This window comes from Ructibacterium gallinarum, assembly GCF_014982785.1.
GTDB lineage: Bacteria > Bacillota > Clostridia > Monoglobales > Monoglobaceae > Ructibacterium > Ructibacterium gallinarum.
Genome location: NZ_JADCKB010000012.1, coordinates 57672 through 100336, shown reverse-complemented (window position 1 = coordinate 100336; position 42665 = coordinate 57672). Strand labels below are relative to the sequence as shown.

Sequence of the window (42665 nt, the reverse complement as noted above, 5' to 3'; positions counted from 1 at the left end):
CCTTTTTTTCACTTTTTTCGGATTTTTTTCGTGGCCTTTTTCTGACCCTTCCCTTAAATCCTCTGCCGCTCCCGCAGCAACTTTTATATCCTACCACATCTTTCCCCTTTTGTCAATACCTTTTTCCTCGTTTTCCTGTTTATTTTTCCTTTATTTTTAAAATTTATACAGAAACAACAAAAACCGGAGAATAACCCTCTCCGGTTTTGTCAATACACCATTGCTTCCGACAATGCCTGGCATGCTTTTTCGGCTACCGCTTCTTGATATCAGTCCTCAGAAACAGCAGCTAACTGGTCATACAGCTCTTTGGTCATTTTTAAATCCGCAATGGCAGCATATCCGGATGCTTGATGCAAGCAGTTCACCACTTCATCCAGTATAGAATTTTTATCATAAGAAGTAAACGGCAGCACCGTAGTCAGTACGGCTCCATACTGCGTGTTTTCTGTCTGGTACTTGCTAACCGCCTCCGCATCAATGCCTTCGATATTCATATTGCGCAAATTCAATATCAAGCTTGCATAGGCGTTTTGAAACAATTGTTCTGCTTCCTTCTGTGTTTTCCGCTTTTCCAGCGCCACTCCAGCACATATCCCACCAAGCGCCACCGCAAAGACAACCATCAAAAAAATAATTTTCTTCATGTTCTCCTCCGAATATTTCGTGTTATATCTTGTACAACACTTCCGAAAGGCTGCGCTTTGGCACCTGCAAAACACCATCCTCATTCAAATAATATTTTACATTTCCATCTTTCATTTCCACAGCCTGGCTGTCTTGGGCAGGATAACCCAGCGCAACAATATCCAAAACCTCCAGATGCTCCGGCAAAGACAAAATTCCCCGCAGTTTCTCCCGGTTTAACGCCCCAAGCCAGCAGGAAGCTATGCCGCGTTCCTTGGCTGCGAGCAAAACCGTCATACACGCCGCACCGTTTTCCACCTGCAAATCCCCGCCTTTTTTGATGTTCCGATCACCCAAAACCACAAAATACGCCACTGGCCTCTGCTCCGGCTCCGGCGTTCCGTTCTCAAGATAACCCGCCCATTTGGTACAGGAAAAAACTTCTGAAAGCATCTCTTTCTCCGTAACCACCGCAAATTTCAGCGGCTGGACATTGGCCGGATACGCCGCCATACGGGCACAGTCTACCAAATCCAGAAGATCTTCCTTTAAAATTGGGGTCTGGCTGAATTTTCGGATACTTCTCCTGCCCATTACTGCGTCATAAACATTCATCATAGTTTCCTCCTTTTATTATGATAAAAAACGGGCGGCCTAAAGGCCGCCCGCAAAATTTCTTATTTGTTTTCCTTTGCTTTTGCCTGTGCAGCCGCCAGTCTTGCAATCGGAACACGGTATGGAGAACAGGAAACATAATTGAGTCCGGTTCTGTGACAGAACTCAACCGTGGAAGGATCGCCGCCGTGCTCACCGCAGATACCAAGCTTGATATCCGGACGGGTCTGACGTCCCAGTTTGGCCGCCATTTCTACCAGCTTGCCTACGCCAACCTGATCCAATTTTGCAAACGGATCGGATTCAAAAATCTTCTTCTCGTAATATGCATCCAGGAACTTACCGGCATCGTCACGAGAGAAGCCAAAGGTCATCTGGGTCAAATCGTTGGTACCAAAGGAGAAGAACTCTGCCTCGGTTGCAATCTCATCCGCAGTCAGTGCCGCTCTTGGAATCTCGATCATGGTTCCAATCTTATAATCAAACTTCATGTTGTTTTCAGCCAACACAGCTTCTGCAGTATCCACAACGAACTGCTTCACATACTTGAGCTCTTTGACTTCGCCTACCAGCGGGATCATGATCTCCGGAACGATATTCATGCCGTCCTTATTGCAGGCAACAGCAGCCTCCATAATGGCACGAGCCTGCATCTCAGCAATTTCCGGATAGGTAACTGCAAGGCGGCAGCCTCTGTGACCCATCATCGGGTTAAACTCTGCCAACCCTTCAACAGTAGCCTTCAATTCATCAAAGCTCAGACCCATTTCATCTGCCAGCGCCTTGATATCCTCATCACTGTGAGGAACAAACTCGTGCAGCGGAGGATCCAGCAAACGAACCGTAACAGGCATACCGTCCATAGCCCGGAAGATCGCTTCAAAGTCACTTCTCTGCATAGGCAGGATCTTTGCCAGAGCAGCTTTTCTCTGCTCTACCGTCTTGGAAACGATCATCTCACGGATGGCAGGAATACGGTCTTCCGCAAAGAACATATGCTCGGTACGGCAAAGTCCAACGCCCTGTGCGCCGAATTCTTTTGCCTGTTTTGCATCTCTGGGCGTGTCCGCATTGGTCCGAACCTGCATGGTACGGATCTCATCAGCCCAGCTCATGAACTCTGCAAAGTCACCGGCCAGCTTCGCTTCCTCTGTCTCAATCTGACCAAGATATACATTACCTGTGCTTCCGTCAATAGAAATATAATCGCCCTGCTTTACAGTGGTACCGTTTACATGGAAGCAGGCATTGTCATAATCCACTTTAATATCACCACAGCCTGCAACACAGCAGGTACCCATACCACGGGCTACCACCGCTGCGTGAGAGGTCATACCGCCTCTTGCGGTCAGAACACCTTCTGCAACCTCCATACCTTCGATATCTTCAGGAGAGGTTTCCAGACGAACCAAAACTACTTTCTCTCCTCTTTCTTTCACAGCATCTACGCAGTCTTCTGCCGTAAAGTAAACTTTACCGCAGGCAGCGCCCGGGGATGCAGCCAAACCTTTGGTAAATACTTCTGCTTTTTTCAGTGCGGAAGCAACAAAGGTTGGATGCAGAAGGGCATCTAACTGCTTGGGATCTACCTGCAAAATGGCTTCTTCCTTAGAAATCATTCCTTCTTTTACCAGATCCACCGCAATCTTGATCGCAGCAGCAGCGGTTCTCTTTCCGTTACGGGTCTGCAGCATGTACAGCTTGCCGTTTTCAATGGTATATTCCATATCCTGCATATCGCGGTAATGCTTCTCCAGCTTGCCGGCAATATCCACAAACTGCGCGTATACGTCAGGCATGTCCTCTTCCAGCTTGCTAATGGGCTTCGGGGTACGGACACCAGCAACCACGTCTTCACCCTGCGCATTGATCAAATATTCGCCAAACAGCACCTTTTCACCGGTTGCAGGGTCTCTGGTAAACGCCACGCCGGTACCGGAGGTTTCACCCATGTTACCGAATACCATAGCCTGTACGTTAACCGCTGTACCCCAGTCATAAGGGATATCGTTCATTCTTCTGTATACATTGGCTCTGGGGTTATCCCAGGAACGGAATACCGCCTTGACAGCTTCCATCATCTGCGTTTTGGGATCCTGCGGGAAATCTTCTCCCTTTTCGTTCTTATAGAACTCTTTAAATTTCACCACCATTTCCTTTAAGTCCTCAGTGGTAAATTCCGTATCCAGCTTAATGCCGCGTTCTTCCTTCATTTCGTCAATGATTTCTTCAAAACGCTTTTTGGAAAGCTCCATAACCACGTCAGAGAACATCTGGATAAAACGGCGATAGCTGTCATAAGCAAACCGGGGGTTCTGGGTCAGCTTTGCCAATCCCTCTACCACCTGGTCATTCAACCCCAGATTCAAAATGGTGTCCATCATTCCCGGCATAGAAGCTCTTGCACCACTTCTTACCGATACCAAAAACGGATTTTCTACATCACCAAACTTTTTGCCGGCGATTTCTTCCGTCTTAGCCAGAGCAGCATAAATCTGCTCCTCAATCTCGGGAGCAATGGTACGCCCATCTTCATAGTAGCGGGTACAAGCCTCAGTGGAAACCGTAAAGCCCTGAGGCACCGGGAATCCCATTCTGGTCATTTCAGCCAGATTGGCGCCTTTACCGCCCAACAGATTTCTCATTGTTGCGTCACCTTCACTGAAAAGGTATACGTATTTTTTTGACATTGGTTCTACCTCCATGTATATAGATATTTGTTTTTTCGTTGGTTTTACTGCTTATTTTTCCTTGTTTTCTTCCCTTCGCAGCTGGTCAAAAAAGCGGCGAAGAAGTGCGCGGCATTCTTCTTCCATAATCCCGCAATAGTATTCTGTCCGGTGCATCAGCCCCGGATGCTCCAACAAACAGGCATTGGATACAGCAAAGCCACCCTTTGGGTCATAAGCGCCAAAATACACCCGCCTCATTTTGGCTTGGGCAATGGCGCCGCAACACATGGCACATGGCTCTAAAGTCACATACAGGTCACAATCAGAAAGCCGCCAGGTTCCAAGCCGCTCACACGCCTTGAAAATAACCTCTGTTTCTGCATGGCTCAGCGCATTCTGCCGCTGCTCACGTAAGTTATGCCCCCGGGCAATCATCTCTCCGTTTCGGACAACAACCGCCCCCACCGGGATCTCTCCTATAGCAAAAGCTTTTTCCGCTTCCTCCAACGCGGCACGCATAAAAAAATTTTCCATAGCCGCCTCCCTGATGCCGGAAACAAGCAAAGCCCTGCCGCAATACTGCGGCAGGGAACTTTACCCGCCTTCTGTCTATTTCTGGATATAGGGCGCCAATTCCTCTAACAGCTTATCGCAGTCATCACTGTGCGCCTCCACTTTAATCGGCTTGGTGAGATCCAAGCTGAAAATTCCCATGATGGATTTTGCATCTACCACATATCTCCCTGAAGTAAGGTCAATTTCAAAATCATATTTTGTTACAATATTAACAAAGTTTTTGACATCATTAATGGAGCTGAGAATTACAGTAAATTCTTTCATTTCATTCAACCTCCTAAAATTTTATTACATTTCTTCCGTTAAAATTATACATTTTTTCCTTGCATAAGTCAATGAGAAATTATATAATTATTCCATAATTTTATTTTCTTTAATTTATGCAACTTTAATAATAGAAAAATAAGGAAACCGCATAATGTCGTCATATGCGTCAAAACCGGTAAGGATGTGTCGAAAATTACTGTTAAATTTATAACACTCGGATGCAAAACCAATTTATATGAAAGCGAAGGCATGGCGTCTCTGTTCCGGGCTGCCGGCTATCAAGTGGTCAGCGGCAAAGAAAAAGCGGACGTCTGCGTGGTGAATACCTGTACGGTAACTGGTACCGGCGCTCAAAAAAGTCGGCAGCAGATCCGGCGCGCCAGACGAGAAAATCCTGGCGCCGTTTTAGCGGTAACCGGCTGTCTGGCTCAGACCGAAGCAGACCGGCTGCGAGAGGATATGGATATTGACATTCTCATCGGCAACAAATACCGCAATCAAATTGTGGAGCTTGTGGAGCTAGCCCTGCGGGGGATCAAAACCGACAAGATTACACCCATTTTAAAAGAAACCGACTATGAAGAACTGGGCGTCACCCACAGTCAAAGCCGGGTGCGGGCCAACCTGAAAATTGAAGACGGATGCAATAACTTCTGCACCTACTGCATCATCCCCTACGCCCGCGGTCCGGTACGCTCCCGCTCCATGGTTAAAATTCTGGAAGAAGCCCAGGCACTGGGGGAAGCCGGGTACGGTGAAATTGTTCTAACCGGTATCCACCTCGGTTCTTACGGCAGGGATTTGGGCAGCGGTACGGGGCTGATTGACGTCATAGAAGCCGTACACCGCATCGAGGGAATCCGCCGGCTTCGGCTGGGATCCTTAGAACCGGTCATGATCACAGAAGATTTTGTGCGACGCGCCGCACAGCTTCCTAAGCTATGCCCTCAATTCCATTTGTCACTGCAAAGCGGCTGTGACGCCACCTTAAAACGCATGAACCGGCATTATACCACAGTACAGTTTCGCAATGCAGTGGAACTTCTGAGAAAATCCATTCCCGATACCGCCATCACCACCGATTTGATGGTGGGATTTGCAGGAGAAACAGATGCGGAATTTCAGGAATCCTATGCCTTCTGCGAGAGCATTGCCTTTGCACAGATGCATATTTTCCCTTATTCCATTCGTCAAGGCACAGCGGCAGCAGCCTTTCCTGATCAGGTTGAGGAAAGTGTCAAAACAGACCGCACCCATCAAATGCTATTCCTTGCCGAGCATATGAAAAAAGCGTTTTATCAAAAATACATTGGTTCCACCGCTTCTGTTTTGCTGGAACAGGAAAAAAACGGCCGCTATCACGGAACCACTGCCAACTATATGGATGTACTGGTCAACGGCCCGACAGGCATGACCGGAAGAATTGCCGACGTTACACTCTCGGGTATAGAAGACCAATGCTTGACCGGCCGTATTGTTTAATTGAAAAAAATAAAAACTATATAAAAATTATTTATCTTCAGGAGGAATTTTTTATGAACAAACAGGTACTGGAGAACCCTGTAAAAAACCAGAACAATGACTTTAAACCGCTGACCGTTGTGGCTTGTATGCTGACTACATTTTATTTGATTGCCAATATTATGGCGGTTAAAGTCATTTCTATAGGCGGCATTGCATTGTTTGATGCTGGAACAGTCACTTTTCCCTTTGCCTATATGCTGGGGGACGCCTTAACCGAAATCTGGGGGTTTAAAACGGCACGGAAGGTAATTTTTCTTACCTTTTTATCCAACATCATTCTTGTGGTAGCTACCTCTATCGGTCTGATTCTTCCCGCACCGGAATACATGGCTGAAACCACTGCCGCTTATGCCTGCATCTTTACCTATGTTCCCCGCATTGTGGCAGCATCTCTGCTGGCATTTTTAGGCGGAGAGCTTTCCAACGCCTGGGTTATGGTAAAAATCAAAGAAAAAACCGGCCGACGGCATCTTTGGCTAAGAACCATAGGCAGTTCTGCTGTAGGCTATATTTTTGACACGGTACTTTTTGTCATCATTGCCTTTGCGGGAACCGCACCGGCAAGCGATTTGCTGACCATGATTGTTGCGCAGTATTTTATGAAACTGGCCCTGGAAGCCATTGGCGGCACGCCTCTTGCTTACGGCTTAATCTATTGGCTGAGAAAACACGTAGAAACAGAGGAGGCAAACAATGGCTGAGCTTGTACGCTATGCAAAAATTAATACCGTTTTGCCCAGAGAGTTTCTGCTCTTACAAGGGAAAGGATGCATTTTTAAAAAATGTGCCTTTTGCGACTATCACACCGACATCAGCGATGATCCCTTTTCCGTAAACCTGCCTGTTCTCGAGCAGGTGACCGGCGAATTTGGAGTACTGGATATTATCAACTCCGGCTCTGCCATGGAACTGGACGAGCAAACGCTGGCACTGATTCGGCAGACGGCAGACCAAAAGCAGATTCATACACTTTGGTTTGAAGCCCATTGGCTGTACCACGACCAACTGAAAGAATTTGCCGCCCTGTTTCCCAATCAGACGGTCAAGTTCCGCTGTGGGGCGGAAACCTTTGATCCCCAGCTGCGCATTGCTTGGAACAAAGGGATTCCCAAAGAGGTCACCGCGGAAAAAATAGCCGAGTATTTTCAGGGTGTCTGCCTGTTGATCGCCGCAGAGGGACAGACCAAAGAAGGAATCCTCCGGGATATTGAAACCGCTCAAAAACATTTTGAATACTGCAGCCTCAATGTTTTTGTCCCTAATTCTACGCCCTTTCGCCGTGACGATGTGCTTGCCGTTTGGTTTGCTACTGAAGTGGCACCGGCACTTTCCCATGCTCCCGGCGTTGAAATTCTGCTTAATAACACAGATTTAGGGGTAGGATAAAATTAAATCGCACGAAAGGAGTTTTTGCTATGCATGATGGATTTATGAAAGTGGCCGCTGCAACACCAAAAATACGGGTGGCGGACACAGCATTTAATGCCAGAGAAATGATTAAAATGATTCGAGAGGCAGACAGGCAGGGCGCCAAACTGATTGTGCTTCCGGAACTGAGCATCACTGGCTATACCTGCGGGGATCTATTCTTTCAGGAATCCCTGATCCGGCAAGCCTTAGATGGAATCAAACAAATCACTGTCGAAACCGCGGTTACTGATATTTTAATTGTGGCAGGGCTGCCTCTGGCTATTGGAAGCAAGCTTTATAATGCTGCCGCCTTTATTAAGAGCGGAAATATTCTGGGGTTTGCTACTAAGAGTTTCCTTCCCGATTACAACGAGTTTTATGAAACCCGGTATTTTTCCGTTTTAGAAGAAAATACTTTTATTAACATAGATGGGAAACAAATTCCGGCAGGGCCGAAACTCTTGTTTTGCGCAGAAAACATGGATGCCTTAAAAATCAGCGCGGAAATCTGCGAAGATTTATGGGCTCCCATACCACCCAGCACCAATCATGCACTCAATGGAGCATCCGTGATTGTCAATTTGTCTGCCAGCGATGAAGCAGCTGGGAAAAATAATCACCGCCGCTTGCTGCTAAGATCCCAATCGGGCCGCAGTATCTGCGCTTATCTATACGCTAACGCGGGCCCGGGCGAATCCAGTACAGATCTGGTTTTCGGCGGACGCAGTTCCATCTGCGAAAATGGGGTTATGCTGGCCGAAGCCAAGAGTTTTGAAGAATCCATTCTCTACGCAGATATTGATCTTCAGCGCATTATCCAGCAACGGCGGAAAACCACCACCTTCCGGCCCCAAACTGGAGAAGGCTATCACAAAATCATGTTTAACATTCAGCTTTGTAAAACCCCTCTTGACCGCATCTTTAACCCAACGCCATTTATCCCGCAAACCGATGCACATCTTGAAGAACGCTGTGAGGAGGTATTATCCATCCAGTATCAAGGACTGAAAAAAAGGCTGGCACATATTGGCTTAAAAACTGTTACGCTGGGAATTTCCGGCGGACTGGACAGCACCCTTGCCCTGCTGGTCACTGCCAAAGCCTTTGACAGTCTGAATCTTTCCCGCAGCGGCATTGTAGCCGTCACCATGCCCTGCTTCGGCACCTCCGACCGCACGTACAGCAATGCACAAAAGCTTATTGCCAGTTTAGGCGCGCAGTTCCGGGAAGTGAATATCAAAGCGGCAGTTACCCAGCATCTTACGGATATTGGTTGCAACATTGAAAACCATGACGTTACCTTTGAAAACGCCCAGGCGCGGGAACGCACCCAGGTTCTGATGGATATTGCCAACCAGACCGGAGGAATCGTGATCGGAACCGGTGACCTATCAGAGCTTGCGCTTGGTTTTGCCACCTATAACGGAGACCATATGTCCATGTACGGGGTCAACGCCTCTGTTCCCAAAACATTGGTGCGGTTTCTAGTCAAATATGTCGCAGATACTGCAGGGGGCGAATTAAAAGATATTTTATATGATATCTTGGACACTCCGGTCAGCCCTGAACTTCTGCCGCCCAACCAAGACGGAAGTGTGGCACAGCAGACCGAAAAAATTGTAGGCCCTTATGAACTGCATGATTTCTTCCTGTATTACATGCTGCGCTGGGGATTTTCCCCGAAAAAAATTCTCCGGATGGCGCAACACTCCTTTGCGGGAACTTATGATGAAGAAACCATCGCCAAATGGCTGAATATTTTTCTGCGCCGCTTTTATGCCAACCAGTTTAAACGTTCCTGTATGCCGGACGGCCCCAAAGCAGGCAGTATCAGCCTCTCGCCCCGAGGTGATTTCAGAATGCCCAGTGATGCGGTTATTCCAAAGCCCTTCCTGTGATACTTGTATCATAAAATTAATAAAAAACATTGCTTTTTTTCTGAATGCATATTATAATAGAAAAAAGCAATGTTTACAATTAGATAGGAGAAACATTCATGGAACGGCAGCAAAAATATCGTATCAAGCAGGTATTTCTTCTCTCTCTGCTGATTCTGGGGCTGGGGCTGCTTTTGCTGCTTAGCATCCGGTTTCTTCACCGGGGAATTCCATGTCCCTTTTTTGCACTGACCAAGCTCCGCTGTCCTTTCTGCGGCATGACCCGCGCCGTTTTGGCGTTGCTTTCCGGAAACTTGCATGAAGCTTTGCGCTGTAATTTGATGGCTTTTCCATATCTGACAATCCTTCTTGCGCTTGGCCTTATCCAGGCGCGGCGCTTCATTATTACCGGATCCTGTTTTTTCCTTTCCTGGGAAAAAAAGCTTTATGCAAGTTGTATTATTTTTTCTCTTGTCTGGATGGCGGTAAGAAATATTTTTCATTTATAGTATAAAAAAGGAATATACAATATATACTCCCCTTGCGCAACAGCGAAAACGGGGAAAGGAAAGGAAGATTCTTATGCGTTATTGTAATAACTGCGGCGCACAGCTGGGCGACCAGGATGCATTCTGTTCTGTATGCGGCGCCACTGCTAACAACGCCGGAAACACTACAGAACGCCGCTGTCCTGCCTGTGGAGCAGTGGTAGGCCCATCTGATTTGTTCTGTGCCAACTGCGGGGCGGCCGTTTCGAATCAGCCTCCCACCTATCAGGGGCAGGTTGCGCAAACGCCAGGGCAGCGCTCCAAACTGGTTGCCGGCCTGTTGGGAATTTTTGTAGGCGGATTGGGAATTCACAACTTTTATTTGGGAAAAATCGGCATTGGCATTATTCAAATTGTAGTCACCCTAATTACCTGCGGTGTAGGCGCGCTATGGGGATTTATTGAAGGTATTCTGATCCTCTGTGACCGTATCACGGTAGATGGCGACGGAAAACCGCTGGCTCCGTAATGACTTTAAAAAACCCAAAACGGACTTACAGCCAAACAGGCTGTAAGTCCGTTTTTTATACTGCCGTGGCCAGTTCACCACACTGAAACTTTTTACTCAATTTCCGAATATCCCGGATATATATAATCAGGAACAAAACCGCTGCGCCTGCCCAGGCAAACGGTCCAGCCAAACAAACGCCCAAATATCCCAGAGGTATAGCCAGAATCAACGCCCCTACCAACCGGCATATCAACTCTACCGCGCTGCCCACCAGCACAATGCCCGTATTTCCAATTCCCTGAAGTGCACTGCGGAAAATAAAAATTGCGCTTAATGCCGGATAAAAACACACCGATACATTCAGATACCGACGGGAATACCGCACCACCTCTTCCACATTTTGCTCTCCCGCATCAATAAAGATATAAGTCAGACTTCGTCCGAACAAAATCATCAAAACAGCGCCTGCCGCAGAAATTAATAACAATATAATGGTAATTTTCTTTACTCCGTCCCGAATCCGATCAAGCTTCATTGCACCATAATTCTGACCTGTATAGGTGGCCAAGGTAAGTCCAAACGACATCATTACCTGTGAAACCATCTGCTCAATTTTACTGGCTGCCGTGTATCCTGCCACCGCAATGGCACCAAACCCATTTAAAATCGTTTGTACCGCCATGGCTCCTAGTGCAATGACCGAATTTTGTACCGCCATGGGTATGCCAAACCGTAAATGATACCAGGCAAAATTTCGGTCAAACCGCCAATCACTCTTTTTCAGCCGCAAAATAGGAAAATGTTTTCCCACATAAATCAAACATAAAAAACCCGATACCGCCTGGGAAAAGATGGTTGCCACCGCCGCGCCTGCAACTCCCATATGGAAATTTAAAATACATACAAAATCCAGAACAATATTTAATACCGAAGCCACCAGCAAAAAATACAGCGGTGTCTTGCTGTCGCCTAGAGCCCGGATTACACTGGATATGTAATTATAAAACATGGTAGCTGGCACACCCCAGAAGATGATTACCAAATACCGCCAGGCATCATCAATAATATCCTGAGGCGTATGCATGACTTCAAGGAGCCACCGGGCAGACAACGCACTCAAAAGGGTAAGTGCCACAGCAAAAGCCGCACTAAGCATGGCTCCCGTGGCCACACTTCGCCGTACATTTTCATTATCTCCCGCGCCAAACCGCTGAGATACCACAATGGCAAAACCACCTGCCAAACCCATAGCAAAACCCAAAATAAAAAAAGACAGTGCGCCGCTGGAGCCTACTGCTGCCAGTGCCTGCACCCCTATAGTACGACCCACAATAATGGTGTCTACCATAGAGTAAAACTGCTGAAAAATGTTCCCAATAATCAGCGGGATGCTAAACCATATCATCTGCTTTAACGGATTTCCCCTGGTCATATCCGTGGTTTTATCTTTCACTGCCTTTGTCACCGCCATACTGCTCTCTCCCTTCTTGTTTCTTCCAAACATATTTTAGATAGTTGCTACACTATACTACCATCTTTTAAGAATGTCAATAGGTTTTTTAAAATAAAATTGAATTCGTCAAAAATACAAGAAAGCTTATAAAACAACCCAAAAAATCCGTCATTTTACCAATACCAATTTCACAAGACAGCATGTGACTATTTTGCTTGACTTTAAGATAAAAATGCGGTAAAATAAAAGTTAACGTTTGTATCCAATTCGCTTGATAAGCCGATGGAGCAAACAGGCATTCAACAAGAGAGGGGTTTTTCTATGGATCGATATGAATCAAGTCAAACACGGCAAACGGTAGAAGCCAATATCCAGGCTTATATTAATCTCATCCACCAGCAGAATTCGGTATGGAATTCCATTCCTTCCCACTATTACAGTGACTACAACGTAAAGCGGGGCCTGAGAAATGCTGACGGCAGCGGTGTGCTGGCTGGCTTGACCACCATAGGCGAGGTGCACGGCTATGTCATGGACGAAGGCAATAAGGCCGCAGTAGAGGGAAAACTGCGCTATCGTGGTATTGACGTGGAAGATATTGTAAAAAATTGCCAAAAAGAACATCGGTTTGGCTTTGAAGAAACCGCCTTCTTGCTGATGTTTGGTTTTCTGCCCGACCGGGAAACGCTGGATCAATTTACTCAAGTGCTGGCAAGCCGCCGGGATCTGCCGTATGAATTTACCGAAGACATGATTTTTAAAGCGCCCAGCAAAAATATCATGAACAAACTGGGGCGCTGTGTGCTGGCTCTGTACTCCTATGATGACAATCCCGATGATATTTCGGTTGCCAATTTACTTCGGCAGAGCTTTGATTTGATTGCTCGGTTTCCCGTACTGGTAGCCAATGCCTATAGCTGTAAACGTCACTATTTTGACGGCGAAAGCCTGGTTCTTCACAATCAAAACCCGACCCTTTCTGCGGCGGAAAACTTTTTATATATGATCCGCCCAGATAACCGTTATACCCCGCTGGAAGCGGAGATACTGGATTTGGCGCTCATCCTGCAAGCCGAGCACGGCGGCGGAAACAACTCCGCCTTTACAGTACACGTCCTCTCCTCCACCGGCACTGACACCTATTCCGCCATTTCTGCGGCAGTAGGATCTCTAAAAGGGCCAAAACATGGTGGGGCGAATGACAAAATGCTGTCTATGATGAGTGAAATTAAAGCCAACGTGAAAAACTGGGAAGACGAAGATGAGGTTCTTGCCTATCTGAAAAAAATTCTGCGTAAAGAAGCCGGAGATGGCAAAGGCCTGATTTATGGTATGGGACACGCCGTATATACCATTTCAGATCCCCGTACCGGGATCTTGAAGGCCAAAGCGAAGGAACTGTCCGAAGTGACAGGCCATCAGAAGGAATTTGCCCTTCACGACCTGGTACAGCGGCTGGCGCCCCGCGCCTTCCTGGAAGAAAAAGGGCTGGAAAAGGACATCTGTGCAAATGTGGATTTTTATTCCGGATTTGTGTATCAGATGATGGGATTGCCCCAGGAATTATACACCCCCCTGTTTGCCATGTCCCGTATTGTGGGCTGGTGTGCCCACCGGATCGAAGAGGTCATGACAAGCAACAAGATTATCCGTCCCGCTTATAAGACCATTGCAAAACGACTTCCTTATACTCCCATTGACCAAAGAGAAAAACTGATGACCGACAATGCTGAATCATAAATAACTACCGCATAAAAAGCGACCCCAAGGGCAAGACAAATTTGCCCTTGGGGTCGTTTTATTATACTTTATTTATTTGCCAAGATAGGTAAAGTGCATATGATCCACCGTGCCGCTTACCCAGGCATTACCGCCCCAAAGCCAGCCATATTTGGCAAAGGTCTGGACTACAATGCCGTCCTCAGGGAAAGAATATACCGAAGAAGCCGGATCATAGAAGGTGCCTACCACTGCGCCGCTGGGATAAATACAGTAGTTTTCATTATAATTAAGATCTATCGCTGTCCCATAGTTATGATCGGAATAAGTTCCGCTGGACATAGCGTTTCTCCAGCCATACGCTGTCACATCCTTAAGCGGTGCTTTGACAGGAGAATTATAAATTTCATCAAAAATGGCAATAACGTCATCTTTCAGCACCGAATTGATCCTAAAGGTCAAAGTGGACGCATAGGGATTACCGGAATCATCCAGCTTCCACACCTTCACTGTCACCTCAGTCATATGTGCATCGGCTTCTTCCGCAGAGGTATACTTACCTCCATCTCCAAATACCCGCGCCTCCTTCTCGGCCGCTTCGCCAGATGCCAGCGTTTCTGAATAGGTCTTCAGCCGATACAGTCCATTCTCATCAGGAACCTGAAGCGGTGTCCCGCTGGGGGCATAACCTGCTGAGCCGCTGCCTCCCTGATTTGAAGCCAAGGTTTGGTTGATGTCCGGCGCATTGGGGTCATCAGCATTGGCCAACGCCACCGTAGCACCGCTGCTCAGCGTAATGGTTTTAATCAAGGTTTGAATCGTATTCCCTTTGGAATCCCGGGTCTGACGAAGCGCTGTCTGAATCTGTCCGTCAAAATCCCGACCGTAAGCAATAAAGCACCGGTATGCAATGATCGCCGCTTCTTCCCGGGTCACATTGTCATTAGGACGAAACGCTCCCGTTTCATAATCCCCAGCCATCAAATTGTTATCCAGCATAAATGCTACATGGTTCTGTGCCCAAGGCGCAATATCTCCCGCATCCGGCATTCCTTCAAATACATTCTCTGATGGGAAGTAAGGGCCTAATACACCCGCCGCATCAAGCAGGCTGGTAATAATCTTACACATTTCCTGCCGGGTCAGTGTCCCGGTCGGAAAGAAATGTCCTTCCCCGTCACCGCTGACCAATCCTGCATAATACGCCATATTGGGGAATGGGTCGTTGGTATCTAAAAACGGATTCTTAGAATGGGTAGATACATTTTCCGCGGTTATGGTAGCATATAAATTGACCGCCACATTAATAAAATCTCCCCGGCTGATCGGATCCTGATACGGTTTTTGAGAATATTCCTCAGAAATAATACTGAGTCTCATGGCGCCCTCCACTGCGCTGACCGCCCAATCACTGGGATCATAGGCAAACGCAGGCGTTATGACACTGCCCGCCGCCAGCATAACAGCCAGGACGCATATTAAAACACGTTTCATTGATATTCACCTCAAAAATGATTTTTTTGCCAAAAAACAGGACATTTTCAGGCAATACGAAGTAAGTATACCACACTTTTGCTTTTTTTTCAACTTTTCTCCGTGTTTCTTAACAGAATATTCACAGATATGTGAAAAAAAAGACAAATATTTTTTAAAAAATTCTTCTTCTGGATTGATTCACAGGGGAATATATGATACAATACTTTTTATTAAATTTTGAAGTGAGATGATAGAAAAAAATTATGCGAAAATTACTGCCTTATTTAAAGGGATATGAAAAAGAAAGTATTTTAGGCCCTTTATTTAAACTATTAGAAGCCTGCCTTGAACTGATTGTTCCCATTATCATGGCCGCCATCATTGATACTGGGATTCAAAGCCGAAACATCAGTTATATTCTCTCTATGGGAGGGATTTTGGTTCTTCTTGGAATTTTGGGCCTTTGCGCCTCGGTCACCGCGCAGTATTACGCCGCCAAGGCCGCCTTTGGCTTCGGTACTGCACTGCGTCGGGATATGTTTGCCCATATCAACCGCCTGTCCTTTTCCGAACTGGATCACGCTGGGCTTTCCTCCCTGATTACCCGGATCACAGTTGACATCAATCAGGCCCAAGCCGGCGTGAATCTTGCGCTTCGGCTTTTTCTGCGCTCCCCCTTTATTGTCATCGGAGCACTGATCATGGCTTTTACCATACACGTACAGATTGCCTGTATCTTCGCGATAACCGTTCCCGTTCTTGGACTGGTCATTTATCTGGTCATGGGCACCAGCATCCCCATCTATAAGAAAGCGCAGAAAAAACTGGAAAATGTTTCCTTGATTACGCGGGAGAACCTCACCGGCATTCGGGTAATACGCGCCTTTTCCAGACAGCATGAAGAGCAGGAACGTTTTCAAGGCGCCAACCGGGAGCTGAAAAAACTGCAGATTTTGGCCGGAAAAGTTTCTGCACTGATGAATCCGCTGACCTATGTACTGGTCAATGCCGCCATTATCCTGGTCATGTGGCAAGGAGCAAGTGTAGTCAATCAGGGCGGGATTACCCAGGGGGAGGTCATTGCACTGGTAAACTATATGACCCAAATCCTGCTTGCCCTGATTGCTTTTGCCCAGCTGATTGTTACCTTTACCCGCGGCACGGCTTCCGCCGCCCGGGTCAACGAAATTATGGAACTTACACCATCCATGACCGATCAGGGGAACCAGCCGCAAAATCCGGTTCCCGGCGCTCCCAAGGTGGAAATGAAAGACATTGACTTTTTCTATCAAGGCTCTCCGGAACCTGCACTGCAAAATATTTCCTTTACTGCCATGCCCGGCGAAACCATTGGAGTCATTGGCGGCACCGGGTCAGGCAAAACCTCGCTTATCAGTTTGATTCCACGGTTTTATGACATTGCAAAAGGAGTTGTCCTCATTGACGGCCGGGACGTGCGTGACTATCCCCTGTCCCAGCTGCGTGGCAAGCTGGGGATTGTTCCTCAAAGCGCCGTACTTTTCCGGGGGACCATCCGGGAAAATATGCAGTGGCGAAAAAAAGATGCCACCGATGAAGAAATATATCGGGCGCTGGAAATCGCCCAGGCAAAAGAAATCATAGATTCCAAAGAAGGCGGTCTCAATGCCTGGGTAGCCCAAGGCGGAAAGAATTTTTCCGGCGGCCAGAGACAGCGGCTGACCATTGCAAGAGCTCTGGTGGGGAATCCGGAAATCCTGATTCTGGACGACAGCGCTTCTGCCCTGGATTTTGCTACAGATGCCAAGCTCCGGCAGGCTATTGCTGAAAAAACCTCAGGTATTACCGTTTTCATGGTTTCCCAGCGGGTCTTTTCCATACGCAACGCAGACCGTATTCTGGTTTTAGACGACGGGAAGCTCGCCGGTATCGGAACACACGACCAGCTGCTTCAAACTTGTCCGGTCTACCGGGAAATCTGTCTTTCCCAGCTTTCTGAGGAGGAGGTGAAGCAGGCATGAATCGGAACGCAAAAGACAAAAGAAAAGAGACCCTTCTTCAGGTGATCCATCTGATTCGTCCGTACCGGGGGCAATTTATCCTTTCTCTGTTTTTGGCGGCGGTCACCGTGGCTCTCACTCTATATGCCCCTGTTCTCATCGGAGACGGGGTTGACCTGATTGTCGCTCCGGGAAAAGTTGATTTTAACGGTTTAATTCCTATTTTATGGAAAATTGGGGTGGTAGTTGCCCTCACCGGCTTGAGTCAATGGTTGATGAATCTGGTGCATAACCGCATTACGTTTAATGTGGTAAATGATATGCGCACCCAGGCATTTGCCAAGCTGCAGGAACTTCCGCTCAGCTTTACAGACAGCCATCAAAACGGCGACATCATCAGCAGGATCACCACCGATACCGATCAGTTTTCTGACGGATTGATCATGGGCTTCGCTCAATTATTTACAGGTGTGATTACCATTTTAGGAACACTGGGATTTATGGTCTCTGTCAATTTTAAAATCGCACTGGCCGTGGTGTTGATTACCCCGCTCTCTCTGTTTGTTTCCGCTTTTATCACCAAACGCACCTACTATATGTTCGGAAAACAATCTGAGGCACGGGGCGATATGACCTCTCTGGTAGAAGAAATGGTAGGAAACGCCAAGGTTGTCAAAGCCTTTGGCTATGAGGACGATGCCGAGCAACGTATGGCGGTCATCAACGAACGGCTGAGACAGTACGGCCAAAAAGCCGTATTTTTCTCCTCGCTGACCAACCCTTGTACGCGGTTCGTTAACAGTATGGTCTATGCCGTGGTGGGAATTGCCGGCGCCTTTGCCGTGCTGGCAGGCGGACTTTCTGTTGGACAGCTTTCCTGCTTCCTGACCTATGCCAACCAGTATACGAAACCCTTTAACGAAATCTCCGGCGTGGTCGCCGAACTCCAGAACGCCCTTGCCTCGGCCCAGCGGGTATTTGACCTGATCACACAGCCAGCGCAAACACCGGACAAACCGGATGCCAAGGTGCTGACCGATCCAGACGGGACCGTAAAGCTATCCCACGTCTATTTTTCCTATACCCCTGAAAAACCGCTGATTGAGGACTTTAACCTCTCCGTATCCCAGGGACAGCGTATTGCGATTGTAGGCCCCACCGGCTGCGGGAAAACCACTCTGATCAATCTTCTGATGCGTTTTTACGACACCAACCAAGGCGAAATTTTGATTAGCGGGATTCCAATTCGGAACATTACCCGACAGAGCCTGCGCCGGCAGTTTGGCATGGTTCTGCAGGATACCTGGCTGAAAACCGGAACGATACGGGAAAACATTTCTTATGGAAAACCCGATGCTTCCACTGACGAAATCATTGCTGCGGCCAAAGCCGCATATGCAGACGGATTTATCCGTCGTTTGCCCCAAGGCTATGATACCATGATTTCTCAGGAAGGGGACAACATTTCCCAAGGGCAAAAACAGCTTTTGTGTATTGCCCGGGCCATGTTATGCCTGCCCCAGATGTTGATTCTGGACGAGGCCACCTCCTCCATTGATACCCGAACTGAACTGCGGGTGCAACAGGCTTTTACCAAAATGATGCAGGGCCGCACCTGCTTTATTGTAGCACACCGGCTTTCTACTATTAAGGAAGCCGACAAGATTCTAGTAATGAAAGATGGGCACATTATCGAACAAGGACGGCACGAAGAGCTGCTTGCCGAAAACGGCTTTTATTCCCGGCTGTATAACAGTCAGTTTGCACAGGTCAAACGATCTTAAAAAATTTTTTAACAAAGGAGTTTATGTATGAAAAACAGAGAACGGTTTTCTTCCCGTCTGGGATTTATCCTCATTTCAGTGGGCTGTGCCGTAGGACTGGGGAACGTCTGGCGCTTTCCCTATATTACCGGAAAATACGGCGGCGCGGCTTTTGTCCTGATCTACCTTATTTTTCTGGCCATTCTGGGACTTCCCATCATGGTCATGGAATTTGCAGTGGGCCGTGCCAGCCAGAAATCCATTGCCAAAAGCTATCACGTCCTGGAACCCAAGGGCACAAAATGGCACTGGGCAGGCTATGTAGCAGTGGCGGGAAATTATATGCTGATGATGTTCTATACCACCATCGGCGGCTGGATGCTTGCTTATACGGTCAAAACCGCCATGGGCGAATTTTCCGGTCTCTCCGCAGAAGCAGTGGGCGGTGTTTTTACTTCCATGCTGGGCCAGCCCGGCTATATGCTGTTCTGGATGCTTGTGACAGTGATTCTTAGTTTTGGCGTATGCAGTCTGGGACTGCAAAAAGGAGTGGAACGGATCACCAAAATCATGATGAGCTGCCTTTTCCTGATTCTTCTTGTGCTTTGTATCCGGAGCGTAACACTGCCCGGCGCCATGGAAGGGATCCGGTTTTATTTGGTGCCTGATTTTCAAAAAATGTGGGAAAATGGATTTGCAGATGCAGTCTTTGCCGCCATGGGTCAAGCCTTTTTCACCCTGAGCCTGGGCATCGGCGCCATGTCCATCTTCGGAAGCTATATCAGTAAGGAACGGGCGCTTTTGGGCGAATCCCTGAACATCTGTATTTTAGATACTGTGGTGGCGCTTTTGTCCGGACTTATTATCTTTCCCGCCTGCTTTGCCTTTCAGGTCAATCCGGGCGAGGGTCCCGGGTTGGTTTTTGTGACCCTTCCCAACATCTTTAACCAGATGGCCGGCGGCCGTCTCTGGGGATCCCTGTTTTTCCTTTTCATGAGCTTTGCCGCCCTTTCCACGATTATTGCGGTATTTGAAAATATTCTCAGCTGTACCATGGATATGTTTGACTGGAGCCGGAAAAAAGCAGTGCTGATCAATGCCGTTTTAGTGACACTGCTTTCCCTGCCCTGTCTGCTTGGATTTAACCTTCTCAGCGGTTTTGCACCCTTTGGAGAAGGAACCACCATACAGGATCTGGAAGATTTTATTCTCTCTAACAATCTTCTGCCTTTGGGGAGCCTGGTTTTTCTGCTGTTTTGTACGACTCGTTATGGCTGGGGATTTCAAAATTTCCTCAAAGAAGCCAATACCGGAACAGGACTCAAGTTCCCTGCACGGCTCCGCTTTTATGTCAGTTATATTCTTCCGCTGATCGTAATTTTCATTTTTATTTTGGGGTACTGGCAAAAATTTGCATAAATTGAAAAACGTGCGGGCTTTTTGAGCTCGCACGTTTTTTTTCGTTGAAAAAGCGGCATTATTCTCACCGCCAAAATTTTTCTATGTATGTTGCCACACCTTATCTTTCGCTTTTCTCTATTTCTGCTCCATCTGGTTCCGGCTAGACAAAAGCATCTCTATCTGGCTTTCCCCAAAAATCCGGATTCCATTTTGAGAAAGCAGGTCTGCCGCCGTACCGTTTCCATCTGTCAAATTCTTACTAAAACTGCCATCATAAATCCTGCCAAAGCCACAGGAGGGGCTGCGTTCCTTGAGCAAAGCAAAATCACATGAAAACAATCGCGCCATTTTCAACGCTTCCTCTGCCCCCTTTTGATACTGCATCGTCACATCTATGCCGTCTGAAGCCATCACCCGTCCAGCTCTGCGCTCTGCCGGCGGCCGGGGCGTGGTCAGCCCCCCCAGCTGCTCCGGACATACAGGTATCAAATGAAACCGGCTTTGCAGCTGCCGGATCTGCTCCAGCGGCAAAGGTTTTTCCTTTCCGTCATATCTACAGCACAGTCCCAACAGACAGCCGCTGATCAAAAGATTCATTTGCCCGCCCCCTTTATTTTTTACCTTAACACAGACCAAAGTAAATGTCAAGAAGCTATAAAAGCTCTTCGATACTAAATCCCTCTTGATGTGGAAGATGCTTCATCTGCATCTGAAGCATAATAAATTCACCAATAAAATCCTCCCGGGCTCCAATCTGGGCATATTTCATACTCTGCCGCATGGAAATTTCAATTTCCTCTATCTGAGCTGTGTCAATGGTAAGGCAGGCCCAAAACCGGCTTTTGTTCCACCTCTGCTGCAATTGATCCAGTTGATTCTGTATCTCCTGCCAATTATTTTCATCAAACCGGGTTTCTATATTCTCGCATATTCTACTGACATCCTTATCCAGCTTTCGGATCTGATAAAAATGAAAACCAATAAACCCAACCAGCAAAACAAAAATACAAATGATTGCCACCATACGATTCACCGCTTTTTGCCTCCTTTTTCCTTCGGTATGAGTACCACCTTACCGCTGTCCTGCTCAAAGCTCAGATAAAAAACCTCACGCCAATGCTTTAGCCTCTCTTTGTTCAGCTGTTTATACAGCCACTCCTCATTCAGCCCAAGCCTTTTTAAATTTGTGCGAACCAGAGTACCATTGTCCACAATCACATAGGACATCCGTACCGGTTCCGGTTTCTGCTGTAAATCTGGCGGCGTGACCGGACTACTTTCGGCGTTTAAGATAACACTGACCTTTCCGTTGGTTTCCATCATGACATAATCTACCTGTGACAAACTGACCGCCCCATTGTTCCGCAATTCCTCCATTAAATCGGCCACATTGAACCTCTGCCGCTTCATTTCCTGCTGATGCAGCTTTCCTTTTTGAAAGAACATACTGGGCCGGCCATAAAGCAACGTTCTGACCCCCATGCTTCGGTAAGCAAGATCAGACAAAACCACCTCTAAAATCATGAGAATCAAAATGGCAATCACACTGGTACTGAGCGGCACGCCGGTATTGGTAATAGGCATTGCCGCGATTTCGGAGATGATAATGGTAACCACCAGCTCCGATGCCTCCAATTCTCCAATCTGCCGCTTTCCCATCAGCCGCAGTGTCAAAACAACAAAAATATACATCACTATGGTACGCAGTACAACAATTCCCATACCCTCACCTCGCATATAGTATGAAGCAAATTAGGAAAATTTATGTATTCCTCCCATACTGTTACAAAAAGAAAAGAAAAAGCAAATAAAGAACTTTACAAACCCAGGCAAAAGAAGTATAATAGCCATATGTGAAATTATTGCAATGGAGGAAATGAAATGTTTATTGGAATCGATTTAGGCGGAACAAATATTGCGGTGGGTCTGGTAGATAATACCCCCAGCGTTATCGCTCAAGCTTCCCGTCCCACAAATGCCAAACGCCCTTATCAGGAAATCATTAGGGATATGGCTGAATTATGCAAAGAGGTGACAGAAAACGCCGGCTATACTATGGCGGATATTCAGGGAATTGGGGTTGGAAGCCCCGGAACCATTGACAGTACCAATGGCGAAATTGTATATGCGAACAACCTGGACTGGCACCATGTTCCTCTGGTGAAAGAACTGAAAACCTATTATCCAGATATTCCTATGGCAGTGGAAAATGACGCCAACGCGGCCGCATACGGAGAATATATTGTAAACGGCGACAACACAGAAAGCTTTCTTGCCATTACACTGGGCACCGGTGTAGGCGGTGGTATTGTACTGGATAAAAAAATATACCGCGGCTTTAACGGCGCAGGCGGTGAAATTGGGCATTTTACTCTGGTTCACAACGGCGAATACTGCACCTGCGGAAAAAAAGGCTGCTGGGAAGCCTATGCTTCCGTAACCGCACTGATCCGTCAAACGGAAGCTGCCATCAAGGCAAACCCCGACAGCCTGATGCGAAAGAAAGCCGAAGAAAATGGTTCCGTCAGCGGTAGAACCGCTTTTGAAGCCGCCAAGGAAGGCGACGCGGCAGCACAACAGGTAGTCGATACTTATCTTGAATATGTGGCAGATGGTATCTCCAGTGTGATTAATATTTTCCAGCCTAATGTACTGGTAATCGGCGGCGGCATCAGCCGGGAAGGCGACTATATGCTCAAGCCCATTCAACAATACATTGATAAATATACCTACTGCAAGGATATTCCGCAGACACAGCTGAAAATTGCAACCCTGTTTAACGATGCCGGCATCATAGGCGCCGCACTGGCCTCTGCGATGTAACATCAATACACAAAAAACACAGGACTTTCGCTTGTGCAAAAAAGCACAGGCGAAAGTCCCTTTTTTTAATCCATACCTTTTTTCTTCCGTAAGAATGCATCCGGCTCCACCGGCTGGTCCATCTTGATATAAACCGTGCTTTGCGGCCGGTTTGCTACTTCAATTTCCTTCCCATCTTCTGCACGCATCTCCGTCACTGTCTGCGTAAAAAACTTTCCGGTCGGGCCCAGCACCTCCACAGTGCTTCCTTTGAAAAACCGGTTCTTCTGTACCACAGCCGCCATTTGGGTCTTGGGATCATAGCCTGTTACCACACCTACCATATCATATTCCCGAATATAAGAACTGCTGGCATAATTCTGGGAAGACGCATCTGCCTTTCCGAAATAAAACCCGGTAGTATAGCCACGATGACTCACCTTTTTCAGCTCTTCCAGCCACTGGGGATCAAAAACATAATGCTCTGGATCTGCCATATAGGCGTCAATCGCCTGCCGGTATGCCTTTATTACCGTGGCAACATAAAACTCCGACTTAACCCGCCCTTCAATCTTAAAGCTGGTGAGTCCTGACTCCATCAGCTTATCAATATGTTCAATCATGCACAAATCCTTGGAATTATAAATAAACGTCCCTCGCTCATTTTCAAAAACAGGCATATACTCCCCGGGACGCTGCTCTTCCATTAAATAATATTTCCAGCGGCATGGGTGGGCGCACTTTCCGCCGTTGCCATCCCTTCCAGTCATATAATTGCTGAGCAGACACCGTCCGGAATAGGAAATACACATGGCGCCGTGGACAAAGGCCTCCAATTCCAGCTCCGGCTGAACACGTTGGCGGATCTCTTTGATTTCCTCTAAAGACAGCTCCCGCGCCACAATTACCCGCTTTGCTCCCATCTGACACCACACACGGGCGCTTTGATAATTGACATTATTGGCCTGGGTGCTGATGTGAATATCCAATTCCGGCGCAATCTCTCTAGTGACCGAAAACATTCCCAAATCCGATAGGATTACCGCGTCAATGCCAGTATCCTTCACCAGATGCAAATAATCTGCATATTCATCCATATCCCGGTTATGAGGAATGATATTGGCAGTCAAATATACCTTCTTTCCCCGTTCATGGGCAAAATCAGCACCCTGCCGCATCTCCTCCGCCGTAAAATTATCCGCCGCCGCCCGCAGAGAATATTCTTCTCCGCCAATATATACAGCGTCTGCACCATAAATCAACGCCTTTTTCAATTTTTCCAAATTTCCTGCAGGCGCCAAAAGCTCCGGTTTTTTCATACTGCTCCTCCTTCTTATGCAAAAAAAGCACTTCGAAAATCCGGATTCCCGAAGTTCCGAAGCGCTCCTTTCTCTCTATTCCTTATCCCTATAACTCAATAGCTTGTGCCAAAATACTCACAAACACCTCTTGCAATTCCTTCCGCATATGCCCACTGACTGTCCTCACTGCGCAGCACGGCCGCATCTGCCGCCGTATCAATAAAGGCAGTTTCCAGAAGAGCGGCTACCATGGAAGTATACCGCAGAACTGCAAAGCTTGCAGATTTCACACCGCGATCCGATAAACCGACTTTGGAAACCACGTTTCTTTGAATCAGTGACGCCAGCTGTTTTCCACCTTCAGAACCGTTATAATAATAGGTCTCGGTTCCCGTACCGCCGCCGGCGTTACAATGAATGGACAGGAACAAATCCGCTCCCGCATTATTGGCAATTTCTGCCCTGCGCATTAAGCTTGCGCTGACCGATTCTGTAGATACGTTTTCCATCACACTGTTTCGAGTCATAATCACCGTAAATCCACGGCTTTCCAGCAATGTTTTGGCTTTTTCTGCAATATAATAAGTAATATCCTGCTCTCTCAAGCCGTTACCAACTGCACCCGTATCCGTACCGTTATAGTTATGTCCGGCATCCAGCACCACCGTCCATTGTCCGGATCCGCTGGGCTGTACCGGGGCTGGTACAGGAGTAGGTACCGGCGTTGGCACCGGAGTAGGTTCCGGCGTTGGTACAGGAGTAGGTACCGGCGTTGGCACCGGAGTAGGTTCCGGCGTTGGTACCGGAGTAGGTACCGGTGTTGGCACCGGGGTAGGTTCCGGCGTGGGTACCGGCGTGGGTACCGGTGTCGGTTCTGGGGTTGGTACCGGGGTGGGTTCCGGCGTTGGCACCGGAGTAGGCTTTGGCGTAGAAACTGGGGTTGGTTCCGTTACCGCTGCATTCCCCATGGAAATCGCATCCTGGGGACTATCTTCTGCTTCTCCCGTTACCAGCATAGCGTTATATACTACCTGCGCCACAAAAGCACGGTTTGCTGACTGGCTGACCTTTACCTTGGTTCCATTGAGCAATTCATACTTCTGTGCTACATTCAAATATCCTGAATACCACATAGGACCAACGGCCGCCAGAGATTCATCCCCCACACCGGAGGAACAAACCACCATTTTAACCGCCTGTTCATTGGTCACATAATCATTGGGGCGAAACGTTCCATCTTCCATACCATTTATGTATCCGTTTTCATAACAAAAAGAGATATACGGTACTGCCCAGCTGCCTGAATCCACATCCGGAAACGGAAGGGGTTTGGGCGTGTAATAATTTGCGTTATATCCGTTGGCACGTGCAAGGAACGCACAAAATTCAGCCCGGGTAGTATTGTCACCCGGTGCGAAAACACCGTCGCCCCGGCCCTGAATCACTCCAACATTGCTCAATTTATCCACCGCTTTATAATAAGAAGCAGTTATCGGTACATCTGAAAATTCCAATCCAAAAACCTGCATTGGAACTGCAAGCATCAGCAGAGCAAGCATCAGCAAGACTGCTACTGACCTTTTGCGTTTGTGCATTCATGATCACCTCATAGTTGTGTCTTTTTCGCCTATTTTTTACCATAAGCGAAAGCCGCTTGTCGCAAAACGACTGTGTTTATTATACCATATTTGAGGCTAAAAATCAAGCAAAATGGCCTTTTTCTCAAACGCAGTCCTTGTTTTCTCCTGTTTTTTGTGAGTTTTTACCAAATTTTTATTTGTTTCTTTTTTCCCCATTTTTTCCTGCCCTACCGCATGATAAAGTACGCCGAAAAGACTTTTCCCCTAAATCTTGTGTTACAAAATGATGACAGCTTCTTTTTTCTTTTTCCTTTGTCTATGACCCAAAATAAAAAAAATGTTTAAAATTTTGTGCAACTTTTTTCCTCCTTTCCATTTAATTTAAAATTTTCTTCAAAAAAAATAATATATATTAAATTTTTATACTAAAATAATTTGACAGGCGTAATTCAGTATAGTATACTTTTTTTGGTGATATTATGATTCGAACTGACGTTGCCTGCTGTTTTACCGGACACCGCGAAATTCCCACCGAGGATCTTTATATGCTGGTTCATAAACTGGAACTGAAAATCCGGGACCTGATACAAAACGGATCCGCAGATTTTATAACCGGAGGGGCCAGAGGCTTTGACACCCTTGCCGCCGGTACGATACTAACGCTGCGGAATGAATTTCCTCACATCCGCCTGATTCTCGCCCTGCCATGCAAAGAACAGACCAAAGGCTGGAAAACAGCAGATGTATTGCTCTACCAACAAATTATGCAGCAAGCGGACATCGTGCATTATGTTTCTGAAAGCTATGACCGTGGATGTATGATGCGCCGTAACCGTTTTATGGTGGACCACAGCCGCCGCTGTGTCTTTTATTTGACTCACCGCAGAAGCGGCACCTATAAAACAGTGGAATATGCCATGCAGCAAAGTTTGACGCTTTATAATATATTGATATAAAAGACTGCCGCCAGTGCAAAAACACCAGCGGCAGTCTTTTTATTCGATATTCCAAATGGAAAAACTTCCAATCTATTCAAATCGTCTTAGTTTTTCTCCCAGAAGTGGCTGAATCGTTACGGTTTTGGTCTTTTTCTCTTCCTCCTTTAAATACGGAACCGATAGCCAGCACCCCAAACCGTTTCTATGTATTTCTGTCCGGCCGAATTCTTCTCGATCTTATCCCGAATCCGCTGGATATGTACCGTTACCGTAGACACGTCACCCATGGCATCCATACCCCACAGCCGGTCAAACAACCGTTCCTTGCTGAAAACAATGTTTGGATTTTCCGCCAGAAACAGCAAAAGCTCAAATTCCCGTACCGGCATGGCGACCTCTTTGCCACCTACATAGACACGGTGGGCTTCTTTGTCAATTTTTAAATCCCGAACCTGAATAATATTGGATTTCTTTGCCGCGTTTTTGCTGACCAGCTTTTCATACCGGGCAATATGGCTTTTTACCCGCGCCACCAGCTCGGATGGGGAAAAGGGTTTGGTCATATAATCATCGGCTCCCAGACCCAGGCCCCGAACCTTATCAATATCCTCGCTTCGGGCTGAAAGGAAGATAATCGGGATATCCTTCTCCCGGCGCAGTTCGCTGCAAACGGAAAAACCATCCCGCCCGGGAAGCATAATATCCACAATGACCAGGGCATAATCCTCCTGCATCGCCATTTTCAAGCCGCTCTCGCCGTCGGCGGCGATGTCGCATTCAAAACCGTTCACCTGCAGATAATCCCGCTCCAGCTCCGCAATGCTCTTGTCGTCTTCGATAATCAAAACCTTCATACCCCGTCTCCTTCCTTTTTCTTTTCCGCGCAAGGCAAAAGAAGAATGACTTCCGTCCCCTGCCCTTTCTCGCTTCGAATCCATATTTTCCCGCCGTGGTCCTGCACAATCTGCCGGCAGATAGCAAGTCCCAGCCCGTTTCCTTCAATTTTGCTGTTCCTGGACGGATCCCCCCGGTAAAAACCTTCAAATACCCGGTTTAGATCCTCTTGGGCAATGCCAGTGCCCTCATCTGTAAAAGAAATCATGGCGCCGTGCGCCGTAAGCTTGCCGCTGACGCAAAGACTGCCGCAGTCTGGCTTTTTATATTTAATGGCATTGGTAATCAGATTGGCAAATACCCGCCGCATTTTTTCCTTATCCAGTTTTCCCGGCGCCGCCTCTGGCGCAATATCATAGGTCAAACGCATCCCGCTGTGCTGGAGATCCAACGCAAATTCCTCTGTCACTTCTTTTAGGAAAAGAAAAATATCCGTATTTTCCATATGATATAGCACCCGCTTCATCTCCAGCTTGGAATAAAGGGAAAGATTGTCCGCCATCAACTCAATGGCGTCCGCCTTGGCACGTACCGTAGTTAAATACCGCTCCATCTTCTCCGGCGTGTCCGCCACGCCGTCTAAGATTCCTTCCACATACCCTCGTATGGAGGTGATGGGGGTCTTGATGTCATGGGAAATGTTTGCAAGCAGCATCCGCTGTTCCTGCTCGCGCTCCAGGTTTTCGTTTACCGTGGTCTGAAGCTTGAGCCGGAGCGCTTCAAATGATTTGCAGAGCTCCTGCAGTTCCTTATCGGCAGATCCGGTAAATTCGTAAGAAAGATTTCCGTTTCTCATATATTCCATAGCAGTATTAAGTTCCTTTAAAGGCCGCAGGATACTGTGAGACAAATATGCAGTAATAATGACACCGGTGGAAATAACCACCGCTCCGGCCATGACCGCCCAAATAACCAAAAATCGCATAATCACCGGGTCAGAGATTTCCAAACCATCGGTTAAAGACAATTCCACCGTGGGATGCAGCAACGCAAAAGCTGCCATCATAATTACCGAGAGCAAAAGAATCAGCGCCACCGGAATCACCAGCATAACCACCATACAAATCAATAATTTCCGCTGAATGGACAAAGGATCACCTTCTTTGGACCATTTTGTTAAATCTCACGCCGCAGGAATAAATAATAGCCGCCGCTGAAAAATACCAGTGCATATCCCGCCAGCAATGCGGTTTTTGCCGTGAGCGCACCAACAGGGAGCATATGCCCCAGCCAAAGGCTGTGCCATTTCATGTATCCGGTAAACAGCATTCCGCTCAGATTGGGAATAAAGATACCTGCAACGTATAACACTCCATAGACTATTATACACAAAAACATGGCCAATGTCGAGCCTTTTCCAATCTGATTGATAAAAGCCGCCATTAAAATAACCACAAACATGGGGACAATGTCCAAAAGATAGGCAAAAAATGCGTAACCCAGGCTTCGGATTTTCCCCGCAATCAGCAAATCCAAAACGCCGGAAGCCGCAAACAGTACCAACAAATACACCAGCGCAAGCAGGGTCACCGCTGTCAATTTGGACGCATAAATTTTAATCCGGCTTACCGGCCGGATTAAAACGGCCTTCATGGTCATTTCCTGATATTCGGTGGAGAACAGATCGCACACCGCCATCATAACAACCAGCGGAATCAAAAATTCAATAAACAGGGTCATCATAGCCATAGGGGCACTGGATCCGGAAATATTAAAGCTGCCGCCGCTCAGCCTGCCGACCACCGTCTTTCCCAAAACATTAAACAGACTGATGGCGATCCCAATCAGCAAAAATACCAGATACTTCTTCCTGTGCAGCAGCTTGGTGCACTCGTTGATTACCGAAACAAAAAACTTTTTCACAGTACGACACCCCCTCTCTTTTCCCGGACTACGAACAGAAAATAATCCTCCAGCGTGGGCTGGAATTCCAGCGCTTTTTCCATTGGCTCAAAGGTCAGCATTTGGCCCTCATGCAGAACCGCAACCTTGTTGCAGGTTTTCTCTAGTTCCGACGCAATATGACTGGACACCAAAAAGGTCACGCCACGCTCTGCGGCAAGCTTGGTAATAATTTCCCGCACCTGAATAATTCCTTCAATATCAAGGCCGTTTGCCGGCTCGTCCAAAATCACCAGCTCCGGATCCGACAGCAGGGCAAGGGCAAGACCCAGCCGCTGTTTCATTCCCAAAGAAAACCGTCCCGCTTTGTCATTCCGATACCGATCCAGATGCACCAGGGTCAAAATATATCGGATCCGGTCGTTATCTACATTGTCATAATAACGCGCCGCCATTTTCAAATTTTGCCACGCCGTCAAATTCCCATAAAGAGCAGGCATCTCAATCAGACACCCCACCTTCTCCATCGCCTTTTCATGGTCTTCCTGAATCTCTGTGCCAAAAATTTTGACTGTGCCGGAATTTGGCACGGAAAGTCCAGTCACCACCCGCATGGTGGTAGTCTTTCCGGAACCGTTGGGGCCAAGCAGTCCCACCACATCACCCCGGTCTACCGTGAGATTCACTTCTTCCACGCCGCGGCCGTTTTTATACAGCTTTTTTAAATTCCTGATTTCAAGTACATGCTCCATATCTCTCTCCAATCCGCCGCTTGCGGCCATTTTATCTGTACGCCGCAAAACAGAGCCGAAATTTGGCTCTGTTTCGCATTATATATTTGGAAGGGTTTTTGTTTTGCTTTTCTTATTATTCCGCCCCAGAATTTTCCCCGCCGTTCATCACAGCCAGTTCCTTTCCGTTCTGGTCAATAATCCGAACCGTATTGCCGTAAGAAGCCTCTTCTTCCGCCTGCGCACGGATCTCCGCCTGCTCCTCCTCGGAAGCTTCCATATTAATAACATAGGTGCTATCCCCTCTGTCAAAAATCCGCAGATCCGGAAGGGCGTAAATATCCATAGGCGTAATGGCAGTAGTGCCGTAATCCGAGAAATCCGCATTGAGGGTAAATTCCATGGTATGAGCATTTCCCTGTGCGTCAAAACCGGTAAAGGAAACACTGCCGTTTACATGCACCGGAAGTCCGCTTTCGTTCACTGTCATACTGCCGTTTGCACTGTCGATCACCGGGTCACCACCGGCAAACATGCTGTCATACAAAATATCATCGATACTCTGATAGTCCGCAGCAGACCCGTTCTCTTCCCGATATTCTCTGGAAACTTCCACAGAATTTTTGATAGAAGATACCGCCAGCGAAACACCTGATGCTACCAAGTCCGGCATCTGGTTTCCGGTCAAAGATGCCTGATAGGTACGTAAGCCATCCGCAGAGTCTACCTGGATAATGCTGTTTTTCAGATCCCCTACCAAAGTGTCACACAGCTTCTCACCAAAGGTAATGGCTTTCTCTGCCATATCACTGCCGCCGCCGATAAAGGAACCGTCATCGGTGTTGACCTCTACCCCGTTTACCATATTAGGATAAATTTTATTAGCGCTGCTGTATTGTTCTCCATCTTCATTGGTGTGAACATAGACGCTCAAACCATCCTGCTGGATGCTCTCCCGTTTCGAAACTTTGGGTTCGCCTCCCAGCTCATAATAATAGGCATTCTCCATCATATCATACCGCGCCGGATTGCCGCCGCCGTTGGTCTGGTATACGCCCTTAGATTCCGTTATCGGATTGCCGTCCAGCTTGACCGCAACCTGATAATTCGTACTGAAATTGGTTTCAAAAAGCAGCTGCTTGGCTGCGTTCTTGCAGACGCTGTAACCGCTCGCGTTATCGTAATTGGCAAACGCCGCTGCGGTCAATAGCACTGCGCCCACCCCAAAGCAAAGGGCTGTTTTTAAATACTTATGTTTTTTAAATCCTTTCATGAGATTCCTCGCCTTTCCGGCTCACTTTTTTCAGGCTGCGGAGACTGTGAGCCAATGTCCCCGGCACCGCTGTGCCTGCCTTATTGTCCCAAGGCTCAAACCGACCGGTCCGATTTCTGTTTCCTTCTGACAATACCTATTATAGACCGGGGTTTTATATTTTCTCTAAAACAAACCTAAATATTTTCTAAACTTTTTCAACGATTTTCTTAAGAATGTTATCCCGCCGTTTAGAAATTCCAGAGCAAAATCAAAAAGGACTTGCACCTGTGGGGTATCCATGGTATAATATATAGGTTCATTTTGAATGGAAGTTAGGATGCAAACAGAGAGGAGCAATTGTTATGGGCAAAGAGCTGCCAAAAACCTATGACCCCAAACAGGTCGAGGAACGTATTTATCAAAACTGGGTGGACAAAGGGTATTTCCATGCAGAAGTCGATGAGAGCAAAAAACCGTTTACCATCGTCATTCCGCCGCCCAACGTCACAGGGCAGCTGCATATGGGACATGCCCTGGACGAAACCTTTCAGGATATATTGATCCGTGCCAAGCGGATGCAGGGCTATAACGCCCTTTGGATTCCGGGTACGGACCATGCTGGCATTGCCACACAGATCAAGGTGGAAGAGGACCTTCGGGTCAATGAACATCTGACCCGGTATGACCTTGGCCGGGAAGAATTTTTAAATCGGGTATGGGCATGGAAAGAAAAGTTCGGCAGCCGCATCATCAACCAGCTGAAAAAGATCGGCTGTTCCTGCGACTGGGACCGGGAACGCTTTACCATGGACGAAGGCTGCAGCAAGGCCGTCAAAGAAGTGTTTGTCAATCTCTATCACAAGGGTCTGATCTATCAGGGAAACCGGATCATCAACTGGTGCCCCAGCTGTACCACCGCCCTGTCTGACGCAGAGGTGGAATATGCTGAGCAGGACGGCTTTTTCTGGCATATCAAATACCCGCTCAAGGACGGCAGCGGCTTTGTAGAAATTGCCACCACCCGCCCCGAGACCTTACTCGGCGATACGGCAGTAGCCGTACACCCGGACGATGAAAGATACAAGTCGCTGGTGGGTAAAATGCTGATTCTGCCGCTGGTGGGCAGAGAGATCCCGGTGATTGCCGATGAATATGTGGATATGGAATTTGGTACCGGCTGTGTGAAAATCACCCCGGCCCACGATCCCAACGACTTTGAAGTAGGCCTGCGGCACAACTTGGAACAAATCAAAGTATTAAACGATGACGCTACCATCAACAGCTTCGGCGGAAAATATGAGGGTATGGACCGCTATGAAGCCAGAAAAGCCATTGTTAAAGACTTGGAGGATGCGGGCCTTTTGGTCAAGGTGGTTCCCCACACCCACAACGTGGGTCAGTGCTATCGCTGTGGCACGACCGTAGAGCCTATTACCTCCAAACAGTGGTTTGTCAAAATGGCGCCGCTGGCTGAGCCTGCCATGCAGGCCGTTATTGACGGCAGAACCCGGTTTGTTCCGGATCGGTTTTCCAAGACCTATCTCCACTGGATGGAGAATGTGCATGACTGGTGCATCTCCCGTCAGCTTTGGTGGGGACACCGGATTCCCGCCTATTACTGTCAGGACTGCGGAGAAACGGTGGTTTCCAAAGAAGACGTCACCATCTGCCCCAAATGCGGCGGCAGCATGAAACAGGACGAGGACGTGCTGGATACCTGGTTCAGCTCTGCGCTCTGGCCGTTTTCCACCCTGGGCTGGCCGGAAAAAACCAAAGAACTTGCTTATTTTTATCCCACCGATACGCTGGTTACCGGCTATGACATCATCTTTTTCTGGGTGGCCCGCATGATGTTCTCCGGCCTTGAGCATATGGGAGAAGTTCCCTTTAAGCACGTCTATATTCACGGGCTGGTACGGGATTCCCAAGGCCGGAAAATGAGCAAATCCTTAGGTAACGGTATTGACCCGCTGGAGATTATTGACAAATACGGTGCAGACGCCCTGCGTTTTACCCTTGCCACCGGAAACTCGCCGGGCAATGACATGCGTTTTTACATGGAACGGGTGGAGGCAAGCCGGAACTTTGCCAACAAGATCTGGAACGCTTCCCGGTTTGTACTGATGAATCTTGATATTGACACCTGCTCCCTCCCTCAACCGGATGCCCTGCATCTGGAAGATCGCTGGATTCTGCACGAATACAATGAGCTGGTCAAAGAAGTAACCGAGAACCTTGACAAATACGAGCTGGGCATTGCGGTTTCTAAGCTTTATGACTTTATTTGGGACAGCTTCTGCGACTGGTATATCGAATTGGTAAAACCCCGGTTCTCTGAGGGCGGAGAAAACAGCAAGACTGCACAGCAGGTACTGACCTATGTTCTGTCAAACACCTTAAAGCTGCTGCATCCCTTTATGCCCTTTATCACCGAGGAAATCTGGCAGGCCCTGCCCCATGAAGGCGAAAGCATTATGATTTCCGCTTTCCCCGTATACAATCCGGCCTTCCAAAACGAAGCCGCACAGGCAGATATGCAGATGATTATGGAATCCATCAAGGGTCTGCGCAACATTCGCAGTGAAATGAATGTTCCGCCCTCGAAGAAATCCACCTTATATATCGTCACTGATAAGGAAGCCGTCTTTACCGCCGGCATTCCGTTTTACACCAAACTGGCATCTGCCAGTGAGGTTCTGATTCAAAAAGACCACTCCGGCGTTCCGGAAAACGCCGTTTCGGTAGCAGCTCCCGGTGCGGAATTGCTTCTGCCGCTGGATGAATTGGTAGACAAAGAAAAAGAAACCGCCCGGCTGAATAAAGAAAAGACCCGTCTGGAAAATGAGATCAAACGGGTAGAGGGCAAGCTGAACAACAAGGGCTTTACGGAAAAAGCCCCCGCCGCCGTGGTAGAGGAAGAACGCAAAAAAGGCGAAAAATATAAGGCCATGCTGGAAACCGTAATGGAAAGCCTGGCAAAACTGCAATAACCGGAGGCTGTCATGAGAGAGATTACCGCTGAACAAATCATACAAACCGTCAGGGATATGTGCATTGAGGCCAACTGCAACCTAAACGCTGACGTGCACTGTGCCCTAAAGCAGGGCCTTGCACGTGAAACCAACGAAACCGCCAAATCCATGCTGACCGATATTTTGAAAAATGCGGAAATTGCAAAGGAAGAGCAAATCCCCATCTGCCAGGATACGGGAATGGCTGTCTTCTTCCTGAAGCTGGGGCAGGAGGTACATATCACCGGCGGGCTTTTGACCGACGCCATCAACGAGGGCGTGCGCAAAGGCTATGCCGAAGGGTATCTGCGAAAATCGGTGGTAGCCGACCCGATTCGCCGAGGTAACACCGGCGACAATACCCCGGCGGTGATCCACACGGAGATCGTCCCCGGTGATCGGCTGGAAATTGAGCTCGCTCCCAAGGGCTTTGGAAGCGAAAACATGAGCCGGATCAAAATGCTCAAACCCTCTGAGGGACTAGAAGGCATTATTGATTTTGTAGTAGAAACCGTGCGGATTGCAGGGGGCAATCCCTGCCCGCCTCTGGTTGTGGGCGTGGGGATCGGCGGCACCTTTGAAAAATGTGCCCTCCTTGCCAAATCCGCCCTTTTGCGGGAGATTGGATCCCAAAACCCGGATCCCTATTATGCAGAGCTTGAAAAAACCTTGCTTGAAAAGATCAACGGCCTTGACATCGGCCCTCAGGGTTTTGGCGGCGTGACCACTGCACTGGGCGTGCAGGTGGAAACCTTTCCCACCCACATTGCCGGTATGCCATGTGCCGTCAATATCAGCTGCCATGTGACCAGACATGTGAGCAAAATCCTGTAACCTAAGCACAGATGTTCACCGCCTCGTAGGCGGCGGATTCCATTTCAGGGTTTCAGAGGGAGGTATCATCTCCCTCTAAAACCCTGAAGAGCTAACGCTCCTGTGCTAGTTGCAATCTGTCGCAAGCTCTGCTTTAAGCAAGCTTAGCAGGAGCGTTGCTCCGATTTAAATGATTCTTCTAAAACAACAAGCCCCGCCGGAAGCAATCTTCCCGGCGGGGCTTTCTTATCCTGTTCAAAACATGTTTTATCAATAGTTGTTTTTTCTTTTTTGGTTTCCGGATCCATGCCCAGCTTCTATTATTTTTCCTTTTTGGCTTTCGCTGTGACTTCGGCTTCTGTCTCCAGCGGCGGAACCTGACCGCCGTAACTGCGGCAAAGCTCCTCAATTTCCTCACGGGGACAAATGCTGAGATAGGAAAACGGTTTGGTCAATGATTTTTCAATCATGGCAACACCCTCTTCTTTTCTTCCCAGAGCAATCAGCACCTTGCCATATCCGTAATACGCCTCCGGGAACCGGGGCGGCGGATCCTGTTCCATCAACGCGGCATAAATCTCCGCGGCCTTTTCGTATTCACCGTTGATTGCGTAGGCATCTGCCAGATTGTCACAGATGATATGGTCATCACTGTTATATTCATAGCCTTCCTTGTTAAAAGCAAGGGCTTTTTCCTTATCTCCGCTGAGGTTATACAAAATCCCTAAATTCTGGTAAATCACCGTATTTTTATATCCAGACGCAATCACCTCTTCCAGTTCTTCAATGGCATCGCTGAGGTTTCCCTCTTTCCAGCTGACCAATGCCAGCAGGTTTTTCACCTGATTCCGGTCGGCACTGTCCCGTTTGGTCAGGGACAGACAAAGCCGCAGGTTCTTCCGCGCTTCCTCCAGTGCGCCGCAGCGCAGACAGACATAACCCAGGGTAATCTTGTTGCTGATATTCAAATTTCCAATCTTATCCGCAATTTTAAAAATCTTCATTGCTTCCGGAAATTGGCGCTTGCCGTATTTCACCCGGCCGACAGCCGCAACCAGATCCGCACGTTTAATTACCAGAAAAATCAGAGTGATGATTAAGATGATCCGCCAAATGGGTATTCCGAAAATCATTGCTATTCTCTCCGTTTCTTTTTCAAAGTCTATATTAATACAGGCTGTTTACCGTTCTGGGATAGGGCAGTACGTCTCGAATATTGCTCATGCCGGTAAGATACATAATGGCACGTTCAAAACCCAGACCATAGCCTGCGTGTTTGGTGCCGCCGTACCGGCGCAGATCCAAATAGTGGCTGTAATCATCTTCTGCAAGCCCCATTTCCTTCATTCTCTCGCAGAGTACATCCAGCCGTTCTTCTCTCTGGCTTCCGCCGATAATTTCACCAATACCGGGAACCAGACAATCCATGGCCGCAACCGTTTTACCATCGTCATTGAGCCGCATATAAAAGGCCTTGATCTCCTTTGGATAGTCGGTCACGAAAATCGGCTTCTTAAACACTTCTTCCGTCAGATACCGCTCGTGCTCGGTTTGAAGATCCATGCCCCAGGACACCGGGTATTCAAAATTCTTTCCGCTTTTTTCAAGAAGCTCTATCGCTTCGGTATAGGTTACATGGCCAAATTCATTGTTCACCACATTGTCAAGCCGCTCAAGCAGGCCTTTGTCCACAAAGCTGTTAAAGAACTGCATTTCCTCCGGGGCATTTTCCAATACGTACCGGATGATATACTTGAGCATATCCTCCGCAAGGCGCATATCATCATTTAAGTCCGCAAAGGCGATTTCCGGCTCGATCATCCAAAATTCCGCCGCGTGCCGGGTGGTATTGGAGTTTTCCGCCCGAAAGGTGGGTCCAAAGGTATAGATATCCCCAAAGGCCATGGCAAAATCTTCGCCTTCTAACTGTCCGCTGACCGTCAAAGAAGTGCGGCGTCCAAAGAAATCTTTGCTGTAATCCACCTTGCCCTGTTCATCCCGGGGCAGGTTGTCCTGATCCAGCGTGGTTACCTGGAACATCTCGCCCGCACCCTCACAGTCGCTGCCGGTGATCAGCGGCGTATGCACATACACAAAGCCACGCTCATTAAAGAATTTATGAATGGCAAAGGCCACCAGCGACCGCACACGAAACACTGCGGAAAAAGTATTGGTCCGCGCCCGCAGATGAGGAATGGTGCGCAGGTATTCAAAGGAGTGCCGCTTCTTCTGCAGCGGATATTCCGGTGCGCTGACCCCTTCGATCTCTACCCGGTCCGCTTTTACCTCAAAGGGCTGCTTTGCCTCCGGCGTCAGCGCCAAAACACCGCTGACCCGCAGGGCCGCTCCCACGTTTTGCTTGGAGATTTCCGCAAAGTTCTCCAGCTTCTCCGCCTCAATTACAACCTGCAGATTCTTAAAATAAGAGCCGTCATTGAGCTCGATAAATCCAAAATTTTTTGACACGCGCAGGGTTCGTACCCAGCCGCAGACCTCTACGCTTTTACCATCTTCCGCCTGGCCGGCAAACAACTCTTTGATTTTCATTGGTATCTTCCTTTCTCTGCCATATATCAACAGGCTTCCCCAAACCCGGGAAGTCCATACTCCATTAGTCGTATTCCTTGATCAATTCCGCTCTGGGATAGCCCCGGCTGTTCTCTACACTGGCAATGTAAAACCCTCTGCCATAGTAAAAACGGATCAGCGCCGCCACCTTTGCCGCAGTGTGCAAACGCAGAATGTGAACATGATGTTCTTTCATGATCTTATCCACCACATTCATTAATATTTTACCAATACCGTTGTTACGGTGATGAGACGCCACCGCAAACCGGCTCAGATACGCCTCGCCGTCAGGCAGCAATTCCACACGCACTGCGCCAACCGGTTCATCATCGATCCGGACCACAAATACATTTTTTTCTTCGATATCCCGGCGGATGTCCTCATAGGTTTCATTGAGCGCCTCAATATCATAATCCAATTCCGCCATCTCACAATATTTCAAAAATGCATCTTTTGTTATCTTATGAATGGCAGGAATATCCTCCTCCGTTGCATGCTTAACCTCAAATGCATACAGACTTTCCATCTTACCTCAGCCTTTCCAGCTCACAATCTATCCTTCGCATTCCCGTGAGCCAGGGAATGCCTTTCTTCTTTTAGTTCCGATCCACCATCAATGTTGCCAAAACTGCCTTCTGTGCATGAAGCCGGTTTTCCGCCTCATCAAATACAATCGACCGCGGGCCGTCAATAACATCTTCCGTCACCTCATAGCCGCGGTATGCCGGCAGGCAGTGAATGAACACCGCATCCTCCTTGGCCTTTCCAAACAGTTCCGCATTGACCTGATAATCCTTAAATATTTCAATTCTTTTTGCCTTTTCTGCTTCCTGTCCCATGCTGACCCAGGTGTCGGTACAAATCACATCCGCGTCCTTTACCGCTTCCACCGGATCTTCCGTTTCCACAATTACAGCGCCGGTTTCCAGCGCGTCTTCCTTGGCATTTTTCACCACTTCCGGCGCACAGGCATAGCCTTTCGGCGTTGCCACCGACATATTTACGCCGGCCTTGGCACAGGCATACAGCAGGGAATGAGCAACATTGTTGCCATCGCCTACATAGGCAAGCTTCAGTCCCCGCAGGCGGCCTTTGTGCTCATATACTGTCATCAAATCCGCCAGCGCCTGGCAGGGATGTAAATAATCCGTCAGCGCATTGATGACCGGAACGGTGCCATACCGGGCAAGATCCAGTACATCCTGATGATCATAAGTACGGATCATAATTCCGTCCACAAACCGACTCATGACATTGGCGGTATCATAAATGCTCTCGCCCCGGCCTAACTGCATATCATTGGCATTCAAAAACAGCGGATGTCCGCCCAGCTGATACATACCAACTTCAAAAGAAATACGGGTGCGGGTGGAAGACTTGGTAAAAATCATCCCCAAAGTCTTTCCCTTTAAAATTGGGTGAGCAATTCCTTCTTTGTTTTCTTTTTTCAGTTTCAGCGCCAGATTCAGCAGCTGGTCAAATTCTTCACGGGTAATATCATGTATACTGATAAAATGCTTCATCGTTTTCCTTCCTTTCTATCGCTTACGCCGTCTGCTTTCTCTCTTCCAGCACTGCAGAAAGCGCCTCAATCAATCCGTCAACATCTGTCTTCATCACCACAAGCGGCGGTACAATCCGCAATACCCGGGTGCCCACAACACCCACCAGATATCCTTTGCCACGCAGAGCCGTACCCACATCCTTTGCGATCTCGTCCTGAAAGACAACGCCCAGCATTAAGCCTTTGCCGCGCACCGTCTCAATCTCCGTATGGCGCTCTGCCAATTCCATCAGCTGTTTTTGAAAATATTCGCCGACGTTTGCCGCATGCTGAAGCAAACCGTTTTCCAGCAGTTCTTCCATGACTACAAGCCCCGCCCGGGTAGACAGAGGATTTCCCCCAAAGGTGGTTCCATGATCTCCCGGATGAAAGGCCGCCGCTACCTTTTCCTTTGCCAGAAATGCCCCAATGGGGATTCCGCCGCCCAAACCTTTTGCCAAAGTGATAATATCCGGCTGGATCCCATACCACTCATAGGCAAACAGTTTGCCGGTACGGCCGATTCCTGTTTGTACCTCATCAATAATCAAAAGGATGCCTTCCTTTTGGCAAAGCTCCGCTATGGTATCCACATATTCCTGGGTAAGGGGTAATACGCCGCTCTCGCCCTGAATCAGCTCCACCATAATCGCCGCCGTATTCGGCGTGACCGCTTGGCGCAGTGCCTTACAGTCATTGGCCTCTACATGCACAAATTTCTCCAGCAAAGGACGATAGGGCTTCTGGTACTTTTCCTGTCCCGTTGCCGCCACCGTCGCAAGCGTCCGGCCATGAAAGGAATTTTTGAGGGTAATAATCTCATGCCGATCTGGCTGATCTTTCTCCACAAAATATTTTCGCGCCAGCTTTATGGCGCCTTCGTTGGCTTCTGCTCCTGTATTAGCAAAAAAGATCCGGTCAAGGCAGCTGTTCTCTACAAGTTTCTGTGCCAGACACGCCTGATTTTCTGAATAATACACATTCGATACATGGGTGATTTTTGCCACCTGATCCTGCAAGGCCCGCACCATTTTTGGATGCCCATATCCCAAACTGTTTACGGCAATCCCCGCAAAAAAATCCCGGTAGATTTTTCCTTCGGTATCCGTCAGGACAATCCCTTCCCCTTTGGTAAAGCATACCGGGGTCCGCTGTCCAAAGGTATTCATATAATATTTTTCGTCCAGCTTTTGAATTTCTTCCAAATGCATCCTATCATCCCTTTTCCGAATTTTTCCTTATATGGTATTTTACCTTATTTACCGTCAAATTTCAAGTAGCCTGCTCCAAAATTCCACCAGCGAATCTGCCAATTTTTCACGGTTTCTGCGGCCCGGTTTTGTCCGTCTCTGCTTCCAGCCGCGCCAGAATGTAATCATACCCTTCTTTTCTGTGGGGCAGAAGACAACTGCTGCAGTCCTTGATCTGTTTTCCGCGGCAGTTCTTGATCCAAACATAGCGACCACCGCAGTCCGGCATGAAATACAAGGGACAGAAACAAAACAGACAATTCATATGCTCTGTATCATGGCAGGGATAATACTCACATTCCCGATTTTCAAAATATCTGCTGCTCATTTTCTCCGTCCCTTCACCTTTCAATCATAAAAACCAAAAAGGCCGCATAACAGCTGCGGCCTGTTTTTTTTCTTGGCTCTATGCGTCAATCAGTGCAACTACCACCTTACGCCGGGGCTCTTCCCCAACGCTGTAAGTCTTTACCTTGGTACTGTTTTGCAAAGCTGCATGAATGATCCGGCGTTCATTGGGAGACATGGGCTCCAGCATGACCGCCCGGCCTTCCCGAACCACACGGCGCTCTAATCCCTTGGCCAGCTTGACCAGCGTCTCTTCCCGCTTTGCCCGGTAGCCTTCTGTATCCACATTCACCTTAATATAAGAATTCTTTTCTTTGTTCACATACAGACTGGTCAGGTACTGTACCGCATCCAGGGTATCGCCCCGCTTGCCAATCAACAGCCCCATCCGCTCTCCGGATACCTGAACGTCTACCGCTTCACCGGTGTTTTTCACCTCTGCCTTGGCATCCGTAAGCCCCATCTTATGTACCAGCTCGGTTACAAAATATTCTGCATCCTTTAAGGATTTTTCCGTAACCTCACGCTTTTTCTTGGAACCTCCCTCTTTGGGCTTTTCCGCCGTTTCAGCAACTGCCGGTTCGGCCATTTCCTCTTCTTTTTTCTCCGGCGCCGCTACAGGCTGTTTCTCCGCTTGCGGCTTTTCTATCTGCGGCTTTACCTCTTTGGCTGCGCTCTTCTTTTTACGGCCTTCGGGTCCCACATAGTCCTTAAATTCCGGCTCCTCCTTGGGGGCATAAGGATTGGCTCCGCCGTTTTTCGCCTGCTTCGTCTGCTCCGAAGCCGCGCGCTTTTCAGCGATCTGTTTCAGCCGCGCTTCCTCCTCCTCCGCCTCTTTGGTGATCCAGGCAGAGATAATCACCTCTTTACCCAAAAGCAAGCCCATCAGCCCTTTGCCAACCTCACGCTCTACACGGTAAGACAGTGCCTCTACAGGAACACCAAACTCCTCCGCCGCCATTTGCAGGGCTTCTTCTTTACTTTTTGCGTTTTTTTCTATTTTTCTTAACATTGACGATCTCCCCTTCAATTTGTTCATCCGTCAAATCCACTTTTACAATTTTCATCAAAACATACTGCTGCAGCAGCTGGAGCACATTGCTCACGATCCAGTAAAGGCCTACCGCCGCCGGAAGCGTAAACGCAAACCATGCGGAAATCAGCGGCATAAACAACAGCATAGACTGCATGGGATTGGGCTTTTCTTCACCGTTAGCGTTGCGCTGCGGTGCCGTTGTTGGCTGCATTTTCTGTGACAGCTTAGACACCACAAAGGAACTGACACCGGAGAGCACCGGAATGGACCAAAGCGCTATGGTGCTTACATTAAGTTCCTTGACCTGCCCAATAAACAGACCAAAAAACGCACTGAGGTTCGGCGTCTGCGAAAGATCAAGGCCCAGGAAATTAAAATCTATAATATCATAATTT

40 protein-coding genes (1 of these 40 only partly in view) are annotated in these 42665 nt (G+C 48.0%); 14 read left to right on the top strand and 26 right to left on the bottom strand.

Going from position 1 to position 42665, the window contains the following annotated elements; translation table 11 throughout:
- Positions 1 to 269: 269 nt before the first annotated feature.
- The 5 genes from INF28_RS07230 to INF28_RS07210 form a co-directional block, all read right to left on the bottom strand.
- The gene (locus tag INF28_RS07230; protein ID WP_226392793.1) at positions 270 to 647 is read right to left on the bottom strand and encodes a hypothetical protein; all 378 of its coding nucleotides are present in this window, start codon (positions 645 to 647) and stop codon (positions 270 to 272) included.
- A 22-nt stretch (positions 648 to 669) separates the two neighbouring features.
- Entirely contained in the window at positions 670 to 1245 is a 576-nt protein-coding gene (locus INF28_RS07225) for a nitroreductase family protein (protein ID WP_226392792.1), read from the bottom strand.
- Between the two features lie 59 nt (positions 1246 to 1304).
- Positions 1305 to 3932 (bottom strand): pyruvate, phosphate dikinase, encoded by a 2628-nt coding sequence (ppdK, locus tag INF28_RS07220; RefSeq protein WP_226392791.1) that lies wholly within the window; start codon positions 3930 to 3932, stop codon positions 1305 to 1307.
- Between the two features lie 51 nt (positions 3933 to 3983).
- Positions 3984 to 4448 carry a nucleoside deaminase gene (locus tag INF28_RS07215; RefSeq protein ID WP_226392790.1) on the bottom strand — a complete coding sequence of 155 codons (465 nt, stop codon included), beginning with the start codon at positions 4446 to 4448 and terminating at the stop codon, positions 3984 to 3986.
- 75 nt (positions 4449 to 4523) lie between these two features.
- The gene (locus INF28_RS07210) at positions 4524 to 4754 is read right to left on the bottom strand and encodes an HPr family phosphocarrier protein (protein ID WP_226392789.1); all 231 of its coding nucleotides are present in this window, start codon (positions 4752 to 4754) and stop codon (positions 4524 to 4526) included.
- A 186-nt stretch (positions 4755 to 4940) separates the two neighbouring features.
- Between INF28_RS07210 and mtaB the strand changes: the two genes are divergently transcribed.
- The 6 genes from mtaB (at position 4941) to INF28_RS07180 (ending at position 10585) form a co-directional block, all read left to right on the top strand.
- The gene (gene mtaB, locus INF28_RS07205; RefSeq protein WP_226392788.1) at positions 4941 to 6239 is read left to right on the top strand and encodes a tRNA (N(6)-L-threonylcarbamoyladenosine(37)-C(2))-methylthiotransferase MtaB; all 1299 of its coding nucleotides are present in this window, start codon (positions 4941 to 4943) and stop codon (positions 6237 to 6239) included.
- 53 nt (positions 6240 to 6292) lie between these two features.
- On the top strand, positions 6293 to 6982 hold the full coding sequence (locus tag INF28_RS07200; protein ID WP_226392787.1) for a queuosine precursor transporter: 690 nt from the start codon (positions 6293 to 6295) through the stop codon (positions 6980 to 6982).
- Positions 6975 to 7667: a radical SAM protein gene (locus INF28_RS07195; protein WP_226392786.1), complete on the top strand. Its 693-nt coding sequence runs from the start codon at positions 6975 to 6977 to the stop codon at positions 7665 to 7667. Before INF28_RS07200 ends, INF28_RS07195 begins: the two co-directional genes overlap by 8 nt.
- A gap of 29 nt (positions 7668 to 7696) precedes the next feature.
- The gene (locus INF28_RS07190; RefSeq protein WP_226392785.1) at positions 7697 to 9589 is read left to right on the top strand and encodes an NAD(+) synthase; all 1893 of its coding nucleotides are present in this window, start codon (positions 7697 to 7699) and stop codon (positions 9587 to 9589) included.
- Between the two features lie 98 nt (positions 9590 to 9687).
- Positions 9688 to 10077, top strand: a complete 390-nt coding sequence (locus tag INF28_RS07185) for a DUF2752 domain-containing protein (protein WP_226392784.1) — start codon at positions 9688 to 9690, stop codon at positions 10075 to 10077.
- A 73-nt stretch (positions 10078 to 10150) separates the two neighbouring features.
- On the top strand, positions 10151 to 10585 hold the full coding sequence (locus tag INF28_RS07180) for a TM2 domain-containing protein (RefSeq protein ID WP_226392783.1): 435 nt from the start codon (positions 10151 to 10153) through the stop codon (positions 10583 to 10585).
- A gap of 55 nt (positions 10586 to 10640) precedes the next feature.
- Here INF28_RS07180 and INF28_RS07175 read toward each other — a convergent pair whose 3' ends face one another.
- Positions 10641 to 12038 carry an MATE family efflux transporter gene (locus INF28_RS07175; protein ID WP_226392782.1) on the bottom strand — a complete coding sequence of 466 codons (1398 nt, stop codon included), beginning with the start codon at positions 12036 to 12038 and terminating at the stop codon, positions 10641 to 10643.
- Between the two features lie 303 nt (positions 12039 to 12341).
- Between INF28_RS07175 and INF28_RS07170 the strand changes: the two genes are divergently transcribed.
- Positions 12342 to 13760 (top strand): citrate/2-methylcitrate synthase, encoded by a 1419-nt coding sequence (locus INF28_RS07170; protein ID WP_226392781.1) that lies wholly within the window; start codon positions 12342 to 12344, stop codon positions 13758 to 13760.
- 72 nt (positions 13761 to 13832) lie between these two features.
- On the opposite strand, the gene INF28_RS07165 is transcribed toward INF28_RS07170, so the two are convergent.
- Positions 13833 to 15233 (bottom strand): S-layer homology domain-containing protein, encoded by a 1401-nt coding sequence (locus tag INF28_RS07165; protein ID WP_226392780.1) that lies wholly within the window; start codon positions 15231 to 15233, stop codon positions 13833 to 13835.
- 245 nt (positions 15234 to 15478) lie between these two features.
- On the opposite strand from INF28_RS07165, the gene INF28_RS07160 reads away from it, so the two are divergent.
- Genes INF28_RS07160 through INF28_RS07150 form a run of 3 tightly spaced genes read left to right on the top strand, consistent with a single transcriptional unit; the run spans position 15479 to position 20376 of the window.
- Complete coding sequence (locus tag INF28_RS07160) at positions 15479 to 17215, top strand: ABC transporter ATP-binding protein (RefSeq protein ID WP_226392779.1); 1737 nt, start codon at positions 15479 to 15481, stop codon at positions 17213 to 17215.
- On the top strand, positions 17212 to 18978 hold the full coding sequence (locus INF28_RS07155; RefSeq protein WP_226392778.1) for an ABC transporter ATP-binding protein: 1767 nt from the start codon (positions 17212 to 17214) through the stop codon (positions 18976 to 18978). Before INF28_RS07160 ends, INF28_RS07155 begins: the two co-directional genes overlap by 4 nt.
- A gap of 27 nt (positions 18979 to 19005) precedes the next feature.
- The gene (locus tag INF28_RS07150) at positions 19006 to 20376 is read left to right on the top strand and encodes a sodium-dependent transporter (protein WP_226392777.1); all 1371 of its coding nucleotides are present in this window, start codon (positions 19006 to 19008) and stop codon (positions 20374 to 20376) included.
- Between the two features lie 117 nt (positions 20377 to 20493).
- Here the strand turns inward: INF28_RS07150 and INF28_RS07145 are convergent, their stop codons facing one another.
- The 3 genes from INF28_RS07145 to INF28_RS07135 are packed head-to-tail and all read right to left on the bottom strand — an operon-like array spanning position 20494 to position 22080.
- A complete protein-coding gene (locus INF28_RS07145) occupies positions 20494 to 20955 on the bottom strand; it encodes a DUF523 domain-containing protein (RefSeq protein WP_226392776.1) in 462 nt (153 codons plus the stop codon).
- Positions 20956 to 21010: 55 nt separating this feature from the next.
- Entirely contained in the window at positions 21011 to 21382 is a 372-nt protein-coding gene (locus tag INF28_RS07140) for a DUF4363 family protein (RefSeq protein ID WP_226392797.1), read from the bottom strand.
- A gap of 5 nt (positions 21383 to 21387) precedes the next feature.
- Positions 21388 to 22080 (bottom strand): DUF421 domain-containing protein, encoded by a 693-nt coding sequence (locus INF28_RS07135; protein WP_226392775.1) that lies wholly within the window; start codon positions 22078 to 22080, stop codon positions 21388 to 21390.
- Between the two features lie 159 nt (positions 22081 to 22239).
- On the opposite strand from INF28_RS07135, the gene INF28_RS07130 reads away from it, so the two are divergent.
- A complete protein-coding gene (locus tag INF28_RS07130; protein WP_226392774.1) occupies positions 22240 to 23181 on the top strand; it encodes an ROK family protein in 942 nt (313 codons plus the stop codon).
- 65 nt (positions 23182 to 23246) lie between these two features.
- Here INF28_RS07130 and INF28_RS07125 read toward each other — a convergent pair whose 3' ends face one another.
- Positions 23247 to 24479: a peptidase U32 family protein gene (locus INF28_RS07125; protein WP_226392773.1), complete on the bottom strand. Its 1233-nt coding sequence runs from the start codon at positions 24477 to 24479 to the stop codon at positions 23247 to 23249.
- 95 nt (positions 24480 to 24574) lie between these two features.
- Positions 24575 to 26056, bottom strand: coding sequence for an N-acetylmuramoyl-L-alanine amidase (locus INF28_RS07120; protein ID WP_226392772.1), 1482 nt, complete (start codon positions 26054 to 26056; stop codon positions 24575 to 24577).
- A 464-nt stretch (positions 26057 to 26520) separates the two neighbouring features.
- Between INF28_RS07120 and INF28_RS07115 the strand changes: the two genes are divergently transcribed.
- Positions 26521 to 26997, top strand: a complete 477-nt coding sequence (locus INF28_RS07115; protein WP_226392771.1) for an SLOG family protein — start codon at positions 26521 to 26523, stop codon at positions 26995 to 26997.
- A 146-nt stretch (positions 26998 to 27143) separates the two neighbouring features.
- On the opposite strand, the gene INF28_RS07110 is transcribed toward INF28_RS07115, so the two are convergent.
- The 5 genes from INF28_RS07110 to INF28_RS07090 form a co-directional block, all read right to left on the bottom strand.
- On the bottom strand, positions 27144 to 27833 hold the full coding sequence (locus INF28_RS07110; RefSeq protein ID WP_226392770.1) for a response regulator transcription factor: 690 nt from the start codon (positions 27831 to 27833) through the stop codon (positions 27144 to 27146).
- Positions 27830 to 28963: a sensor histidine kinase gene (locus INF28_RS07105; RefSeq protein WP_226392769.1), complete on the bottom strand. Its 1134-nt coding sequence runs from the start codon at positions 28961 to 28963 to the stop codon at positions 27830 to 27832. The genes INF28_RS07110 and INF28_RS07105 overlap by 4 nt, the downstream gene beginning before the upstream one ends.
- Positions 28964 to 28989: 26 nt before the next feature.
- A complete protein-coding gene (locus INF28_RS07100) occupies positions 28990 to 29736 on the bottom strand; it encodes an ABC transporter permease (protein WP_226392768.1) in 747 nt (248 codons plus the stop codon).
- Complete coding sequence (locus INF28_RS07095) at positions 29733 to 30515, bottom strand: ABC transporter ATP-binding protein (RefSeq protein ID WP_404815153.1); 783 nt, start codon at positions 30513 to 30515, stop codon at positions 29733 to 29735. Before INF28_RS07095 ends, INF28_RS07100 begins: the two co-directional genes overlap by 4 nt.
- A gap of 67 nt (positions 30516 to 30582) precedes the next feature.
- Positions 30583 to 31719: a hypothetical protein gene (locus INF28_RS07090; RefSeq protein ID WP_226392767.1), complete on the bottom strand. Its 1137-nt coding sequence runs from the start codon at positions 31717 to 31719 to the stop codon at positions 30583 to 30585.
- Between the two features lie 344 nt (positions 31720 to 32063).
- On the opposite strand from INF28_RS07090, the gene INF28_RS07085 reads away from it, so the two are divergent.
- Both INF28_RS07085 and INF28_RS07080 read left to right on the top strand, forming a co-directional pair.
- Positions 32064 to 34691 carry a valine--tRNA ligase gene (locus INF28_RS07085; protein ID WP_226392766.1) on the top strand — a complete coding sequence of 876 codons (2628 nt, stop codon included), beginning with the start codon at positions 32064 to 32066 and terminating at the stop codon, positions 34689 to 34691.
- 12 nt (positions 34692 to 34703) lie between these two features.
- On the top strand, positions 34704 to 35546 hold the full coding sequence (locus tag INF28_RS07080) for a fumarate hydratase (protein WP_226392765.1): 843 nt from the start codon (positions 34704 to 34706) through the stop codon (positions 35544 to 35546).
- 143 nt (positions 35547 to 35689) lie between these two features.
- Here INF28_RS07080 and INF28_RS07075 read toward each other — a convergent pair whose 3' ends face one another.
- From INF28_RS07075 to INF28_RS07035, 9 genes are all read right to left on the bottom strand, one after another.
- Positions 35690 to 35833, bottom strand: coding sequence for a hypothetical protein (locus tag INF28_RS07075; RefSeq protein WP_226392764.1), 144 nt, complete (start codon positions 35831 to 35833; stop codon positions 35690 to 35692).
- Between the two features lie 12 nt (positions 35834 to 35845).
- A complete protein-coding gene (locus INF28_RS07070) occupies positions 35846 to 36658 on the bottom strand; it encodes a tetratricopeptide repeat protein (RefSeq protein WP_226392763.1) in 813 nt (270 codons plus the stop codon).
- A 34-nt stretch (positions 36659 to 36692) separates the two neighbouring features.
- Complete coding sequence (asnS, locus tag INF28_RS07065; protein ID WP_226392762.1) at positions 36693 to 38072, bottom strand: asparagine--tRNA ligase; 1380 nt, start codon at positions 38070 to 38072, stop codon at positions 36693 to 36695.
- A 64-nt stretch (positions 38073 to 38136) separates the two neighbouring features.
- Positions 38137 to 38619: a GNAT family N-acetyltransferase gene (locus tag INF28_RS07060; RefSeq protein WP_226392761.1), complete on the bottom strand. Its 483-nt coding sequence runs from the start codon at positions 38617 to 38619 to the stop codon at positions 38137 to 38139.
- A gap of 70 nt (positions 38620 to 38689) precedes the next feature.
- On the bottom strand, positions 38690 to 39616 hold the full coding sequence (gene argF, locus INF28_RS07055) for an ornithine carbamoyltransferase (protein WP_226392760.1): 927 nt from the start codon (positions 39614 to 39616) through the stop codon (positions 38690 to 38692).
- A gap of 22 nt (positions 39617 to 39638) precedes the next feature.
- Positions 39639 to 40847 carry an aspartate aminotransferase family protein gene (locus INF28_RS07050; RefSeq protein WP_226392759.1) on the bottom strand — a complete coding sequence of 403 codons (1209 nt, stop codon included), beginning with the start codon at positions 40845 to 40847 and terminating at the stop codon, positions 39639 to 39641.
- Between the two features lie 106 nt (positions 40848 to 40953).
- The gene (locus tag INF28_RS07045) at positions 40954 to 41214 is read right to left on the bottom strand and encodes a cysteine-rich small domain-containing protein (RefSeq protein ID WP_226392758.1); all 261 of its coding nucleotides are present in this window, start codon (positions 41212 to 41214) and stop codon (positions 40954 to 40956) included.
- A gap of 78 nt (positions 41215 to 41292) precedes the next feature.
- Positions 41293 to 42246 carry an RNA-binding cell elongation regulator Jag/EloR gene (gene jag, locus INF28_RS07040; RefSeq protein WP_226392757.1) on the bottom strand — a complete coding sequence of 318 codons (954 nt, stop codon included), beginning with the start codon at positions 42244 to 42246 and terminating at the stop codon, positions 41293 to 41295.
- A protein-coding gene (locus tag INF28_RS07035; protein ID WP_226392756.1) for a YidC/Oxa1 family membrane protein insertase crosses the window boundary here: on the bottom strand, positions 42212 to 42665 show its final stretch. It continues 599 nt past the right edge of the window; 454 of the gene's 1053 nt are visible here — the last part of the coding sequence; its start codon lies beyond the right edge, outside the window; its stop codon occupies positions 42212 to 42214. Before INF28_RS07035 ends, jag begins: the two co-directional genes overlap by 35 nt.

Coding starts and splice junctions, on each gene's coding strand:
- INF28_RS07230 (WP_226392793.1), bottom strand. CDS start 647: ATGAAGAAAATTATTTTTTTGATGGTTGTCTTTGCGGTGGCGCTTGGT.
- INF28_RS07225 (WP_226392792.1), bottom strand. CDS start 1,245: ATGATGAATGTTTATGACGCAGTAATGGGCAGGAGAAGTATCCGAAAA.
- ppdK (WP_226392791.1), bottom strand. CDS start 3,932: ATGTCAAAAAAATACGTATACCTTTTCAGTGAAGGTGACGCAACAATG.
- INF28_RS07215 (WP_226392790.1), bottom strand. CDS start 4,448: ATGGAAAATTTTTTTATGCGTGCCGCGTTGGAGGAAGCGGAAAAAGCT.
- INF28_RS07210 (WP_226392789.1), bottom strand. CDS start 4,754: ATGAAAGAATTTACTGTAATTCTCAGCTCCATTAATGATGTCAAAAAC.
- INF28_RS07200 (WP_226392787.1), top strand. CDS start 6,293: ATGAACAAACAGGTACTGGAGAACCCTGTAAAAAACCAGAACAATGAC.
- INF28_RS07195 (WP_226392786.1), top strand. CDS start 6,975: ATGGCTGAGCTTGTACGCTATGCAAAAATTAATACCGTTTTGCCCAGA.
- INF28_RS07190 (WP_226392785.1), top strand. CDS start 7,697: ATGCATGATGGATTTATGAAAGTGGCCGCTGCAACACCAAAAATACGG.
- INF28_RS07185 (WP_226392784.1), top strand. CDS start 9,688: ATGGAACGGCAGCAAAAATATCGTATCAAGCAGGTATTTCTTCTCTCT.
- INF28_RS07180 (WP_226392783.1), top strand. CDS start 10,151: ATGCGTTATTGTAATAACTGCGGCGCACAGCTGGGCGACCAGGATGCA.
- INF28_RS07175 (WP_226392782.1), bottom strand. CDS start 12,038: ATGGCGGTGACAAAGGCAGTGAAAGATAAAACCACGGATATGACCAGG.
- INF28_RS07170 (WP_226392781.1), top strand. CDS start 12,342: ATGGATCGATATGAATCAAGTCAAACACGGCAAACGGTAGAAGCCAAT.
- INF28_RS07165 (WP_226392780.1), bottom strand. CDS start 15,233: ATGAAACGTGTTTTAATATGCGTCCTGGCTGTTATGCTGGCGGCGGGC.
- INF28_RS07160 (WP_226392779.1), top strand. CDS start 15,479: ATGCGAAAATTACTGCCTTATTTAAAGGGATATGAAAAAGAAAGTATT.
- INF28_RS07155 (WP_226392778.1), top strand. CDS start 17,212: ATGAATCGGAACGCAAAAGACAAAAGAAAAGAGACCCTTCTTCAGGTG.
- INF28_RS07150 (WP_226392777.1), top strand. CDS start 19,006: ATGAAAAACAGAGAACGGTTTTCTTCCCGTCTGGGATTTATCCTCATT.
- INF28_RS07145 (WP_226392776.1), bottom strand. CDS start 20,955: ATGAATCTTTTGATCAGCGGCTGTCTGTTGGGACTGTGCTGTAGATAT.
- INF28_RS07140 (WP_226392797.1), bottom strand. CDS start 21,382: ATGGTGGCAATCATTTGTATTTTTGTTTTGCTGGTTGGGTTTATTGGT.
- INF28_RS07135 (WP_226392775.1), bottom strand. CDS start 22,080: ATGGGAATTGTTGTACTGCGTACCATAGTGATGTATATTTTTGTTGTT.
- INF28_RS07130 (WP_226392774.1), top strand. CDS start 22,240: ATGTTTATTGGAATCGATTTAGGCGGAACAAATATTGCGGTGGGTCTG.
- INF28_RS07125 (WP_226392773.1), bottom strand. CDS start 24,479: ATGAAAAAACCGGAGCTTTTGGCGCCTGCAGGAAATTTGGAAAAATTG.
- INF28_RS07120 (WP_226392772.1), bottom strand. CDS start 26,056: ATGCACAAACGCAAAAGGTCAGTAGCAGTCTTGCTGATGCTTGCTCTG.
- INF28_RS07115 (WP_226392771.1), top strand. CDS start 26,521: ATGATTCGAACTGACGTTGCCTGCTGTTTTACCGGACACCGCGAAATT.
- INF28_RS07110 (WP_226392770.1), bottom strand. CDS start 27,833: ATGAAGGTTTTGATTATCGAAGACGACAAGAGCATTGCGGAGCTGGAG.
- INF28_RS07090 (WP_226392767.1), bottom strand. CDS start 31,719: ATGAAAGGATTTAAAAAACATAAGTATTTAAAAACAGCCCTTTGCTTT.
- INF28_RS07085 (WP_226392766.1), top strand. CDS start 32,064: ATGGGCAAAGAGCTGCCAAAAACCTATGACCCCAAACAGGTCGAGGAA.
- INF28_RS07080 (WP_226392765.1), top strand. CDS start 34,704: ATGAGAGAGATTACCGCTGAACAAATCATACAAACCGTCAGGGATATG.
- INF28_RS07075 (WP_226392764.1), bottom strand. CDS start 35,833: ATGGATCCGGAAACCAAAAAAGAAAAAACAACTATTGATAAAACATGT.
- INF28_RS07070 (WP_226392763.1), bottom strand. CDS start 36,658: ATGATTTTCGGAATACCCATTTGGCGGATCATCTTAATCATCACTCTG.
- asnS (WP_226392762.1), bottom strand. CDS start 38,072: ATGAAAATCAAAGAGTTGTTTGCCGGCCAGGCGGAAGATGGTAAAAGC.
- INF28_RS07060 (WP_226392761.1), bottom strand. CDS start 38,619: ATGGAAAGTCTGTATGCATTTGAGGTTAAGCATGCAACGGAGGAGGAT.
- argF (WP_226392760.1), bottom strand. CDS start 39,616: ATGAAGCATTTTATCAGTATACATGATATTACCCGTGAAGAATTTGAC.
- INF28_RS07050 (WP_226392759.1), bottom strand. CDS start 40,847: ATGCATTTGGAAGAAATTCAAAAGCTGGACGAAAAATATTATATGAAT.
- INF28_RS07045 (WP_226392758.1), bottom strand. CDS start 41,214: ATGAGCAGCAGATATTTTGAAAATCGGGAATGTGAGTATTATCCCTGC.
- jag (WP_226392757.1), bottom strand. CDS start 42,246: ATGTTAAGAAAAATAGAAAAAAACGCAAAAAGTAAAGAAGAAGCCCTG.